Genomic DNA, 57229 nt, shown 5'->3' on the forward strand with positions numbered 1-57229 from the left:
CATCCACCGCCGCCAGCGACTGGCGGAAGGCCTCGCGATTGAGCACGGTTTTCTCGTTGGCCTTGCAGGTCACGCACCAGTCGGCCGTGATGTCGACAAACACCACCTTGCCCTGCGCGCGCAGCTCGGCCAGTTTTTCCGGCGAGTAAGCCACCACGCCTGCGACGGGCGCCGCAGCCAGCGTGGGCGACGGCACGCGATGCGCCATCCACAGCGGCACGATGGCCGCTGCCAGGACCAGCAACGCAAGTGCGCGCTGCACCGGCTTGTGCTGCCAGCGCAGGTGCTGCAGCCACCACGCCGCCAGCGTCAGCAGCACCAGGCCCACCAGCACCAGCGCCACCGCGTCGATGCCACGCTGACGACCGAGCACCCACAGCAGCCACACCGCGGTCAGGTACATCGGGAACGCCAGCGCCTTCTTCAGGCTGTCCATCCACACGCCCGGACGCGGCAGGCGCTGCGACAGCGCCGGCACGAAACCAATCAGCAGGAATGGCAGGGCCAGGCCCAACCCCAGCATCAGGAACACCAGCAAGGCCACCGGTACGGTCGCGGCAAATGCAAAGGCCAGCGCAACGCCCATGAAGGGCGCCGTACAGGGGCTGGCCACGACCACCGCCAGCACGCCGGTGAAGAAATCACCCGCCAGTCCAGACTTGCGGCTCAGGCTTTCGCCCGCACCCGCCAGGCCGTAACCCACCGCGAATACACCCGACAGGCTCAGGCCCACCGCAAACACCACGTACACCAGCAGGCCGATGACCCACGGCTGCTGCAGTTGGAAACCCCAACCCAGCGCCTGGCCGGCGGCACGCAGCGCCAGCGCGACCGCGCCCAGCGCCACAAAGCTCAGGATTACGCCGGCCGTGTAGGACACGGCACGTGCACGCGGACGATCCGCGCTGGCCAGCGACAGCGCCTTCAACGAGAGCACCGGCAACACGCAGGGCATCAGGTTCAGCACCACGCCGCCGGCCAGCGCCAACAGCAAGGCCATCCACAGGCTGGCGGGCGCCTGGGTGGCGCGCTGCACGGCGTCCTGCGGCGGTCGCGTGCGTTCGGGCATCGATGTGACGTCGGACGACGATGTTGAGGTGGCCTCCGGAGTCGTCGCAGTTTCGGACGTACCCGCAGCCACCGGACCCGCCGCGCCTGCTTTCGTCGCCGGCGGCGCATCCGCTGCGGTCATCGCATCCACCGGCTGCACCTTGCCGGCCGGAATCGCCAGCTCGAAACGTCGCGTCATCGGCGGGTAACAGATGCCCCCGGTCTGGCAGCCCTGGAAGGTCACCTTCAGCGTGGCCCTTGCGGCACGCGCATCGCGACGCAGCAGCGGTACCGGTACTTCGGTCTGATCGAAATACACCACCACATCGCCGAAGTGTTCATCGTGATAGGACTTGCCCGCCGGCCAGCGCGGCGCGGCGAGCGTGATGCCATCGGCGCCATCCAGCGCCAGGCTGGTGCGATCGCGATAGACGTAATAGCCCGGCGCCGGGGTGAAGCGCAGTAACAACTGGTTACCGTCGTAGGCAATCGCTTCGACCGCAAACGCGCGCTGCTCCGGCAACGGTGCGGCATCCACCGCGCCCGCCTTGCCCGCACCGAGCAGGCCACCGGCGCGCGCACCGCCAGCGGCGCCCAGCGGCACGAAAGCACGGGTTGCGTCCGCGCCATCGGCCGCAGGCAAACTCACGCTCAGGCTGCGCGTCTGCGGCGGGTAGCAGACACCGGCATCGGCACAGCCCTGGTATTTGATTTTGATGGTCACCTGGCTGGCGCCCGCGCCGGCCTTGCCGGGCAGCACGGCATTCAAGCTGCCGCGGTAGGTTTCCACGTCACCGAAGAATTCGTCATGGTAGGCCTTGCCCTTGGGCAACTGCAGCGGTTGCGCCGCGAAGTCGCCCGCCGAGACTTCCACGCTGGTGCGATGCCGGTACAGGTAATAGCCGTCGGCAATCTTCCATTGCACCTCGATCCGATCGCGGCTGGGCGCGCTCACGCTGGGCACGAACACCGCATCCACCGGCGGCAGATCCTGCGGGCGGATCTGCGCCTGCGCCGGAGAGGCGGGCAACAACACTCCGGACAACAGCAGGCCGGACAACAACAGGCCCGCGCAGAGCAGGCGAGACAACCACGTCATGGATCAGGATTCCTCAGCGGCTTCGTCGCCGGTTTCACCGACAACCCAGTGCAGATAGGCGGGCAAACCGGCGGCGACCGGCAGGGCCACCAGTTCCGGCAATTCATAAGGGTGCAGCTGGCTCAGTCGCGCCGCCAGCGCCGGCAGGCGCTCGCCGGTGGTCTTGATGATCAGCTGGACTTCTTCCGAGTGTTCAATCGCCCCTTGCCACTGATAAGTGGAGCGCACCCCCGGCAGGATGTTCACGCAGGCCGCCAACCGCTCACCCACCAGGGCGTCGGCCAGGCGCTGGGCGCTTTCCAGGTCGGGGCAGGTGGAGAAGGCCAGATGGACGGACATGGGGCGATTATCCGATCTTGTCGAGCGCGCGCAGGCGCGGGCGCAGCCAATCCGCCAGCGCGGCTTCATCCAGCTCGCCGCCGGCCAGCATCAGCATTTCCTGCACGCATTCGACATTGCTGGCTTCCAGCTCCCAGCCGTTGAGGTTGAGGAAAGTTTCCATGACCACCAGCGCGGTGCGCTTGTTGCCGTCCACGAAGGGATGATTGCGGGCCAGCCCGTAGCCATACGCCGCCGCCAGCGCGGCCAGATCGGGCGGCGGCATACCGTAGGCCTGCAGCTGCCGGGGTCGGGCCAGGGCGCTTTCCATCAGGCTGGCATCGCGGACGCCGGCAGGACCACCGTGTTCGGCAAGCTGGGCTTCGTGGATGGCCAGGACCACGGCTTCGCGCAACCAGCGCGGGCCTTCGCTCACTTGGCCAGCTCGCGCAAGGCGTCACGGCGACGGCGCATGACCGCTTCGGCCGCTTCCATCTGCTCGGCAAACTCGGGGTCGAAGGGGGTCAGGCGATAGCCGTCCGGCGACTCGGTCAGGTACAGCGTGTCGCCTTCGGCCACGCGCATGCGCGCCAGGATGTCCTTGGGCAGGACCAGGCCGACGGAGTTGCCGATGCGGTTGAGCTTGAGGGATTTCATGGGTAGTCTCCTGCTGGCGTTATTACACACGTAAAACTCCGGTCGGGCAATTCTTTCGGCCCTCGCTCTTGAAAGCCCTGACCAGACCCCCATCTCTGGGCAGTCCCGGTTCGCCGGGATCTTTTTGCCCGCGTGACTGGCACTCAGCGTGACCGAGTGCTAACATCGCCGCCCTTTCCCAGTCCAATCAATCACTTAAAGAGGATTGAAATGAGCAATATCAAGCCCCTGTACGACCGCGTGGTCATCAAGCGCATGGAAGAAGAGAAGCTGTCCGCCGGCGGCATCGTGATCCCGGACTCGGCCACCGAGAAGCCGATCAAGGGTGAAGTCGTCGCCGTGGGCGAAGGCAAGGTGCTGGACAACGGCAGCGTGCGCGCGCCGAAGGTCAAGGTCGGCGACAAGGTGCTGTTCGGCAAGTACAGCGGCACCGAAGTGAAGCTCGACGGCACCGATCTGCTGGTCGTCAAAGAAGACGACATCTTCGCGATCCTGGGCTGAGCCCGCCCCGCGCCCTTTTCTTACGCATTTACTGATCAAGGAATACACCCATGGCAGCAAAAGACATCCGCTTCGGTGAAGACGCACGTTCGCGCATGGTGCGCGGCGTCAACATCCTGGCCAACGCCGTCAAGGCCACGCTCGGCCCGAAGGGCCGCAACGTCGTGCTCGAGAAGAGCTTCGGCGCCCCCACCATCACCAAGGACGGCGTGTCCGTCGCCAAGGAAATCGAACTGGCTGACAAGTTCGAGAACATGGGCGCGCAGATGGTGAAGGAAGTCGCTTCCAAGACCTCCGACAACGCCGGTGACGGCACCACCACCGCCACCGTGCTGGCGCAGGCGCTGATCCGCGAAGGTTCCAAGGCGGTCGCCGCCGGCATGAACCCGATGGACCTCAAGCGCGGCATCGACAAGGCCGTCATCGCCGCCGTGGCCGAGCTGAAGAAGATCAGCAAGCCCACCGCCGACGACAAGGCCATCGCCCAGGTCGGCACCATCTCGGCCAACTCGGACGAGTCGATCGGCAACATCATTGCCGACGCCATGAAGAAGGTCGGCAAGGAAGGCGTGATCACCGTTGAAGAAGGCTCGGGCCTGGACAACGAACTGGACGTCGTCGAAGGCATGCAGTTCGATCGCGGCTACCTGTCGCCATACTTCGTCAACAACCAGCAGTCGATGACCGCTGACCTGGATGACCCGTACATCCTGCTGCACGACAAGAAGATCTCCAACGTGCGCGACCTGCTGCCCGTGCTGGAAGGCGTGGCCAAGGCCGGCAAGCCGCTGTTGATCGTGGCCGAAGAAGTCGAAGGCGAAGCGCTGGCCACCCTGGTGGTCAACACCATCCGCGGCATCGTCAAGGTCGTGGCCGTCAAGGCGCCGGGCTTCGGCGACCGTCGCAAGGCGATGCTGGAAGACATGGCCGTGCTGACCGGCGGCACCGTGATCTCCGAAGAAGTCGGCCTGTCGCTGGAAAAGGCCACCATCAAGGATCTGGGCCGCGCCAAGAAGGTGCAGGTCTCGAAGGAAAACACCACCATCATCGACGGCGCTGGCGACACCGGCGGCATCGAAGCGCGCATCAAGCAGATCAAGGCGCAGATCGAAGAGACCTCTTCGGACTACGACCGCGAGAAGCTGCAGGAGCGCGTGGCCAAGCTGGCTGGCGGCGTGGCCGTCATCAAGGTCGGCGCGGCTACCGAAGTCGAGATGAAGGAAAAGAAGGCCCGCGTTGAAGACGCCCTGCACGCCACCCGTGCCGCCGTGGAAGAAGGCGTGGTCCCGGGCGGCGGCGTCGCGCTGATCCGCGCCAAGGCGAACATTGAAGGCCTGAAGGGCATCAACGAAGACCAGACCCACGGCATCCAGATCGCCCTGCGCGCGATGGAAGCCCCGCTGCGCGAAATCGTCACCAACGCCGGCGAAGAGCCCTCCGTGATCGTCAACAAGGTCAAGGATGGTTCGGGCAACTTCGGCTACAACGCCGCCAACGGCGAGTTCGGCGACATGGTCGAATTCGGCATCCTGGACCCGACCAAGGTCACCCGTACCGCGCTGCAGAACGCCGCGTCGATCGCCGGCCTGATGATCACCACCGAAGCGATGGTGGCCGAGTCGCCGAAGAAGGACGAGCCGGCGATGCCGCCGGGCGGTGGCATGGGCGGCATGGGTGGCATGGACTTCTAAGTCCTGCTCTCCGCTGCACCTGTACTGCGAAAACCCCGCCGCAAGGCGGGGTTTTTGTTTGTGCTTCAGCCCGCCAGCGATCGCACCGCCGCCAGCGCCTCGTCCACTTCGGCAGGCGAGTTGACCAGGCTGGGCGCCAGCCGCGCATACGGCACGGCGTAAGGACTGGTGCTGGCGATGATGCGCTTGGCCAGCAATTGCTTGACCACGTCCTGCGGCGCCATGCCTTCGATTTCAAAGGCAACCAAGCCGGCGGACAACGCCGGCGATCGTGGCGTATGCATTTTCACCTTCGGGATGCCGGCCAGGCCGGCCTTGAGTTGATCATTCAAGCTGGCGATGCGGCTGGCCACGCGTGTCTTGCCCATCTGCCCGTGCATGCGGAACGCCGCGGCCGCGGCCCATTGATGCTCATAGGCATGGAAGCCGCCCGGACTCATGCGCGCGGCATTGTTGGCGCCGCTCGGTGGCCGATCCTCCGTCCAGGCGACGTAGCTTTCCATCTCGCTGAAATTGGGCACCATCGGATGCAGGCGCGCCCAGTTCTGCGCATTCGCCCAGATCAGCGCCGTGCCGCGCGGGGCGAACATCCATTTATGCGTGCCGGCGCAGAAATAATCCGCACCCATCGTGGCGACGGTTTCGTCGACCGAGCCCAATCCGTGCACGCCATCGACCACCAGCAGCGGTGGTTGCGGCAAGGATCGGAGCATCGCGCTGATTTCGCGGATGGGCAGGCGGATGCCGGTGCTCGAATGCACCCAGGTGATGCCCAGCACGCGTGTCTGCGGGCGGATCGCCGCCTTGAGTGTGCCGATGATCTGGTCGGCGCTCGCGTTGGCGGATTCGTCGAAGAGTTTGATCTTGCGCATCGATGCGCCAGTGCGCTCGGTCGCCAGGCGTATCGACTCGTGATGGGAGAAATGATCGTGCACGGTGGTCAGCACTTCATCGCCGGCCTTCAGCGGCAGGCCGTGATAGACCAGCGCCAGACTTTCGGTGGTGCTGCGGGTCAGGCAGACGTCTTCGCCGCGCCCGCCCAGGTAGCCGGCCACCTCGTTGCAGACCTGCAGTGGCAGGTTGTGCGCCTCATCCTCGAACAGTGATTGCTCCACGAACAGGAACGGATTGGCGTCCATGGCGCGTCGATAACTCTCCAAGGCCGCGCGCACCGGTGCAGGATGGCTGGCGATGAAGAACGAGGAGAAGTGCCGATACGAAGGATCCAGTTCGAACTGCGCGCGCACGTTGTCCCAGTTCGACAGATCCGGCAAGGCCGGCGTCTGCGCTGCCACTTGGGCGAGCAATGACGTGGGCGCCGCGGCGACGGCCAGGGCCGCGGGGCTGGCGGCGAGCAGTTGGCGACGGGTCAAGGCCATGGTGAAGCTCCTTTTGGCGCCCACGGGCGCGGACACTGGAGCCAACGCCGAGCTGCCGCAGTGACGGCCACCGGCCGTCAGAAGCTCCGGGGGGCCCCGTCGCGTCGAGCCTGCCGAGTGCGGCCCGCTGGTTGCAAACGCAACATTTGGCGGCCTGCGTAAGCTGTGTTATCAATGTCCCCCATGAACGCAACCCGCACCCGCTTTTACTTTTGGTACCGCGGCTTTCCCATGCCACAGGCGGAGGAAGGGTTGCCCGCGCGCTGAAGCCACACACAGCCGCAACACCTGAAAGCCGCCAGCCCACCTGGCGGCTTTTTTGTTGCCAGGTCCCGCCCAGCCCCCATATCGAGTTCCCGGAGACACCCATGGCACCGCATACCGACGACCTGCGCATCCGCACCCTGTTACCGCTGACGCCGCCGGCCGACGTCATCGCCGAGCTTCCCTGCGACGAGCAGGTGTCCGACACCGTCACCGGCAGCCGCCAGGCCCTGCACGAAATCCTGCAAGGCCGCGATGATCGCCTGGCCGTGGTCATCGGCCCCTGCTCGATCCACGATCCGATTGCCGCGTTCGAATACGCGCAACGCCTGCGTCCGCTGCGCGACAGCCTGGGCGATGCGCTGGAGATCGTGATGCGGGTGTACTTCGAGAAGCCGCGCACCACCGTGGGTTGGAAAGGCCTGATCAACGATCCGGGCATGGACGGCAGCTTCCGCATCAACGAAGGCCTGCGCCTGGCGCGCGGCCTGTTGCGCAACATCAATCGACTGGGCTTGCCGGCCGGCTGCGAATTCCTCGACACCACCTCGCCGCAGTACATCGCCGATCTGGTGGCCTGGGGCGCGATTGGTGCGCGCACCACCGAGAGCCAGGTCCATCGCGAACTGGCGTCGGGCCTGTCGTGCCCGGTCGGCTTCAAGAACGGCACCGACGGCAACATCAAGATTGCCGCCGATGCGGTCAATGCGGCCTCGCATGCCCATCATTTCCTGGCCGTGACCAAGGAGGGCCGTTCGGCGATCGCGGCCACTACCGGCAATCCGGATTGCCATGTGATCCTGCGCGGCGGCAAGGCGCCCAACTACGACGCGGCGAGCGTGGAGGCCACCAGCCAGGTGCTGGAAAAGGCCGGCCTGCCGGCGCGGGTGATGATCGATGCCAGCCATGCCAACAGCCTCAAGGATCCGGAGAACCAGCCCAAGGTGATCGACAACATCGCCACCCAGATTGAAGCCGGTGAGAACCGCATCATCGGCGTGATGGTGGAAAGCCATCTCATCGCCGGCCGCCAGGATCTGGTGCCGGGCCAGGCGCTGGCTTACGGCCAGAGCATCACCGATGGCTGCATCGGCTGGGAAAGTTCGGTGGCGGTGCTGGAGCGCCTTGCCGCAGCCGTTCGTGCGCGCCGGCAGCGCGCTGTGTCGCAGGCGGCGTAAGCGAAAAGCGGGCCCTCACCCCGGCACACCCCGGCCTGGCGCAGCGCGCCGGTCGTGCAGTCAAGACGCGCGGCAGTGCAAAGCGTCTTGACCACACCCCGCAAGCGGGAGAGGGGGAAGCAGCCAAAGCAACGGCATCCCAAGACCCCTTCTCCCGCCTGCGGGAGAAGGTGCCCGCAGGGCGGATGAGGGCAGCCTTTCAGTGCAGCTCGTCGCGATAAACGAACTTCGGCACTTCCCAGTTGTAGCGGATCGCCAGCACGCGCAGCACAAAGCCGCCAATGATGCAGCCGCTGGTGGCCCACGGCGACGGCACCCCGTAATGCAGCAGGGACAGGTAGACGACGCCGGTCAGCAGCGACACGATCGCGTACAGCTCCTTGCGGAACAGCAACGGAATCTCGTTGCACAACACATCGCGCAACACGCCGCCAAAGGTGCCGGTGAGCGTGCCGGCCACCACGGCAATGGCCATCGTATGCCCGGCGTCGCGGGCGATGGTGCAGCCGATCACGGTGAAGGCCACCAGGCCCAGCGCGTCGAGAAGCAGGAAGGCGTGGCGCAGCCGATGCATCCAGCGTGCGGCCACCGTGGCGAAGATCGCGGCGCCAATGGTGAACAGCAGATACTGCGGATGCCGCACCCAGCCCAGCGGGTAGTGGCCCAGCACGATGTCGCGCAGGGAGCCGCCCCCCAGCGCGGTGACCGAGGCGATGGTGACCACGCCAAACAGATCCATCCGCCGCTTGCCCGCTGACAGCGCGCCGGACATGGCTTCGGCGGTGATGGCGATCAGGTAGATCCAGGACAGCATGGCGCGTTCCCCGCGTGGCTCAAGCGCGCATGCTACCCGTGTCCAGCCAGCGTTGGTGCCAGGACAGCGCTTCGCCGAGCAGGTGCGGCGTGTGCTTGCCATAGCTCTCGCGCAGCGCGCGATCGAAGTAGTCCTGCAGGGCGTCGCGATAATCCGGATGCGCGCAGCGCGCAATCAGGGCGCGGGCGCGCTGCTTGGGCGACAGCCCGCGCAGATCCGCCACGCCCTGTTCGGTGACGATGATCGCCACGTCATGCTCGGTGTGATCCACGTGGCTGACCATCGGCACCAGCGAGGAGATGCTGCCGTTCTTGGCGGTGCTGGGGCTGAGGAAGATCGACAGATAACCATTGCGGGCAAAGTCGCCGGAACCGCCGATGCCGTTCTGGATGCGCGAGCCCATCACGTGGGTGGAATTGACGTTGCCGTAGAGGTCGGCTTCGATCATGCCGTTCATGCACAGGCAGCCCAGTCGGCGTACCAGCTCCGGGTGATTGGAAATCTCCTGCGTGCGCATGACGATGCGTTCGCGGTAGAAGTCGATGTTGCGCTTGAACTCCTCGTTGGCATCCGGGCTCAAGGCGAAGCCGGTGCACGAGGCGCTGCGCAGAACGCCGTCGCGCAGCAGATCCAGCATGCCGTCCTGGATTACTTCGGTGAACGCGGTCAGGTCACGGAAGCCACTGCGCGCCAGCCCCAGCAGCACGGCATTGGGGATATTGCCGACGCCCGATTGCAGCGGCAGCAAGTTCTTCGGCAGCCGGCCCAGCTTGACCTCGTGCTGCAGGAAGTCCATCAGGTGCGCGGCGATCTGCTCGCTGGTGGCATCGGCGGCGTTGAACGGGCTGTTGCGATCGGCCGCATGCGTGCGCACCACCGCCACCACCTTGGCCGGATCGCAGCGCAGCGAGGTTTCGCCGATGCGATCGTCCGGGTGGATCAACGGGATCGGCTTGCGATGCGGCGGCAGCGCGGTGCCGTAATAGACATCGTGCATGCCATCGACTTCCAGCGGATGCCAGTCGTTGACCTCGATGATCACCTTCCTGGCCAGGTCCAGCCAGGTCTTGTTGTTGCCGACCGACGTGGACGGCACCAGCGAGCCGTCTTCGCGGATGGCCGAGACTTCCACCACCGCCGTATCCACCTCGCCGTAAAAGCCGAACCAGGTGTGCTGGGCGACGTGGCTCAGGTGGGTATCGATGTATTCCAGCGTGCCGGCATTGATACGCTGACGGGCTTCCGGATCGGCCTGGAAGGGCAGACGCAGGGCGATGCCATCCACCCGCGCCAGCGCACCATCGAGTTCCGGCGCAGTCGAGGCGCCGGTGAGCAGGCGGATCTGGAAGCCTTCGCCGGCCGCATGACAGCGATCCATGCGCTCGGCCAGCGCCAGCGGCACCACCTTGGGATAGCCCGAACCGGTAAAGCCGCTCATGGCCACCGTCTCCCCGGGATGGATATGGGCGGCGGCTTCCTCCGCCGAAACCACCAGGCCGCGCAGGCGGGGATTACGGATGCGGTCTTCGCTCATCGGGTGAAAGTCGGGTCAATCGGGGGGGGCGACCATTATCGCCCCGCCCCGTGCGGGCCGGGTTACGACCATCGGGGAATCGCCAAGCGCGCGGCGGGCCGGGCCCGTCCCTTTGGGCCAATTCCGCTCCCCCCGGGTTTGGTGCATGCTCCGGCCCATGCCGCGGATGATCGCCAATGGGCCCGCCGTGCGTCGATGGGCCTTGCGCATCGCGCTGGGCCTGCTCGTGTTCTACGGGGTCTATCTGCTGGCCGCCAACATCTTCATCAACTCGCGCATTGGCGAGCAGGTGGTCAACCGCAAGCCCGAGAAATTCCAGATGCACTGGGATGGCGGGCATAGCTGGTGGTTTGGCCACGTCAGTCTGGACGGCGTGCGCCTGCAGGGGCAGGTTCGCCGGCTCGCATGGAATGTGCAGGCCGAGCACGTCTCCGGGCACGTGGCGATCTGGCCGCTGTTGAAGAAGGAAGTGCGGGTGCCGTTGATCGAGGCCGATGTCGTCAGCGGCGGCGCCCATCACGTGACCCGCGAATTGCCGGTGCCCCCCCCGCGTGATGGTGGCTGGGTGCTGCGCTTCGAACACATCGTCAGCCAGTCGTTGCGCGCCGGCAATTTCGACGACATGACCCTGCAAGGCAAGGGCGAGGCCGATGTGGGCTTCGTCAAGCAGCTGCGTGGCGGGCCGATGGAATTGCTGCCGTCGACGGCGAGTTTCGAGCAGGCGCGTCTGCTGCTGGGTGATCGCGAAGTGCTGAGCGAGGGCGTGCTGCAAGCCCGCTTCGGCATCGATCGCCACCGCCGCGAAGAAGCACCGGGCATCCGCAAGCTGCTCAAGACCACGGCGCATCTCAAGCTCAGCGGCGTCACCAGCGCGGTGGATGTGGTGGTCGATGCCAACGGCAAGATTGGCTACAACGTGGTGCCCGGGCGTGGCCAGGCCAGCATCGATCTGGGTTTCGAGCGTGGCGTGCTCACGCGTGGCAGCCGGGTGCGCTGGAGCATTCCGGTGGGTGGCCACGATGCCACCGGCGCAGCGCGGCGCGATGCCTTCGGGCTGGCCCTGGCGGTGGAAGACGACATCGCCCTGCGGGTGAAGTCGCCGCCGTTGAAGGACAGCCGCCTGGCCATCGATGCGGATCTGCGCCTGCGCGGGCGCGAGGTGCCGCTGGCCGATTTCCGCAGCCTGCTGCCGCGCGCGTCCGGTCACGTGGTGGGGCAGTGGCGGTTCTCGTCGCTCGGCTGGATTGAAGGGTTTTTCCCGCAGGCCACCTGGCTGCACTTGAACGGCGCCGGTGATGTCGATGCCGACGTGCAGGTGGTGGATGGCAAGCTCGCGCCGGGCAGCCGCATCGGCGTGCCGGAAGTCGATGCCGTGGTTGACGTGATGGGCAACCGCATCCGCGGCAAGGCCAATGCCGACATCCGGCTCGACGCCGGGCCACAGGGACAACTGGCGCCGCATCTGCAGGCGACGATGGAGCACTTCCACATCGCGTCCACGCACGCGCCCGACAAGCCTTATGTGGAAGGCAGCAACCTGCGCCTGGTGCTGGATGCGGTGGGCCAGGTGGGCACGCTGCGCGACGCGATGAAGGGGCGGGTGACCTTCCAGCAGGCGCGCGTGCCGGACCTGCGTGTCTACAACGCCTTCCTGCCGCACCAGCAGATGCGCTTCAGCGGTGGCTCGGGTCTGCTCAGCGGCGATCTTTCGCTGGATACCGCGGGTGAAGTGGGGCAGGGCACGCTGAACATCGCCGGCCGCTCCGCGCAAATGCACTTGGCCGGCCTGGATCTGCAGGGCGATGTCGACCTCAACCTGCTGCTGCGCCGCGCCGATCTGAAAAAGCACAGCTTTGTCGCCGACGGCAGCACGGTGGATTTCCGCAACCTCAGTTTCCGCGAACCCGGCGGCGAGGCACGTAGTGGCTGGTGGGCAAAGCTGAAGCTCGCGCGCGCACGCCTGGATATCGACAAGCCGATCAGCGCCGGCGGCAGCGCCGATGTGACCATGAAGGACGTCGGCTTCCTGCTGGCCCTGTTCTCGCGCAAGAAGGATTACCCCAAGTGGGTGTTCAAGCTGGTCGACGCCGGCCAGGCGCAGGTGGATGGCCGCGTGCAGTGGCAGGACGACGTGCTGACCCTGGATCGCATGCAGGCGCACAACCAGCGTTTTGATCTGGCCGCACGCCTGCATCTGCAGGGCAAGCGCCGCAACGGCCAGCTTTATGCCGAGTGGGGTGTGCTGAGCATGGGGGTGGAGGTCCGGGACGGCAGCCGCCAGTTCCATCTCATCCGGGCCAAGCAGTGGTATCAGAGCCAGCCCAATCTGCTGCGTTGAAGACGTTTTGCGCAGCACCTTCAGCCAGCGCCTATTCAGTTTCGCAACTGGTTTCGCGTGTAAGCGGTTCCAGAATTCCTGCCGAAAATGGTCTGCTATCGGTAACATCCATGTAGCACAAGGCCTGCGGCGGATCGGTGCAAAAACCGCTATTTGAACTGGCAAGTTCTGTTTTGCAGTGCAGCGTGCAAGCCCGGTAACGAGTCCTTCACGATGCTCGCGCATCCCGACGTGGGGGAGGGAGCAAGCCCGCAATTGGCCTAGCCTTTGCGGGCTTTTTTATTGCCTGTTCGCCAGTGTTGCATCGATGGCGCGCCGTCATTCCAGAGGGCGATTCAATGGCGGCTGCCGGCGGAAGGTGGCACAGGCGTAGAATTTGCGCCATGACTGACACCTCCCCCCGCCAGATTCCCCTGCACGTGCTGTCCACCCCGGCCACCCCGGCCGCGCCGCTGGAAACCGGCGTCAAGCAGCTGGGTGGCGACAAGATCAACCGTTCGCCCGTGCAGTTCGCCGACGCCCCGGTGCTGCGCAAGCCCTCGTGGATCCGGGTGCGCATTCCCAGCGACGGCTCGGTCGCCCGGCTCAAGGCCAAGCTGCGTGAAAACCGCCTGGTCACCGTCTGCGAAGAAGCCAGCTGCCCGAACATCCACGAATGCTTCGGCCACGGCACCGCCACCTTCATGATCCTGGGCGAGGTCTGCACCCGCCGGTGCTCGTTCTGCGATGTGGCGCATGGCCGGCCCAAGCCGCCGGACGCTTCCGAACCGCTGAGCCTGGCGCAAACCGTGGCCGACATGGGCCTGAAGTATGTGGTGGTCACCAGCGTCGATCGCGATGACCTGCGTGATGGCGGCGCCCAGCACTTCGTTGATTGCATTGCGGCCATTCGCGAGCATTCGCCGGGCACGCGCATCGAGATCCTCACCCCGGACTTCCGTGGCAAGGGCCGCATGGACCGCGCGCTGGAAATCCTGGCGATCAATCCGCCGGATGTGTTCAACCACAACATCGAGACCGTGCCGGACCTGTATCCGAATGTCCGCCCCGGCGCCGACTACCAGTGGTCGCTGACCCTGCTGCAGAAGTTCAAGGCCCAGCATCCGGGCCTGCCGACCAAGTCCGGCATCATGCTGGGTCTGGGCGAGACCATGGAGCAGGTCAAGGGCACCTTGCGCGACCTGCGTGCGCACGATGTGGAAATGGTCACCATCGGCCAGTACCTGCAGCCCACGGCCCACCACCATCCGGTGATGCGCTACTGGACGCCGGACGAGTTCAAGGAACTGGAGGAATACGGCAACGCGCTGGGTTTCAGCCATGTCGCCTCGGGTCCGCTGGTGCGCTCGTCCTATCACGCCGATCGCCAGGCCGCCGAAGCGGCCCAGGCCAGCCGTCAGGTCGCCGCTGGCTGAACCGTCGGTCGCCTGCCTGCGCAGGATTCACCTTTCTCTACGTCGCCGGGTTTAGGGTCTGCCGGCGGGCCACGGCCTGCCGTTAGACAGGGATGACTTTCGCCGCAACTTTGGGCACTGTCTGATGGTCTGTCCGTCCACGCAAGTCCCCACGCTCTCACCCTTGGCCCCCGGGCCGCGAGTACCCGATGAAAGTGAAGAAAGCTTCTGCTCTCCTGCTGTTGTCCCTGGCCCTGGCCACCCCGCTGGCGTTGCTGGCGCGTGCCGACGGCGGCATCGCCCTGCCAACCGCGCCCACCGCGGATCAGGCCACCACCTCCAAGCTGGTGTACGGGCTGCTTTCGGACAGCCGTTATGCCTATCGCCCGCGCGCGCTGGACGATGCGCTGTCGCAGGACATCTTCAAGCGCTACCTGGAAACCCTGGATTCCAACAAGCAGTACTTCACTGCCGCCGACGTCGCCAAGTTCGCGCCGTTCAAGACCCAGATGGACGATGCCATCCGCAGCGGCGACCTTGCGCCCGCGTATGACATCTTCGCCGTCTACCGCCAGCGCGTGCAGGAGCGCGTGGCGTTCGCCCGCGCACTGCTGAAGCAAGACTTCGATTTCACCGGCGAGCAGCGCTGGGAATACGATCGCGAAGACGCGCCCTGGGCCGCCAACACCGCCGAACTGGATGGGCTGTGGAAAAAGTCGGTGATGAACGACTGGCTGCGCCTGAAGCTGGCCGGCAAGCAGCCCGACGACATCCGCAAGACTCTGGACAAGCGTTACGCCAACCTGCAGAAAAGCATTGGCGAGTTGAAGAGCGAGGACATCTTCCAGACCTTCCTCAACAGCTACACCAGCGCGATTGATCCGCATACCGATTACTTCACCCCGCGCACCGCCGAAAACTTCAACCAGTCGATGTCGCTGTCGCTGGAAGGCATCGGCGCCGTGTTGCAGCGCCAGGACGACCTGGTGGTGATCCGCGAGATCGTGCCGGGTGGTCCGGCGGATCTCAGCGGCAAGCTCAAGGTCGGCGATCGCATCGTCGCCGTGGGCCAGGGCAAGTCCGGTCCGCTCACCGACGTGATCGGCTGGCGCATCGACGATGTGGTGGCGCAGATCCGCGGCAAGAAGGACACCCAGGTGCGGCTGGAGTACATCCCCGCCGAGACCGGCATCGATGGCAAGCATGTGCAGGTCACCATCACCCGCCAGAAGGTCAAGCTGGAAGAGCAGGCCGCCAAGTCGGAAACGATCAACCTGCCGGCGCTCAATGGCGAACCGGCTCGGCGCATCGGCGTGATCAAGCTGCCGGCGTTCTATCAGGACTTCGAAGGTCGCCGCCGCAATCCCAACGACTTCACGTCCGCCACCCGCGACGTGGGCCGTCTGCTGACCCAGTTCAAGACCGACGACGTCGACGGCGTGGTCATCGATCTGCGCGGCAACGGCGGTGGCTCGCTGGACGAAGCGATTGAACTGACCGGTTTGTTCATCGACAAGGGTCCGGTGGTGCAGGTGCGCGAGTCCGGTGGCCGCGTCACGGTCAACAGTGATCGCAAGCCGGGCGTGGCCTGGGATGGCCCGCTGGCCGTGCTGATCAACCGCGGTTCGGCCTCGGCCTCGGAGATCTTTGCCGGCGCCATCCAGGACTACGGTCGTGGCTTGGTGATTGGCGAAACCTCGTTCGGCAAGGGCACCGTGCAGAACATGGTGGATCTGGATCGCTGGCCGGCCAACGAGACCGCGCGCTTCGGCCAGGTCAAGCTGACCATCGCGCAGTTCTTCCGCGTGGCCGGCGGCAGCACCCAGCACAAGGGCGTGGTGCCGGACATCGCCTTCCCGGTGAGCGTGGACGCCAGCGAATTCGGCGAGAGCACGTACGACAACGCCTTGCCGTGGACCCGCATCGCCGCCGTGCCGCACACCCAGTACGGCAACTTCGCCCCGCTGCTGCCCAAGCTTGAAGCCCTGCACGCCTCGCGCGTGGCCAAGGACAAGGAGTTCCAGTGGTGGTCCGATGACGTCGCGCAGTTCCGCGCCGAAGCGGCCAAGAAGTACGTGTCGTTGAACGAAGCCGATCGCCGCGCCGAACGCGACAAGGAAGACGCCAAGCGCAAGCTGCGCCAGAGCGAGCGCAAGACCCTGGGCTTGGCGCTGGATCCGCTGGCCGATGATCTGTCCGACGATGGCCTGGGCGCCAGCGAGCGCGACGTGGTCAAGGACGCCGCACGCGAGAAGCTGGTGGACAAGCGCCCGGATCCGCTGCTGCGTGAGTCCGCGGCCATCCTCAGCGACGCCATCGGCGTGTTGAACCAGGACCGCAAGATGTCGGCGCAGGTGCTGCCGGAATCGACCGGGCCGGGGCGCTGGGCGGATTGATCCGCGACGCAGCACGACGTTCCAGCAAAAGCGCGACCTCGAGGGTCGCGCTTTTTTTTTGTCTCAGATGGATTGCGAGGTTCGGGGCTTAAGCCCCGAACCCTAGGAATGATCCGCCTTCCATTTGCCCGCCTTGAATGCCATACAAGTCACATCCCCGAAGCTTTCAAGGATTGGCTCCAACCTAATCGCCCGCCGTGGCCTAAAATAGCCGCTGTTACGCCCGGCCACCCCCATGAACTCCACTGCTTCCAGCACCACTGCGGCCAGCCGCAGCGGCGCCGCTGTCATCCTCGCACTGGCCCTGGTCTATCTGGTCTGGGGCTCCACCTACCTCGGCATCCGCCTGGCGCTGGAAGGCGGCTACCCGCCGTTGCTGATGGCCGGTGGGCGTTTCATCGTGGCCGGAGGCGTGATGTACGCCGTGCTGCGCTGGCGTGGCTATGCCGCACCGACCAAGGCGCAGTGGAAGTCGCTGGCGTTCATGGGCTTCCTGTTGCTGCTGTTCGGCAACGGCTTTGTCTGCATCGCCGAGCAGACCGTTTCCTCGGGGCTGACCGCAGTGGCGATTGCCTCGATGCCGCTGTGGATGGGCCTGTTCCTGGCCATGCGTGGCCAGCACCCCACCAAGATCGAATGGCTCGGCATCGCCATCGGCTTCCTCGGCGTGGTCTGGCTCAACGCCGGCAGCGCGCTGACCGCCAGCCCCAAAGGGCTGATCCTGTTGTTGATCGCGCCGATCGGCTGGGCCTACGGTTCGGTGTGGAGCCGCGGCAAGGATCTGCCTTCGCCCTTCATGTCGGCGGCCGGGCAAATGATCTGCGGTGGCATCGTGATGACGATCGTCGGCGCCGCGCTGGGCGAGCGCTTCACCCAGTGGCCAACGCTGCAAGGCACCCTGGCGGTGGGCTACCTGGCGCTGTTTGGATCCATCGTCGCTTTCAGCGCCTATGTCTGGTTGCTGCACAACGTGCGGCCGGCGGTGGCCGGCAGCTACGCCTACGTCAATCCGGTGATCGCCGTGGCGCTGGGCGCGTGGATCGCCAACGAAAGTTTCGGCGCCCATGATCTGGGCGCCATGGCGATGATCCTGAGCGGCGTGGTGGTGATCACCCTGGCCAAGGCCAAGCGCACATGAACACCGTGGATCGCAAGGGTCTGTGGATGACGGTGATGGCCTTCGTCGTCTGGGGCGTGGTGCCGCTGTATTGGCACCTGCTCAAGCAAGTGCCGTCGTTCCAGATCATCGCCCATCGCATCGTCTGGAGTTCGATCCTGTTGCTGGGCTGGTTGTTCCTGCGCCATGGCCGGCAATGGCTGCGCACGATCCGCGAGCAGCCACGCGCGCTGACCTTGCTGGGCGTGACCAGCCTGCTGATTGCCTTCAACTGGGGCCTGTACATCTGGGCGGTCAATGCCGGCCATGTGGTGGAAACCAGCCTGGGCTATTTCATCAATCCGCTGATCAACGTGGTGCTGGGTGTGCTGGTGCTGCGCGAGCGCCTGACCCGCCTGCAATGGGTGGGTGTGGGCTTCGCATTTGCCGGCGTGGCCTGGCTGACCTGGCAGGCCGGTTCGCCGCCCTGGATTGCGCTGGGCCTGGCCTTGTCGTTCGGCGCCTACGGCCTGCTGCGCAAAGTGGTGTCGGTGGAAGCCGTGGGTGGCCTGGGCGTGGAGAGTTTGTATCTGTTCCTGCCGGCGCTGGCCTTTGTGGTCTGGGGCGAACAGGGCCATGGCGGTGGCTTCATCCAGGGCTGGGGCTGGCAGATCGATCTGCTGCTGATCCTGGGCGGCGTGGTCTCGGCCATTCCGCTGATTGGCTTTTCCTACGGCGTGCGGCGGATTCCACTGACCATCGTCGGGCTGCTGCAGTACATCGCGCCGAGCATCCAGTTCCTGATCGGCGTGTTCGTGTTCAAGGAAGCCTTTGGAACGGCGCAGGCCATCGGCTTCGCCACCATCTGGACGGGCCTGATTATCTTTGCCGGCGACAACCTGTGGCGCTCGCGCAAGCGCAGCGTCGTGACCGGCGTGGCCGCGGTGGCCGAGCCGGTGGTCGCCACCCGGCGCTGATCGTCGATTACCCGAACGGGTCGCGAATCAACCCGGGCAGGGCGCGCCCGCGTCCATCCAGGTCTTGAACGCCGCCACGAACTGCGCGTGCGGCACCGGCACCGGCACGCGATTACCGCCGGGGTCCCAACCCCACAGCACCAGCTTGTCCTCGGACACATGCTTGAACATCGCGGCCATGTCGCGATCGCCATTGCGCTTGCGGTCCTGGATCATCGAACACAGTTCGGCGGCAGGCACGCCAATCCACGCCATCTTTTGATCCGGCGGCGGCAGCGCCCAATGCGGCGCACCCGGTGGCGCGTGCGCGCTGTAGCCAGCGGGCGGGTTGGCTTCGCCATGGCAACTGGCGCAGGGCAGGCCGACGGCGCCTTTGCCTTCGGGGCCACGTACCACGTTCATCATGTGCGGGGTCTGGCTGTCGAACTGCAGCGGCTGATCGCCCGGGATATGGCAGTTGCTGCAGCGTGGATGCTGGAACACCTGCTCCACCGTGGCGAAGGCTTTCAAGGCCTGCGCCTTTTGCTCCTCACTGACGCGCGGCTTGCACGCGGCCAGCAGCAACGCGGCCAGGGAAAGCAGGAGCAGCATTCGGAAAGATCGCATCGTCGTCGTCTCCTTACGCAGGCGTGGCGGCGACAGGCGCCAGGGTCAGCGGCAGATCACGCAGGCGTTGTCCGGTCAACGCGAACACCGCATTGGCCACGGCCGGGGCAATCGGCGGCGTACCCGGTTCGCCGACACCGCCCATCTTTTCCGTACTCGGCACGATGTAAGCCTCCACCACCGGCATCTCGTTCAAGCGCAGCACCCGGTAGTCGTGATAGTTCGATTCCTGCACCTGCCCCTGCTTGAAACTCAGGCGGCTGTACAGCGTGGCGCCCAGGCCGAAGGCGATGCCGCTCTCCATCTGCGCCTTGATGTTGTCCGGGTTCACCGCCAGCCCGCAGTCGATGGCGCAGACCACGCGATGCACACGAATCTGCCCGTTCTCCACCGACACTTCCGCTGCCTGCGCGACGAAGCTGCCGAACGACTCGTGCACGGCAATGCCATGGCCGCGACCTTTCGCCGCCGGCGTGCCCCAGCCGAACTTCTCCGCCGCCAGGTTCAACGCGGCTAAATGGCGCGGGTGAGCCTTGAGCAGGCGGCGTCGATAGGCGACCGGATCCTGGCCGGCGGCATGCGCCAGCTCGTCGATCAGGCTCTCCATCACGAAGCCGTTGTAGCTATGGCCGACCGACCGCCACCACAGCACCGGAATGCCGGTCTGCGGCGAATGCAGTTCGACCCGATGCGCGGCCGTGCCCAGCACGTACGGCGAGTCGGCCACGCCTTCCACCGAGGTGGCGTCAATCCCGTTCTTCACCGTGAATGGTTCAAACGGCGTGCCCGCGGTGATCGATTGGCCTACCAGGCGTTGCTGCCACGCCACCGGCAGGCCGTCCGCATCCAGGCCGACCTTGGCCCACTGCACGTAAGCGGGGCGGTAGTAGCCGCCGCGCACATCGTCTTCGCGCGACCACACGGTCTTGACCGGCGCATTCGCGGCCTTGGCCACATGCACGGCCTCGGTCACGAAGTCGGCCACCGGCGTGGCGCGCCGGCCGAAGCCGCCACCCAGGAAGGTGGTGTGGATGGTGATCTGCTCCGGCTTCAAGCCGGTGATGCCGGCAGCGACCTGTTGATCCACCGTCTGGAACTGCGTGCCGGTCCAGATCTCGCAGGCGTCGGCGCTGATCTTGACCGTGCAGTTGAGCGGTTCCATCGGCGCGTGCGCCAGGTACGGCACGCTGTATTGCGCCTCGATGGTCTTGCTGGCCTGGGCCATCGCGGCCTCCGCATTGCCGGCCTGCACGGCCAGCGTGCCCGGCGAACGCGCCATCGTGGCGAAATCGCTGCGCAGCTTTTCGGTATCCAGGCCGGCATGCGGGCCGGCGTCCCATTCCACCACCAGCGCCGCACGTCCCTGCAGCGCCGCCCAGTAGTGATCGGCAATCACCGCCACGCCACTGGGTACCTGCACCACGTTGCGCACGCCCGCTACCGCCTTGGCGGCGGTGGCGTCGAAGGACACCAGCTTGCCGCCGAACACCGGCGCGCGCGCCACCACCGCGGTGAGCAGTCCTTCAAACTGCACGTCCATGCCGAACTTCGCACGGCCGGTGATCTTGTCGGCGCTGTCCAGGCGCTTGGCGCCCTTGCCGATCAGTTTCCAGTCCTTGGGATCCTTGAGCACCAGGGTCTTGGGATCCGGCGCCTTCAACAGCGCGGCAGCGTCGGCGAGATCGCCATAGCGCAGCTTCTCGCTGCCGTTGATCACGGTGCCGTTGTCCGTGCGCAGGTTAGCCACCGGCACCTGCCAACGTTGCGCCGCTGCCTGCAACAACAGGGCGCGCGCCATCGCACCCGCGGCGCGGTAACGATCAAACTCCGACCAGGTGGTGCTGGAACCGCCGGTCATCTGCATGCCGAACGCCGGATGGGCATAGGCCGGGCCGGCCGGCGCATGCTCGACGCTGATGCGGCTCCAGTCGGCGTCCAGTTCCTCGGCAATCAAAAGTGGCAGCGTGGTCCAGATGCCCTGGCCCATTTCCGAATGTGCGAGCAGCACGGTCAGGCGGTCATCATTGCCGATGCGCAGGAAGGCGTTCGGGGCAAAGCCACGGGCCGGGTCGCTGGCGGGCAGCGGCAGCGGTGGATTCTGTGCGCGCGCCAGCCGATGCGCAGCCGGCACCACGAAGCCGATCACTAGCCCGCCACCGAGCACCGCGCCGGTCTTGAGAAATTCGCGACGCGTCGAGGCGTCGCTTCGTTTGGACGGGAAGGTAGCCACACAACCTCCGACAGCGATGCGGGCCGCGCGCGACCCGATGAGGAAGAATCCGACTCAGCCTTTGCTCAATGCAGCGGCGCGATGCACCGCCGCGCGGATGCGCGGGTAGGTGCCGCAGCGGCAAATGTTGCCGGCCAGCGCCTGGTCGATGTCCTGGTCGCTGGGCGTGGGCAACTTGGCCAGCAGGGCCGCGGCCGACATGATCTGGCCGGACTGGCAGTAGCCGCACTGGACCACGTCCAGTTCCGCCCACGCCTGCTGGACCGGATGCTGGCCGTCGCTGGACAGGCCTTCGATGGTGGTGATCTTCTTGCCGGCTACCGCCGATACCGGGGTGACGCAGGAGCGCAGCGGTGCGCCATCCACGTGCACGGTGCAGGCGCCGCATTGGGCGATGCCGCAGCCGAATTTGGTCCCGGTCAATCCCATCAGATCCCGCAGCGCCCACAACAGGGGCATGTCGGGAGTGGCCGTCACTTCGTGCTCGGCCCCGTTGACGTACAACTTCATGGTCGATCCCTGGCGGCAGCTGGGGTGTTGGCACGATATCCCCCCCAATGCGACATTGCCAGCGCCCCCGACCCGGAGTTTCCATGACCGTGCCGCGTACCGTGTTGTCCGCCGTGGCCCAGGCCCTGCACGAGCCATCCGACACCGCCGCCCTGGCGGTGGTGGTGGATACCGAAGGCTCGACCTATGCGCATGCCGGCGCGATGGCCTTGTTCGGCGCCACGCAGGGGCAGGTGGGTTGGCTCAGTGGCGGTTGCCTGGAGCCGGACATCGAACGCCGCGCGTTGCAGGCCGCACGTGATGGCGTGCTGGATTGGATGGACATCGACACCCGCGATGACGAAGACCTGCTGGCCGGGTCGGCGGTGGGTTGCCGTGGCCGCCTGCACCTGGCGCTGTGGCCGTTGGCGCGCATGCCCGGCATGCTTGAACTGATCCACGCCTGGCAGCAGCAGCGCCGCGGCCTGCAACTGGTGTTTGCCGCGGACGGCAGCATCAGTGCGAACGTCGCTGACCAGCAGGCGAGCTGGAAGCTGCCCGTCACGGGCGAACCCACATCACGCGAGGGCTACCGCATCAGCATCGCCCCGCCGCCGCGCGTGCTGGTGTTCGGTGGTGGCCCGGAATCGCCCGTGCTGCTGCCGTTGTTGCGTCAGCTCGGCTGGCAGGTCGTGCTGATCGAACGCCGTCCGCGTTGGCGCGCGCAGGGCCAATTCGCCGACGAGGCCTGGGAGCTTTCGCCGGAAGAAGCGGCTACCCGGCTTGCGACTGACGATGTGGTGGTGGTGATGCACCACCACTTCGAGCTCGATCGCGAAGCGCTGGCCGCCCTGTCCGCGCATGCGCCTGGCTACCTGGGCCTGCTCGGCCCGAGTCGACGCCGCGATGACCTGTTCCGGGTATTGCCAGCGCATGCGCGTGAGGCATTGCGCGCTTGCCTTCGCTCACCCGTGGGCTTGCCGCTGGGCGGGCAGGGCGCGGAGGCAATCGCGCTGAGTATTGCCGCGCAACTGCAGGCACACCGGCACGGGGTGATGGCGTGATGCTGCCGGGTGGACACAACGTGGTGATCCTGGCCGCGGGCGGCAGCGCCCGCCTGGGCCAGGCCAAGCAACTCTTGCGGCGTGACGGCGAAACGTTGGTGGCGCGCATGGTGCGGCTGGCCGAAGCCACCCGGCCGACGCGCCTGATGATGGTGGTCGGCGCGCAGGCCGACGCAGTGATCGCTGCGGTCCACGAGCCGCACCTGGAAGTGCTGATCAATCCGCAGTGGCAGGAGGGCCTGGCCAGCAGCCTGCGCTATGCCGCGTGCGCGTTGGCGCGGGAATCGGCGCCGACCATGATCCTCGGCTGCGATCAGGTGGCGCTGGAGCTGCCGCATCTGCTACGGCTGCTCGACGGCTACGCCGCCTACGGTTGCGCCGTGACCCGGCTTGGCGATGCGCGGGGTCTGCCGGTCATGGTGCCGGCAGACGTGTTGTCGCGCGCACTGCAACTGCATGGAGATGTTGGCTTGCGCACCGTGCTGCGGCAACGAACGGACGTGTTCGAACTGGATGTGCCCGAGTTGGCGCTGGACGTGGACACTGCCGAAGATCTCGTGCGTGCGCGCGCGCGACGCTGGCTGGACTAGCGATCGCCGGCCAGCGCCGTTCCGGAGCAGCCGGCGCGGGTCAGCCAATTCCGCGTCGTCCGCGACGCTCAGCCGTTGCCGAAATCCTCCGGCAACGTAGCGCATACCGCGCAGTTCTCCATGCATCGGGCAGAGCCGAGGGGTCGTAGCCGCGAATGCAGCGGGTCGAGGAAGGTGGGTTCGCACTTGATCACCGCCTCCTCGTCCGTGGTGCATTCGAGCGTGGCATGCGATGGGAATGACGTGCAAGCCGCTACCAGCAGGACACCGGTGGCGAAGGCCGATGCGTGTCGGGAACCGCGACGTTGGGGCGATGATGGTGTGTTGGCAGCCATGGTATGTCTCCAAGTCAGTCATGGGCAGCGGCAGCCGCGCGCCGCCACACAGGGTCAGGGCAACGGTGTGACGACGCCGGTTTCGTTGTCGTCACCATCCAGGGCGGCGCCCACTGCATATTGGCCATTGGACGACACCGCCACCAGGCCGCTTTCGAAGCCGTCATCGAAGAACCCGACCGAACTCGTGCCTACGGCGGCGCGCCAGAAGGCACCTTCGTTGTCCTGATCGTCGTTGTCGCTGTTGAGGATCACGAAATCGTTGTCGGCAATGTCCACCACCTCGCTGCGTACGCCGCCAGGCAACGGTGGGATGACGGTGAAAGTGTTGGTGGCCGGGTTCCAGAAGGCGGATTCCTCATTGCCCTGCGCGTCCTGGAACACCAATACCGCGCGGCCCAGGTTGTTCAGCGCAACCGCATGGCTGCGAGCGCCATTGGACAGCACCGTCGGGGTTGCGCCGGGGCTTGACCAGAACGACACGCGCGGCAGATCCGGTGCGGGGTAATGACAGGTGCCCAACACCTGCAAGCTGGAATTGATGGCCTTGACCGTGCAGTAGTTGGCGCCGCCGGGCAGCGGCAGCGAGGTGGCCACGTAAGCGTTGAGCAGGCCGGTGGCCTGTGCCACCTTGGCGGTGAGCGTGGCCGAGGCATTGGGGCAATTCATCGCCACTGCCGGACGTCCGGCCACGGTGGATTCGCTGAGGTCCGAGACGTTGCAGTTGTCGCCGCGGGTGGAAGCCAGCAGCGCCGTATCGTCTCCGGCCAGCCAGACCACCGCGCTGGTGTCGCCACTGGCTGATACGCTGCTGCCGGCCACCGCGCCGGTCTGATTGAACGCGGTGGGGAACGTCCGCACGTCCGCCAGCAGTCCCAGTAGACCCTGCAAGGGCAGCAGGCGCAGCGGCGCACTGGTGGGTGCTGCGGAGTGCCACACCACCGCGAAGCGCGCATTGCTGCTGGTGCGGCACATGCCGATGATCGATCCGCTGTTGGCGATGCCGCCGGTGGTGCAGTGCTGCCCCGTGGCCAGTGGCAACAAGGTGGTCTCCACGTTGGCCGAAGTGGTCATCCACGCGGTCATGGCGCCGCCTACACTGGCCGGCGAGCAGGAACCCACCACGGTGCCGCTGTTGTTGACGCCCGCGGTGACGCACTGCGCACCGCTGCCCTGGCCCACTTCGCTCAGGCTGGCCGCCGCGCAGGGAATGGCGGCAAGCGCCAGCAACGACAACGGCCATGCACTGGCAACCGCTGAAAAGATCGTACGCATGATGCGCTCCCGTGCAATGAAAGGGCGCTCTAGGTACGCCCGCACGGCGCGTCTTTCCATGAAAATCCGGAAATAAAAACTACGCAGGATTTACCGCCGGAGATGCGCGCGCCACAAGTTCGCGGCATGCCGTTGCGTTGGCCTGTCGCAGGCAGCAACTGCGCGTACCTGCAAGCGTCCTGGCACGCACGGCGTTGACGGCAGACTGACGAAAGGATGCGCGCTATGCGGGCAATGCCGATGCGGCGCTTGCCGCTGCCACGCAATCAGCGCCGCGCGCTTGCGCTGCGATGGCGATACCGATGGTGCGGGCGATGAATCAGAGCAGGCCGCGCTGCCGGGCCAACCGATAGGCCTCGATACGATTGCTCACGCCCAACTTTCCAATCGCTTCGGACAGATAGTTGCGCACTGTCCCTTGCGACAAACTCAGCTGTTTGGCGATGTCGGCGGCCGACAATCCTTCGCCGGCCAGGCGCAGGATATGCCGCTCGCGGTCATTCAAGGGATCCGCACTCGACCACGCATCCATCGCCAGCTGCGGATCGATCACCTTGCCGCCAGCCTGCACCTTGCGCAGCGCATCGGCCAGTTGCTCGGCCGGTGCGTCCTTGAGCAGATAGCCGCATACACCCGCTTCCAGCGCACGCCGCAGATAGCCGGCACGCGCGAAGGTGGTGACGATCACCACCCGGATCGGAAGTTCATTACGCTGGATGCGCTGTGCCAGTTCGATGCCGGTCAGGCCGGGCATCTCGATATCGGTCACCAACAGGTCCGGTTGGCAGCGTTGCAGTTCGCGCCAGGCGCTTTCGCCATCGCCTACCGCCGAGACCACCTCGATGTCCGCTTCCAGGTTCAACAGGGCCGCCAGCGCGCTGCGCAGCATGGCCTGGTCCTCGGCCAGCAGCACGCGGATCATGCGCGTGCTCCCGCCCCGGAACCCGCACGCAGGGCGCCGTCTTCGGCCGTCGACGCCACCGCCGCTGCCGAAACGCCCGGCCACGGCACCACCGCTTCCAGACGCATGCCACGGAACGGTTGCGCATCCACGCGCAGGCTGCCGCCGATCGCCTCCAGCCGCTCACGCATGCCGCTCAAGCCATTGCCCGGCACAATCGCCCCGCCGCGGCCGTTGTCCTGGATCACCAGTCGCAGCTGGCCATCTTCCTGCTGCAGGCGGATATCGGCGGTGGTCGCACGCGCATGCCGCTGCAGATTGGTGATGGCTTCGCGCAGGGTCAGCGCCAGCACGGATTCGAGCTCGGGTGACAACGCAGGCAGATCGGGCGGGCAGGTCATGGCAACGCCGTCGGATTCCAGCAGCAGGCGCGCCGACGCCAGTTCCGCCGCCAACCCGGCCGCGCGGATGCCGGTGACCGCACTGCGCACCTGCGCCAGCGCATCGCGGGCGACCCGGCTGACATCGTCTATCTCGCGCCGCGCGGCAGCGGGATCGCGGTCAATCAAGCGCCCGGCCAGATCGGACTTCAGTGCGACCAGTGACAGTGTGTGGCCGAGCAGGTCATGCAGATCGCGGCCGATGCGCTCGCGCTCGGCTACCGCCGCCAGCCGGCGCACTTCCTCATGGCTGAGCATCAACGCGGCATCGGCGCGGGCCTTGCGGGCGAAACTGATGTTCATCAGTCCCACCGCCAGGCTGACCATGACCGTGCTGAGCAGGTAGATCACCGGCCAGCCAATCAGCTGCCACTCGATTGAAAAGATCGCCAGCAAACCCAGCATCCAGGCAATCACCCGCTTGGGCGGGCCGCAGAACGCCAGGAACGCGCAGGAATAGATCAGATAGCTCTGCCCACCCGGATTGAACGGCACCAGCAGATAGCCCAGCAGCGCGATGCCCAGCGCGTTGGCCAGCAACCAGCGCCGGTCGCAGTAGTAGGCGGCGTAGAACATGCCCAGGAACAGCGCATAGCTGGCCAGCGTCGGCCATAGCCAGTGCGGGAAGAACTGCGGCTCGTACAACGGCGTGATGAAAATCCACACCGACCACACCAGCATCAACAACGGGAAGTAGCGATTGGCGATTCCACGCCGATGCACGCTGCGGCGTTCGTGCACGCGCGAGAGCGAGTTTTCGGCGGAAGGGGGGAACAGCCAGAACACCATGCTTCTCCGTTCAATCATGAGCGCCGGGCCAGGCGCCGTGCGGCCAGTACCGCAAAGATCAGCGTGACCCCCGTCAGCACGGCGACATGCACGGTCACCGCTTGGCCCGCATCCTTGCCGACCACCCGCAACGCAAGCTGGGCCAGATGATACGACGGCCAGATCGGCGCGGCGCGCGCCAGCGCATCCGGCAACAGGCTCAGCGGCAGCCACAGCCCGGACAGGAAAGCCATCGGCAGGTAGACCAGGTTGACCACCGCCGGCGCGCCCTGACCACCGATCAGATTGCCCAGCCACAGCCCCAGCGCGGAGAACGGCAACACGCCCAGCACGTTGATCAGCCACAGCAGCGCCCATTGCCCGGCGGACAGCTGCACGCCCGCGGCGGTGAACGCGATCATCGCCAGCAGCAGGCTGATGATCGCGCTGAAGATCATCGCCATCGCCATCTTTGCCAGCAGATAGGCGCCGGGCGGCATCGGCAGGGCGCGCTTCCAGGTCAGCAGGCCGCGCTCGCGATCCAGCGCCACGCTCACGCCAAAGCCGAACAAGGACACGCCCATCACCCCGAACACGCCGTAGGTGGCCAGCAGGTACTGCGATGCACCGGCATGACCGCGCGATCCCATCAGCACGCCGAACAAGAGATAGAACAGCGCCGGGAACAGCAGCGTCGGCACGGAGAACGAAGGCGAGCGCAGCAGGCGCAGGAATTCGTAGCGCGCTTCCAGCACGTAGGCGCGTACAGGCGACCAGGCGATGCGGCGGTCGGCGCGGGGGCTGTTGTTGCGGGTGCCATGACCGGGCAGGTTGTCGGCGTGCGTATCCATCAGGCGGCTTCCTGCGAAGTACGGGAGTGGGCATCGGCGTCCTGGGTCAGCGCCAGGAAGGCATCGGCCAGACCGGCGCGCTGCACTTCCAGCTCCGACAGCGCGGCGTCTTCGGCCAGCAGACGACGCACCACGTCTTCGGCTTCATCCACCACGATCTCCAGGCGCGCACCCTCGCGCCGCGCGTGGCGCACGTGCGGCCATTGCGCGATCGCCTCCGCGTCGAGCGCGGACAGGCAGCGCACGCGCCGCTGCGCCACGTGCGCACGAATCTGCGCCACGCTGCCTTCGGCAATGCAGCGCCCGGCCAGGATCACGTTGACCCGATCGGCCAGCGCCTCGCCCTCTTCCAGATAGTGGGTGGTCAGCAGCACGGCGGTGCCTTGCGCCACCAGTTCGCGCAGGGTCGCCCACAGGATCTGCCGGGCCTCGATATCCAGGCCGGTGGTCGGTTCATCCAGCACCAGCAGACGCGGCCGTCCGCAGATCGCCAGCGCAAACTGCACGCGTCGTTGCTGGCCCCCTGACAGCCGGCCATAGCGGCGATCCAGCAAACCCTGCAGACCGGCCATCGCCACACAATCCGCCACACTGCGCGGCTGCGGGTAATAGCTGCGGGTCAGCGCGAGCAGCTCGTCCACCCGCAGATGGTCGGAAATCCCCGCGCTCTGCAGCATCACGCCCATGCCGCGACGGGCGGCGATATCGCGCGGTGAACGTGCAAACAGTTCCACCTGGCCCGCATCCGGTGTCTGCAAGCCCAGCAGCAACTGGATCGCGGTGGTCTTGCCGGCGCCATTGGGTCCCAGCAAGGCCAGCAGTTGTCCCGGCGTGATCGCCAGATCCAGCCCGTCCAGCGCCTGCACCGTGCCGTAGCGTTTGCGCACGCCATGCAAACGAGCCACCGGTACCATGCCTGTCTCCATTGCCGCCGCTCCAACGGGGGATGTGGCGGCAAGACTAGGACGCAGGCGCGGAGGCCGGCAGTGGCGATTCACATGGAATGCGGATGACAGCTGTCACTTGGCCCCGGCGCCCATTCGCGGCATCCTGTGTCCCTATCGTGGCGCCGCCTTCGCCCCGCGCCCCTCATGAAGTGACTTCCGGCAACTGGGCTGGGTACGCTCGGCCGGTCACACTTTTCGTCATTCTCCGTCTGGATACGGTATGAACAGTTCTGCTGACCTGCTGAAGGAACTCCGCATCGATCGCAAAGCCCCGCCCTCGCAGCCGCCCTCGCGGCGCGGGTTGTGGATCGGGCTGGGCGTGGTGGTGCTGCTGGTCATCCTGGCCATCGCCGGCTGGGCGTTGTTCGGCCGCGACAAGGGCATCGAAGTGACCACCGCGCCGGTAGCCGCCATCAGCAGCGGCAGCGCGTCGGCGTCGGTGCTGGACGCCACCGGCTATGTGGTGGCGCGGCGCATGGCCACGGTCTCGTCCAAGGTCACTGGCAAGGTCCAGGAAGTGCTGATCGAAGAAGGCATGCGGGTGGAAGCCAACCAGGTGCTGGCGCGGCTGGAGCCGATTGACGCCGACGCCGAGCGCGCGCTGGCCGAGAGCCTGTTGCAGGCCGCACGCAGCAACGCCACCGGCGTGGCCGCGCAGTTGAAGGAAGGCGAGGCCAATGTGCGCCGCCTCAACCAACTGGTGAACACCCAGCTGGTCTCGCGCGCCGCCTACGACCAGGCCATCGCCGAGCGCGACGCCCTGCGCGCACAGGCCATCTCCGCCCAGCGCAACGAACGCGCCGCCGCCGACCGCCTGCGCATCGCCGTGATTGGCCAGGACAATACCGTGGTGCGCGCACCGTTCTCCGGCGTGGTGATCGCCAAGGCCGCACAGCCCGGCGAAATCGTCTCGCCGCTGTCGGCCGGCGGTGGCTTCACCCGAACCGGCATCGGCACCATCGTCGACATGGACTCGCTGGAAGTGGAAGTGGACGTGGGCGAGTCCTACATCGGCCGCGTGCAGCCCAAGATGCCGGTGGAAGCCACCTTGAACGCCTACCCGGACTGGAAGATCCCGGCCGAGGTGATCGCCATCATCCCCACTGCCGATCGCGGCAAGGCCACGGTCAAGGTGCGCATTGCGCTGAAGGTGAAGGATCCGCGCATCGTGCCGGACATGGGCGTGCGGGTGAGCTTCCTGGAAGCCGCGCGCCCGGCCGAGCAGAGCCAGCCGCAGGGCGTGCGTGCACCGGGCGCCTCGGTGGTCGAGCGTGCTGGCCAGCAGGTGGCCTTTGCATTGACGCCGGAGAACACCGTCGAGCAGCGCACGCTCAAGGTCGGCCGCGCGCTGGGTGATGATCGCCAGGTGCTGTCTGGCCTGAGCGCCGGCGACACCGTCGTGCTGAACCCGCCGGATGAACTGAAGGACGGCAGCAAGGTCCGCCTGGCCGAGGAAGGCAAGGAAGAGTAGAAAACCTGCGCAGTCCAGGCGCGTTGTCGCGCCTGCTGCGACCGGCGCCACGCAGGCTGCGCGGCGTCGTCACCGGAGCGCAGCGCGATCCGGGCAACATCGCACCATTGCAAGGCCGCGTGGCCCGTTGAAGTTCTGGGCCTCGTCCATCGAACTCCATAGAAGGAAACCACGATGTCCTCCCTGGTCACCATTCGCAACCTCGACAAGTCCTACCAGCGCGGCCCGGAGCAGGTGCACGTGCTCAACGGATTGAACCTGGATATTCCCAAGGGCGACTTTGTCGCGCTGATGGGCCCGTCCGGCTCGGGCAAGACCACCCTGCTCAACCTGATTGGCGGCCTGGACACCCCCAGCTCTGGCGAAATCGAGATTGAAGGCGAGCGCATCGATCGCATGTCCGGAGCGCAGCTGGCGGCGTGGCGCAGCCACCACGTCGGCTTCGTGTTCCAGTTCTACAACCTGATGCCGATGCTGACCGCGCAGAAGAACGTGGAGCTGCCGCTGTTGCTGACCAACCTCAGCGCCGCCCAGCGCAAGCGCAATGCCGAGATCGCCCTGCAGCTGGTCGGCCTGGCCGAGCGCGGCTCGCATCGCCCCAACGAACTGTCCGGCGGCCAGCAGCAGCGCGTGGCCATCGCCCGCGCGATCGTCTCGGATCCGACCTTCCTGATCTGCGATGAGCCCACCGGCGATCTGGATCGCCACTCGGCCGAGGAAATCCTCAACCTGCTGCAGATGCTCAATCGCGATCATGGCAAGACCATCATCATGGTCACCCACGATCCCAAGGCCGCCGAGTACGCCACCCACACCATCCACCTCGACAAGGGCGAGCTGGTGGACGCCCCGGCCCTGGCCCACTGATCCGGAGATCGCGATGAAATATTTCTCGCTTATCTGGGCGCAGCTGTTCCGCAGCAAGACGCGGACGCTGCTGACCCTGTTCTCGGTGGTGGTGGCTTTCATGCTGTTCGGCATGCTCGATGCCGTGCGCGTGGCCTTCAACTCGGGCGGCAGCGTCGACGGTGCCAACCGCCTGGTGGTGTCCTCACGCCTGTCCATCACCCAATCGCTGCCGATCAACCTGCTGCCCAAGATCGAACAGATCCCCGGGGTGAAGCGGGCCACCTACGCGATGTGGTTCGGCGGCATCTACCAGGATCCGAAGAACTTCTTCCCCAACTTTTCGGTCGGTCCCAATTTCTTCGACGTCTACACCGAGTACGAAGTGCCGCCGGACCAGCTCAAGGCATTCGTGGATACCCGCGACGGCGCCATCGTCGGTGAAGTGCTGGCCAAGAAGCACGGCTGGAAGGTGGGCGACACCATCCCGCTGCAGGCCACGATCTTCCCGCGCGGCGGCAGCAATGACTGGCCCTTGCAGCTCAAGGCCATCTTCAAGGTCAAGGACCCGAAGAACGTCGGCGCCGAAAACCAGTTGATGATGAACTGGAAATACTTCGACGAGTCCAACGACTACATCAAGAACCAGGTCAGCTGGTACACCGTGACCCTGGCCAATGCGCAGCAGGCCAACCAGGTGTCCAAGGCCATCGATGCGCTGTCGGCCAATTCCGATCACGAGACCAAGAGCCAGACCGAGTCGGCCTTCCAACAGGCATTCGCCAAGCAGATTGGCGATATCGGCCTGATCGTCACCGGCATCATGGCGGCGGTGTTCTTCACTTTGCTGCTGCTGACCGGCAACACCATGTCGCAGGCGGTGCGCGAGCGCATCCCGGAACTGGCGGTGCTCAAGACGTTGGGTTTCCGCGACGGCACGGTGCTGACGCTGGTGATGATCGAATCGGTGTTGCTGATCGTGCTGGGCGGCATGATTGGCATGGGCCTGGCCTCGATCATCATGCCGATCCTCACTGGCGCCAGCCAGGGAATGATCAGCCTGCCGGGCATGCCGATGCAGACCTGGATCGTCGCGCTGGTACTGATGGTGGTCATTGGCATCGTGGTCGGCCTGTTGCCGGCCCTGCGCGCCAAGCGGCTGAAGATTGTCGACGCACTGGCCGGACGCTGAGGAGAACGACATGCCCAAGTGGATTGCAAACATTCTCTCCGTACTCGCGCTGATCGTCGGCCTGATCCTGTGGATTGCCGCGCCGTGGTGGGCGCTGCTGGGCGTCGCGGTGCTGCTGGCGCTATGGCTGGTGTTCACCCGCACCGGCCGGCTGTCGCTGGCGGCTGCCGGCATCGGTATCGCCAGCCTGCCGCAGCGTTGGGGCGCCTCCTCGGTGATCGTGGTCGGCATTGCCGGCGTGGTCGCGGTGCTGGTGGCCATGCTGGCGATGGGCGAGGGCTTCAAGGCCACGCTGGATCGCACCGGCGATGAAAACACCGCCATCGTGTTGCGCGGTGGTTCGCAGGCCGAGACCAACTCCGTGCTCACGCGTGATCAGGCGCCGCTGCTCACCAGCCTGCCTGGCATCGCCAAGGGACCGAGCGGCAAGCCGCTGTTGTCGGCCGAGCTCTCGCAGATCGTCAACCTGCCCAGCATGGAAGACGGCACCGACGCCAACGCGCAGTTCCGCGGCGTGGGCGAGGATGCCTGGTTGGTGCGCGGCGACAAGATCAAGCTGGTCGAAGGGCGCAAGTTCGCTCCCGGCCTGCGCGAGATCGTGGTCGGCACCGGCGCAGCGGGCCAGTTCCGTGGCCTCAAGGTCGGCAACAAGATCAACCTGGGCAACCAGGAATGGACCGTGGTGGGGCGCTTCGCATCCGGCGATTCGCATGACTCCGAAATCTGGGGCGATGCCGAAACCCTGGGCTCCACCTACAACCGCCGCGCCTACCAGTCGATCACCGTGCGCACCGAAGGCAAGGCGGGCTTCGATCAGTTCAAGGCGGCGGTGGACGCGGATCCGCGCCTGAAGCTGGACGTGGAAACCACCAAGGCCTACTACGCAAAGCAGTCCGGCCAGTTGTCCAAGGTGCTCAACGTGATCGGCAAGATCATCGGCGTGATCATGGCCTTCGGCGCGGTGTTCGGTGCGCTCAACACCATGTATGCGGCCGTCGCCGGACGCGCCCGCGAAATCGCCACCATGCGCGCGATTGGCTTCCGCGGCCTGCCGGTGGTGATGGCGGTGATGCTGGAGACCATGCTGCTGGCGCTGGTCGGTGGCCTGCTCGGTGGCTTGCTGGCCTGGGCGGTGTTCAATGGCTACAGCGTGTCCACGCTGGGCAACAACTTCAGCCAGGTGGTGTTCCAGTTCAAGGTCTCGCCGGAACTGCTGTGGAATGGGCTCAAGTGGGCGCTGGCGATTGGTTTGATTGGCGGCTTGTTCCCGGCGTTGCGGGCGGCCAGGTTGCCGATTACGACGGCGCTCAGGGCGCTGTGAGGCAAGCACCCACAAAAACCCCGGCCAGGCCGGGGTTTTTGTTCGCGTCATCGGGTGGCTGGGGTGCCGTAGCGAGTGGGCTGCCAGTGGGGATATCAGGTAATGCCGGTGCGTGGCCTGCGATACTTCTGATGGCTGTGCAGGGAAATTCCTCTATGCGTATCCGGCATTCGGTCATGGGGTGGGGAATCATGAGAGTGGTCCGAACGTTTGTGCTGCTGTTGGTCATAGGCTCCGCGCAAGCAGAGGAGCAGCCCAGCTGCACCCCCCTTGAGCAATGGCAGGAAGTACCGGCCGGCATCCGCGAGGATCTGGAAACCCTCATTGGCCCGATTGCGGAAGAAGGTGCGCGCTTCAATGCCACCGATGTCGTCAGCGGCGACCTCGCTTCAAACCGATTCCTGACCGCCTGCCGATCCAGTGATCTCGTTGCAGTTGCTTTGGAACGAGGCGGACGGGGCTATCACATCGAGGTGTTCCAGTTCCGCGAGGGGCAACTCGCGACCCGCTGGACGCAGCTGTTGGACCAGGACGGGAAGGCCGAGATCAATCTCTTGCAAGCGCCGGATGCACGCTAGTTGGAGCCTGCAGCCGAGCCACGCAGGGGCAAGCCGCTCAGCACACGCAGGTAAGCGGGATCGCGGCTGACCGGCCGCGAGCCCGTCGATTATTCAGCGGCCCGCACGCCGCCGAGCGGCCATGACGAACGGAATGCCCACGACTACGTTGAGCAGCACGTAGATCAACACGGCCAGCGCCGCCAGCTTGGCCTCGGGCAGACTGGATCCAATCACGCCGATGGCCACGCCGGGATGCCGCGTCGCCGAAGCCAGCGCCAAGGCGGTGCGCGTACTCCTCGTGGGGCCGCCCAGCAGATAGCCGGCGGCCAGCGCCGCCACGATCACCAGCAGCATCACCAGCAAGGTGCCGCCGCCGATCAAACGCCACAGCGCGGGGGCGAGCATCGCCACGGCCAGCACCGATCCCACCACCAGCAGCACGAATCCGGCCTTGGCGATCAGGTAAGCGACGCGGTCGGCGCGGGGGCCCAGCGCCTTCTGCGCAATCAAACCCAGCAGCATGGGGCCGGCAACCGTGATGGCCAGCGTCTTGGCGATGGGCGCGGTCGGTACCTGCAGGTTGTGGCCGAACAGGGACGTCAGCAGCGGCAACCCGAGCGGCATCAGCAGCAGCGACGCGAGCGCGGCGAATACCAGCAAGCCCAGGATGTAGGCGCCGTCGCCGCCCGACTTCAGTTGCTTCTTGGGCAGCAGCGGCGGGACCGGAGCCAGCGACAACACCAGCAAAGCCAGCGCCACGCCAGGGCGTGGGTCGACCAGCAGGATGGCCAGCGAGGCGATCACCGGCACGACGACGTACAGCGAGATGGCGGCGCGCAATGCAACCGCCGGGCGACTCAGCAGGTACAGCATCTGCTCCGCGCTCGCTCGCATGGCCAGCGCCATGGCACTGAGGACCACACTGATGACAATCACCAGCTTGACGATCAGGAAGAAGGACATGGTTCCTCCGGGGCAGGTGCTGCGACAGGGCCCGTATAGTAGGCGCTGATCAGGTCGCATATGCACGTCCCCGGTGCAGTGGACGGCAGGGGCAAAGTCGGTACCCGCTGCCCCGGGTTTCTGCTGGCCGTCATCAAGTTGCATCCGACCCAGCCACGCCACCGTCTTTCTGATGGGCCGAGCGGGCAGGTGTCGACTTGTGAGCAAGACAAAGCGGCCCTAAAATCGAGTCGTTCCAGGGGATAAGCCACCATCCGGTGCGGTGTGGCCTGATTGAACTGCCGCGTCGCGAGACGTAAGAACGTAGTCAACACGATACCGTTGAGTGGCGGCGCATAAACCGTCTCACCCGATGAGAGCCATTGAATGCCTTTGCCCTTTATTCCGATAGTGATTGGTGTTGTAACCCTTCTTGCAGGGACCGCCATCACGGTGAAGTGGGATGCCATCATGGTGGCGCTGCGAGGCAAAAGGCTCGCTGTCCTGGGTGCACGCGGCGTGGGCAAAACGCACCTGGTGAAGTTTCTGGCCACCGGCTCCATCCCTGCGGAGTACAAACAAACGGTCGCCCCTGAGAAGTCCGCGTCCCGCCGCTTTCAGCTGCACGATCTGGACCTGAAGGTAAAGAGCTCACTCGACGTGTCGGGCGACAAGGCGGCGTACGGAGAATGGAAGCAGCTCCATGACCAGGCGGACGTCATCTTCTATCTACTACGGGCAGACCGGCTCATTGCAGGCGATCATAAGGTCGAGAGCCGAGTCAGGGATGACCTGAAGCACATCGGTGGATGGCTGCAAACCAGCGTCTCACGTCCCCGCTTCTTCATCATCGGTACCCACTGCGACCTGGATGCGAACTTTGTCCGCACTCCAGCCGACAACTTCGGAGACTACGTCGATAGATTCCGGGCGCTACCCATCGTGACGGAACTGGTCTCGCGTGGTGGCGGTGCGCAGCAGGTGAATGTGGTTCTTGGGAGCATGAAGTCGCACCAGGACACGGAAGCGCTGGTCTACCAGATCTTTCGGCAGGTGGTCTCATGACAGACCAGTTCATCCTCTGGGCCCAAGCCTTGGATAACTCGTCTCCTGACCACTTCACCGTGCATGGCAACGACCTGGGGAACAGCGACACGGTGCAACGCCAGGAAGCCGTTTCCAAGGTCTCGGCCGTCATAAAAAAAGGAGCGCGCCTGTTCGAGCGGGACGGTGTGATGTTGACCGCCGACGCGTCCCACTTTGTCATCGAGATTCCCTCGGTTCAGAGCGATCTCGCTGGCCGGATTGCGCCCATCGTCTGCTACGGGCCGAATGGCGTGGTGGCCACTGGTGGGCATGGAATCATGGCGGTCGCTGCCCTCACCGCCTTTGCAAGGCGGATTGGCCGGACCCTGCAACCCGAGCAGTTGAAATTGGTCGACGTGTCGTTCGATGCATTAAAAAAAAAATCGAAGGTGGGAAGAATGGTACGCACGGCCGGGTTGAGCGGCCTGGCTCTCGCGCTTCTGGTGCTCGTCTACTGGTTACGGCAAAGGGGCTGGTAGCGAGGACGAAAGCGAGTCTGAAAGTGGCCGAACCCGAGGTCGAAATGACGGCTCCGGTTCTCAACGAACATGCATCGAAAGGCATTCGAGCAATGGCGACAGGTTCTTTTCCCGAAAACCCCGGAAGTCGGAAGGCAATTCTGATCCTTCAACAGCACGACTTGGAGAAGTGTGCGTACGAACCCGGAGCCGCTCAGTCATTGTTCGATGAAGAGGCGTATGTACTGGAATACCCGCTTCGTCCACAGGGCGGGGTATCGACGGCGCTCGAAAACATTGTCGATGCAAACCTTGCACGCCCCGGCACGGTGCTGGTTCAAAGCCCCTTTGATTCCAACACTTACGAGGAAGCTTCGCTTGCACCCCAGCGCTTCGCACTGGCCAAGCACATGTACTTCTCCACGCTTTGCATGCATCTGGGCGCGAAAGAGGTCACTGTCGAGCAGATTGATCTCCGCACCAGCAGCGGCAAGACCTCGGTTGATGTGAAGGGCGAGCGCTTGGGCGGGAGCGCCCAAGCGACTGTTGATGCGGAGAACCTCGAAACCTTCCGAGCGCAGATGAACCTGCATGACGTATTCACCGGTGGACCGGCAGATATCGTCGCAGCCGATCGCCTTCTGCGTCGAACCGGATTGTTGAACGATCCGAACATGCGCACGTTGATCGAGATGCGACGGGATGGCGCCAACCAACTGAAGTCCCGAAAGCTGGTATTGAACCTGTCCAGCGAAGCGAAGAGCAATTTGAACGTCGTGGGGCGACTGAAGGTGCCAAACTTCGTGAAACTCTCCGTCGAGTTCGACCGGGTCATCAAGGAGCAACACGAGTACACGCTGACCGTTTTCGTGAAGTTCTGACACTTCGACGGACTCGGACCTGTGCGTGCTCAGGCGAAATGTCTGGTGCGCTCAGTAGAAAAACCTCGCATGCATCGGCGTGGCCTTGGATGTCAGACGGAAAGTGCTTTTTCATCGGAGTTCTTGAGGACGGAACGTACAGCGTTCGCAGGCTGCATTGATTGGAAATCAAACCAAGGAGATGGAGATGGCCAGAGCGGAAGCAACGGTGGAAGAACTTGTCAGCATGATCGAACGCGGGCGCCTGAGACTACCGGAGATGCAGCGGCGGTATGTCTGGCGATCTCCACGTGTCCGCGACCTGATGGATTCCCTGTACCGCGGCTACCCTTCCGGCGCGATCCTGCTTTGGGAGACTGCCGAAGACGTACCTCTGCAAGACTTCGCTATCGCTCAGCAGTCCAATCCCTATCAGACAACGCAGCTGCTGCTTGATGGCCAGCAGCGCCTTACCTCGCTCTCGGCTGTCGTCAGAGGCGAGCCGGTGACAGTACGAGGGCGAAAGCGCCCAATTGAGCTGCTGTTCAATCTGGAGCATCCTGACCACCTCGCGTTCGTAACCGAAGTCAACGAAGACGCGGATGTTGACGAGGAAGGAGGGGAGACCGACGCGGATGACGTGGATTCCAGCGCGGATGAACTGATGGAGCGTTTCAACAAGATGGCCTTTGTCGTATCGACGCGCAAGCTGGAGCAGCATCCGCATTGGGTGAAAGTCTCCGATGTGTTCCGGACCAGTAGCGACAGGGAGTTCCTGCGAAAGGCCGGTGTCGCTGACTTCGACGATCCGCGAGTTGAGAAATACAGCAAGCGACTCGCCAGACTGCGGGACATACGGAAGTATGTGTATCGCATGGATGTTCTGGAAAGTTCGATGGGATACGACGAAGTCACCGAGATATTCGTTCGTGTCAACTCGCTGGGAGCCAAGTTGCGAAGTTCCGATCTTGCGCTTGCCCAGATAACCGCCAAGTGGAGAAATTCACTGAGTGAATTCCAAGCCTTCCAGAAGTCCTGCGCACAGCTTGGATTCGACCTCGACCTGGGCATTCATCTGAAGAATATGGTGGCGTTTGCCACAGGCCAGTCCCGGTTCTTGACGGTTGGCAGCCTGGATGTCGAGACACTCAAGTCGGCATGGAAGGAATCGCGCAGAGGGATGGAGTTCGCATTGAACTTCATGCGAAGCAATGTGGGCATAACAAGCCCCGCACTTCTTTCATCGCCGTTTATCCTGATTGCAATTGCCTATTTCGGACATAGGCGCGACTACGTACTCAAGCCAGAAGAATCGTCCAAACTGCGCTACTGGATACTGGCAGCGAACGCCAAGGGTCGATTCTCGCGTGGTTCCAGCGAATCCATCCTCGATCAGGATCTGGCCTCACTGCGACAAGGCGGCGGTACACAGGAGATGATTGATCGCCTTCGGCTGCAGTTTGGTCGCCTGGACATTACCGCGGAAGAGCTTGAGGGGCGCAATCAGCGCAGCGCCTTGTTCAAGACGATGTTCCTTGCATTTCATGCTGGCGGGGCGACCGATTGGCGTTCGAATCTGCGCATCTCCCTCGATCACAAGGGGAGCCAGGACCGGCTGCAGTTCCACCATATCTTTCCCAAGGCGGTGCTCAGGGCAGCGGGACGCAGTCTGCGCGAGGCAGACGATATCTCCAATCTGTCATTCATATCTGGTAAGACTAACAGACAGATAAGCGACAAGGCCCCGTCGACGTACATACACAAGTACAGTAGTGGCACTGGCGGCGCAGCCTTTGTCGCCCAGTGCATTCCCACTGAGGACACGCTATTGAGCGTGGATGCTTACCTGGAATTTCTGCAGGAACGGCGCGCTCGGATCGCGTCCAAGCTCAACGAGTTCCTCGAGAGCTGAGATGTCCAGAAGCGCCTGGCGAGGCAAGATGACGATGTCCAATCGCGATGTGCGGATAGATTCCTACTTCTCGCTGCCTACAGATCTTGCAAAGGAGTTTGCCGCCTGGCCCGAATTTGTACTCGGCCACGCGTATAACGTCGAGCTTCGTTCGGACAACGAGGTCGTTGTTGTTCGACTTGAAGATGACGAGGGCAAAAAATTCGTACGCATTCGTGGCTCAGGGGGTGGACCGCTGTTTCATTGCGCTCTCGGTACCGTGATGCATGCCTTGTCTGCCAACAGCGATAGTGTGTTTCTGACTCGGTGGTCTGACGATTAGAAGACGAGGCAAGGGGAGTCGAGAAGGGGCTGGCCGAAGGATGGCTCTTGCTGGTTCCGATTCGTGAGACAGGCTGACTACACAAAAGGATTCGACTTATGAACCGTATGCTCTTTGCTGCCGTCGCTTTGGGTGGATTGCTGATGTCGGCGCGAGCGTTTGGACATGACGGGCCGGCGGCTACCCACGCTCCTGGTCGCGCTGACGACCCGCTGCCCGCCGAACTGGACCGCGTCCTCCGCGACTACGAGCGCGCATGGCGTGCCGGAGATGCTGCGGCGCTCGCCTCGCTCTTCGCGGAAGACGGATTCGTGCTGCAAAGCAACCAACCACCCGTCCGCGGGCGGGCCGCGATCCAGGCCGCGTACGAGGAGCAGGGCGGCGCACCGTTGCGTCTGCGCGCACTGGCCTACGCCGTCGATGACACCACCGGCTACATCATCGGCGCCTACGGCTACGGCGATGCCCCCGGCGACATGGGCAAGTTCACGCTCACGCTGAGGCGTGCCCCGGGAGGCCAGTGGCTGATCTTCTCGGACATGGACAACATGAACGCACTACCGAAGCCCCCGCGGAAAGACGCGCCCTAGGCAACGCTGCTAGAGCACTGCGCCCGTGGCCTCGCGCCAGTGGACACTGACGCTCTGCGCGGCCTGCGTTAGCGGTGAGTCGGGCAGCAATAGCCGGGTGGTCGCTTCCGTCGCGCCGATGCGCTCGATTTCCCGAAGCAGGAAGGACAAGTCGGGAGCAAGCGAAAACAAGGCTTCCGACTTGTGATGGGCGGGAAGACCGACACGCTCGCCAATCAACTTCAACCGTGCAGCAGCAGTGTCTGCCTGCACCTGCAGATCCTTGACCACCGGCGAGTCGGCTCGTAGGCTCAGTTCCAGCCAACCCATGACGGTGGCGGCGGCCAGCTCTTCCCGCGCAAGCAGGTTGAATGGGCGACGCGCAAGCAGCAAGGTTCTCAGCTCTTCCACGCGCGCCTGGATGACGGCGTGATTGCGCTGGCTGGTCATCCACGGGCGAGCGGTCCTGGCCGTCACTCGCCGAACGGCGCGAAGCAAGGCCTCGAAGACGTCTACGAACGCCGAGTTGCTCGCCTCGGCCTTGTCGAACGCGGCAGGCTCATTGCGATCCGTGCCAAACGCCAGCTCCATGCCGAACATGCGCCAGTAGGCGTTCCGCCGCACCGACTCCGGGGCAGGGCGCGCCAGGCCGGGCGATGCCCAGAGACCGGAAGGAATCGGATCCAGCAGCGCCTCGGTGGTGTCCGCCCAGCGTTGTGTCAGCGCGCTCGGTATCCCCAGCCGCTCACCGCTTCGATACTCCTGCACGACGCGGCGAAAGATCTGCGCGACGCGGGAATTCTCGAGCGCGTAGCTGTACCCGAGATGTTCCCACGCAGGCGTTGCGTCCGGCGCGAAGGCTGCGAATGCGCCCATTGACCACAGGGCACGACGAGCACGCGGATCGTTCGGCGGGTCGGATGCGGACTGCTCGAAGGCATCCCAAACCTGCGCGGCATACAAGCCCAAGTCGAGCGCATCAGTGCCAAAGAGGTTCGCTGCCGACGCCTCGCCTGCCATTCGATGGACCAGCTGTCGAATCATGTCCGGAGCCCGCCGTGCTGCCCGGACGCATCATAGGCCAGGCAGGCGCTACTTGCCGTTCCTCTGCACGCGCTTGCGGTACTCGTACACGTTGTCGCCGCCGATACGCGTCTCCTGCGTCCCGGTCACGGTGCCGACCTTGCTGTCCGAGCCGGTGATCGGCTTGGCCTCGATCGTGGTCTCGCGCTCGAACGCGTGCGACTTGTCGGTGTTGCGGTAGTAGCGGTACAGCATCCAGTACAGCGCGGTGGCGCCCACCGGGCCTGCGGCCAGCAACCAGAGTCCACTGTCATCGCTCATGAGCCCACCACCAGGAACCAGAGTACGAGGGATTCGATGATCGAACCGGTGGTCAGCGCGGCCAGCAACAGCTTCCACTGCTGTACCGGCACGCTGCCCATCGTTTCGCCGGTGCGGCCGTTGACCGCGATGTAGTGCAGCATGCCGCCGTTGCGACCGGGCTGGTGGTAGGAGTACAGCCAGACCGGCAGGTACATCGACACCCAGCGGGTGCCATGCACGTCCAGCTGTTCCTGCTCCCAGCGCACGCCGCGATCGTAGCGGCGCACGGAGCCTTCCACCTGCGAACGCGCGATGGACAGCAGCTGGTCTTCCAGGCGCGGGCGCATCTTCTCCACGTCCAGGTTGCGCTTCTCGGAACTGAAACCCAGCAGGTAGGAGGCGTTCCACTTCAGCGCGTTCTTGGTGTCGAACGGCAGGATGGTGTTGATGATGTTGTTGGTGTTGACGCGCGTGTCCAGGTTGCCGCGTTCGGCGGAGGACTCCAGCGGCAGATCATCCACGGTGAAGTCGACCTGCCGATGCACCTGGTATACGTCGGCGTCGTAGTAGGTCTTCTTCTTGTCGCCGCTGCCGCGGGTGTATTCGCGGGTCTTGATCTCGCCCTTGCCGGCCACGCTGGCGCTGACGTTGCTGTCGACGATCATGTAAGGCAGGTACACGCCCACCACGTTTTCGGGGGTGAACTGCTCCTTGAATGCCTTCAGCGCGAACAGGCGCCGCTTGTCGACGAACTGGCGGATGCGCGCCACCGCATCCTCCTTGCTGATGTGGAACGGCAGCACCGCATCGGGCACCGCGCCATTGGCCACCTGCTCGTTGACGCCGAACACATGCCGGCACCAGTGGCAGCGGGCGGTCATGGTGCTCTCGGTATTGACCGTCACCTCGGCGCCGCAGCCGGTGCACTTGAAGCTCATCAGGCTGGCCGTGCCGGCGTCGATGTCGCGTGCGCCCGAGGCGATGATGGTGCCGCGCAGTTGATCCAGGCCCACGCCCAGCTCGAACTCTTCCTCCACCCGCGCGCCAATCCATTCGTGGCGGCAGTACTGGCAGATCAGAACATCGCTGCCAAGCTTGTGGCGGATGTCGGTGGCGCCGCACTTCGGGCAGCGGTTCAGTCCGTCCTTGAGTTCGGCCGAGGCGGTATCCAGCGCCACCGGATCCGGCGCCTGCAGTTCCTCGCGGATGGCGTCGGGCAGGCTCGCCGGGTCGACCGGAAACTGGCCGGGCAGGGGCGGTACGTCGCGCGGCGAACCGGGGCCGGTGACGGACGCCGCCGGTAGCGGCGGCGGTACTTTGGGGTCGGACATGGGTGTCGTGCGCCTTGCCTGTTACAGACCCAATGCCTTGGCTTTGAGTGCGTCGTAGTCCTGCTGCGTGATCAAGCCCAGGTCCAGCATTTCCTTGGCCTTTTTCAACTTGGCGACCGGATCATCGGCAGCGGGTGCGGCCGGAGCCACCGGCTGTTGCAGGCCACCGATACCACCGAGCATGCCCGAGGCCATGCCCACGCCCACCAGGCCTGCCGCGCCGCCGTTCTCGCCTGCCGACTGGATGCCCTGCGCCACGCTCGCCTGCAAATTGGAGTTGCCACGCCCGCCCGACAGCGCATCGGCGCGCTGCACGGTCTTGAGCAGTTCGCGCGTGTTGGCGTCGTACTCGATGGAGACGATGGCGGTCTTGACGATGGCCAGGCCGCGATCGGACTTCCACTGATAACCCTGTTCCACCGCATCGGACAGACTCTTGGCAAAGCCCAGCGAATCCTGCTGCAGCTTGGTGATGCGATTGCCCTTGGCCGGATCATTGGAGTACAGGCTGAAAGCCGGCGCGAGCGAACCCACCACCTCGTTGAACAGCTGGCCGGCGGCAGCGTTGTCCATGTCGGTGAAGTCGAACACCTTGCCCGGCTGCAGGTAGCTGGCCGGCACGAAGTTCTTCACGAACAGAATCGGGTCGACAATCTTCAAGGTGTACGAGCCGCGCGTGACCGCGCCGACCTGGGTATTGAGGAAGCCGTCGTCCCAGTAGATTTCCGACTGCGTGCCGAAGCGGTTGTCCGGCAGTTCCTTGAGCGATACGAAGAACGCCGCCTGCTGGCCGCCCGGCTGGCCGCCGAACTTGAAGCGTTCCCAGCTCTGCTTGATCAGCGGGCTGACGATGCCGTCGCCGGCGAAGATGGACTGGGAGTTGATGTCGTCCGAGCGCCATTCGTAACCGCCCGGCTCGGCGACGAAGCCAGTGATCTTGCCGTCCTGGAACAGCAGCAGGCCGTAGCCTTCGGGCACGACGATCTTCGAGCCGTTGCTGATGATGTTGGACGAGCCGCTGGTGTTCGAACCGCGGCCGGCGTTGGTGCCCTGCGGCACGGCGGCGAACAGCGCCGCAGTGGCGGGCAGGCCCGCCGGCACGGTGTAGAAGTCCTTCCACTGATCCGCCAGAACGCCGCCGACTGCGCCTGCTACTGCCTGTACGAGACCCATGACAACTCCTTAACGTTTTTGGGGGCGGGCGTGGCGCCCGGATGCGCTACTAAATATAGCAGTGGGGTGTTACGGACAAGGCCGGAAGTCATGGCGGGCTCTTTTTGTTTGTCGGCGGTTGAATGGGTGGGTTCCTTGTGATGGTTGGGCGTTGGTTGGCGCTGGCGCGGCGGCGCTACGTTGGTTTGGTTTCTACGCGCTCCCCGCGAGGGGTAACTTTCTTTTCTTGTGCAAAAGAAAGTCACCAAAGAAAACACACCCCAGGCGGCACGCCCTGCGCGCTGCGCGCTCCGGGTCCGCTCCCGGTTCGGGAATTTTTGGAGCACACATCCTGTGTGTCCAAAAACGCCGCGCATCCATGCGCGGCGCCCTGCGGGTTTTACCCGAACCACTCGCCGTGCCTCATGGGGACCCGAAAAGCCGAAAAGCCGAAAAGCCGAAAAGCCGAAAAGCCGAAAAGCCGAAAAGCTGGAATGCTCAAAGCTCAAAGCTCAAAGCTCAAAGCTCAAAGCTCAAAGCTCAAAGCGAGCAAATCACTAGTTTCGAGCCAAGAACCGAGAGCCTGCACGCCGCTCTGTCTTCCGCTTCTCGCCTTTTTGTTTTCGGGCCCCGTTAGGAGCGGTGGGGACGGAGCGTAGACCCGCAGGGCGTCGCGCATGGATGCGCGACGTTTTCGGACACACAGGATGTGTGTTCCGAAAATCAGCTCCGGCGCCACGGACCCCCACGGCTTCACCGTGGGGGCGCGACGTCCGGGGTGTGCTTTCTTTTGGTTACTTTTCTTTGCACAAGCAAAGAAAAGTGACCCCCCGCGGGGAGCGCGCGAAAACCACTCCACCCAAATCCCCCCGCGCCAGCGCCAACCAACAGCGCGAAGCCAGCATCCACAACCATAACGCCATGGCCACCACAACCACAGAGGGCGCCCACTCTGTGCCCCCTGCCACACAATCCCCTCCCAAATCATTGTCGAATCCCCCCACACCCCGTACGCTTGCACCCGCATGACAAGCCCCCCCGCCATGCCGCACCGTCGCTACGCCAACCAGTACGGCCTGCTGGCGGCGGCGCTGATCTTCATCGCCATCGGCGTGGGCATCCTGCTGGGCGCGCAGCGCTTCATCACCGACGCCAACAAGGTCTCGCACACCAATGAAGTGATCGCGATGATTGGCGCGGTCGAAGCGCAGCTGCGCGACAGCGAGTCGGCGCAGCGCGGTTACCTGCTCACTGGCGAAGTGAGCTATCTGGCCGACTACGGTCGCAGCCGCGACAAGCTGCCGGAACTGCTGGCCCAGTTGCAGACCCTGGTCCGCGACAACCCCGTGCAGGCGCCGCGCGTGCGCAGCTGGAGCATCGAGATCGAGCGGCGCATCTCGCAGATGGAAGCCACCTTGGGCAACTATCGCCTGGGCGGTTTGCCGGCGGCGCAGCGCGCCATCAACCAGGACGTGCGCAATGCGTCCAACAACATCCGCCACCAGGCCGAACAACTGGTGGCCACCGAGCGTGAGCTGCTGGCCGCGCGCGGGCAGTCCAGCCAGTCCAGCGCCTGGATGCTGCGCGGCATCGCACTGCTCGGCATTCCGCTGGGGCTGGGCCTGATCGGCTGGGTGTACTGGCTGCTGGTCGGCGAGATTCGTCGCCGCGCCGCGGCCGAACTGGTCAGCAGCGAGTCCGAGCAACGCCTGCAGACCAACATCACCACCCTGCAGCGGCACAGCGCCGACCTCAATGAGTTGAGCCGCTATGGCGGCATGCTGCAGAGCTGCGTGCGTACCGACGAGGCCGTGCGGCTGGCCGCGCAGCATTTCGCGCGTTTGTTGCCGGGCGTGGGCGGCACGCTCTATCGCATCCGCTCCTCGCAGGACTACGCCGAGGAAGTGGCGCACTGGGGCGCGCATGCACTGCACAGCGCGGCGATGTTCCCGCTGGAAGCCTGCTGGGCGCTGCGGCGCGGGCAGCCGCATCTGCACCTGGCGCACGACGAAGTGCTGGCCTGCACCCATATCGACGCGCCGACGATCCAGCGCACGCCGTCCACCGCCTGCATTCCGCTGATCGCGCAGGGCAACCAGATGGGCCTGCTCTATCTGTCGAGTTCCGATGACGAGTTCCTGGATCGGCTCGACCTGGCCGAAACCGCGGCCGAGCAACTGTCGATGGCGTTGTCCAACCTGGATCTGCAGGAGCGCCTGCGCATCCAGTCGATCCGCGAACCGCTCACCGGTCTGTTCAATCGCCGCTACCTGGAAGAATCGCTGTCACGCGAACTGGCGCGTTGCGAGCGCCGCGGCCTGCCGTTGTCGCTGATGATGCTGGATCTGGATCACTTCAAGACCTTCAATGATCTGCACGGCCATGTCGGCGGCGATGCTCTGCTCGCCGGCTTCGGCCAGTTGCTGCAGACCCATTCGCGCCACGAAGACATCGCCTGCCGCTACGGCGGCGAAGAGTTCACCCTGATCCTGCCGGAAGCGGATCTGCAGGCCGCCTGTGATCGCGCCGAAGCCATCCGCGAGGCGGTGGAGACCATGCGCATCCGCCATCTGGGCCAGGAGTTGCCGGCGGTGACCGTGTCGATCGGCGTGGCCAGCTTCCCGCTGCACGGACGCGATGGCGACAGTCTGCTGCGCAGCGCGGACAAGGCGCTGTACCGGGCCAAGCGCGAGGGCCGCAACCAGGTGGTGTCGGCCGCCGAAATCCAGGATCAGCCGGCGTAACGCGCCTTCAGCATCGCGTAGGCGCTGCGCAGGGCCATGGCTTCGCCACCGGCCGGGCGACCCGGGCGATCGCTGTCATTCCATGCGTACACATCCAGATGCGCCCACGGCAAGTCTGCCGGCAGGAAGCGTTCCAGGTACAGCGCGGCGGTGATCGCGCCACCCATGCGCGAACCGGCATTGGCCAGGTCCGCCACATGGCTGGTCAGGTAGCGCAGGTAAGGGCGCCACAGCGGCATCCGCCAGAGCGGATCGCGTGACTGCTGGCCGGCATGGATCCAGTCGTTGGCCAGCGCATCGTCGTTGGCGAACAGCGCCGGCAGTTCCGGGCCCAGCGCAATACGCGCCGCGCCGGTGAGCGTGGCGAAATCCAGCACCAGCTGCGGTGACTGTTCGGCGGCGTAGGTGAGCGCATCGCAGAGCACCACGCGGCCTTCGGCGTCGGTGTTGTCGATTTCCACGCTGATGCCCTTGCGGGTGTCGATCACTTCGCCCGGGCGGAACGCATCCGGGCCAATCGCGTTTTCCACCGCCGGAATCAGCAGGGTCAGCCGCACCGGCAAGGCGCGCGCCATGATCAGCCCGGCCAGGGCCAGCGCATGCGCCGCGCCGCCCATGTCCTTCTTCATGTTGCGCATGCCGTCGGCCGGCTTGATGTCCAAGCCGCCGGTGTCGAAGCACACGCCCTTGCCGACCAACGCCACGTGCGGATGCGCGGCATCACCCCAGCGCAGCACGATCAGGCGCGGGGCGCGATGCGAGGCGCGACCCACCGCATGGATGGCGGGGAAGTTCTGCAGCAGCAGCTCGTCGCCGGCGATCACTTCGATTTGCGCGCCATGGATGCCGGCGATTTCGCGCGCGGCTTCTTCCAGTTGCTCGGGGCCCATGTGCTCGGTGGGCGTGTTGACCCAGTCGCGCACGCGCACGGCCGCCGTCAACAGATCATCGGCCTCGGCGTCGGCCTCGGTCAGCAGCAACTGCGCGGGTGCGCGCGGCGGCGTCTTGTAGCGATCAAACCGATAAGCGCCCAGGCCCCATCCCAGTTGCAGGGCGTGGCGCGCGGCTTCCGGCAGTTCCGTCGCCAGCGTCCAGCGCCCGACCGGCAAACCATAAGGCGCGTGGGCATAGCTATGCGGGTCCAGCGGATCGCCGATGCCGATCACCGCGCCGGCCAATCCGTCTTCGCCCGGCAACAAGGCCAGGCTGCCAGCGCCGCCGGTGAGGTGTTGCGACTCCAGCCATGCGCGCACGGACGGGGTCTGCGTCTGCAGCCACCGCTCCCAATGCGCGCGTTCGACCACGTGCAAGGGACGCGCATTGCGGGCGTCGTCGGTGTAGGCGTGGCTCAGGTCCATGCGGGTGCGGGCTCCATTGCGGAATCGACTGCGGCAAATTGCGGATGCGCATCCAGCCAGTCGGCCAGCGCGGTCAAGGTGTTGAACTCCAGATCCGGCAGCGGATCCGGATGCGGCCAGGCCAGCACCTGGCCGGCGTCGTCGTGGCGGTTGAGCCAGCAGGTGCGCAAACCAGCGCGCGCGGCGCCGACCACGTCCAGATCGATGTGGTCGCCCACATGCAAGACGTGTTCGGCGGGCACACCCAGGCGATCACAGGCGGCCAGGAAAATGCCCGCCGACGGCTTGGCCGCACCGAACTCGCGCGAACCCAGCGAGAAGGCGAAGTGCTGCATCAAGCCGATGCGCTGCAGATCCGCATTGCCGTTCGACACCGCCGCCACGGGCACGCGCGCGGCAATGCGCGCCAGTGCGTCGATGGCGTCGGGATAGCATTCCACCTGGTTGCGCGCGGCATAGAACACTTCGTAGGCCGGCTCCAGCAACGCCATGTCGGCGCCGCTGCGCTGCAGGGCGAGCTCCAGGGTCAGGCGGCGCAGCGCGCTCAGGTCATGCAGCAGGTGCGGATGATCGGCAAACACCTGCTCGCGCAGGGCGCGCATGGTTTCGACCGGAAATTGCTCGGCGGTCGCCGGGCTGTGCTGCAGCAGCCAGTCGTGCAGCACGCGTTCGATGCGTGCGCCGATGGGCGCGAACGGCCACAGGGTGTCGTCGAGATCCAGGGTGATGGCGCGGACAGGAAAGTTCACCCGCCGATTTTAGCGCCTGCCGCGTCATCCGGCCGTAGCGGTCGCTTCATTCCAGCAACCGTGCCCAGCCTTCCATGCCTTCCACCCGCGCCAGCACCAGCTTCACGCAGACCAGCAGCGGTACCGCCAGCAGCAGGCCGACGATGCCCCAGGCCGAGCCGAATACCATCAGCGCCAGGATCAGCACCAGCGGCGAGAGCGCCATCCGCCGGCCCAGGATGATCGGGGTGACAATCTGCCCTTCCAGCGTATGCAGCAGCAGGTAGGCGCCGGCCGGGGCCAGCGAGTGCAGCGGATCGTCGAAGGTGATGAAGCCCACCAGCAGCATCGCCACCACGCCAATCAGCGGGCCCACGTAGGGGGCGAAGTTCAACAGCGCCGCCAGCGTGCCCCACAGCAGCGCCTCGGACAGCGGGAACTCGAGCAGGTACAGCACGCCGGCGAAGATCAGCCCCACGCAGGAGTTGATCAGGCTGATGGTCAGCACGTAGCGCGAGACCTCGCGCTCGATCGAGTGCAGGATTTCCACGGTGAACTTCTTCTGCTGGCGGCTGGGCATCAGCGCGATCGCCTGCCGCTGCAGGTTTTCGCCGTAGACCATGAAGAAGAACGTGAGCAGTACCACCGCCAGGATCGAGGCCACCAGCTTGGGCGTGGTCACCAGCATCCGGTAGGGGTCGTCCTGGGTGGTGCGCACGATCTGCGCGCGCTTGCCGGCTTCGCCGCCCGCCACCCGGGCGAAGTTCTCCGCCGCCAGGTTGGCCTCCTGCACCGGCTTGGCGAACTCGCGCAGCTTGGGCGCCAGTTGGCGCAGTTCGCGCGGCGCGTCGCGGAACCAGTCGCTGGCCGGCTCCCACAGCTGCATGCCCAGTGCACCGGCCGCGGTGATGCCGCCGACCAGCACGATCAAGGCGCCGAGGAAGCGCGGCAGATGGATGCGGCGGAACAGGCGGATGATCGGATTTCCGACCAGGGCGAAGAAGGCTGCCAGCAGCACCGGCAACACCACGTCCTGCGCGGCGTAGAGCACGGCGGCCACCAGCAGTACCGCAATCACCACCACCGAGGTGGGCGCACGCGGACGTGGCGCCGGCGGCGGTGGCGCCGGTTCGACAGGCGCCGGCGACTCGTCGCTGGCAGTGACAGGTATGGTCATCGCACCTTCCCCCATGGTTGAGGCCGATTATGCGGCCACGCCACATCGCGGCTGCGTGTAGAAGATCCTGCGTGGGGGAATCTGTGGGAGGGGAATCTGTGGGAGGGACTTTAGTCCCGACAGGTGCTTGCTGGCGTTGCGGCGTGTCGGGACTGAAGTCCCTCCCACAAAGCGCTGGCTAGCGCTCGGACACTTCTGTCGCGGCCTCGGCCGGGCGCGGCTGCACCACCACGCGCTCGGCGAATTCGTCTTCGACCAGGCGTTCTTCCGGGTAGTCGAGCGGGGCAGTGACGCGTTCTTCCTCTGCGTCGACGCGTCCGCCAGCGGCCGCATGCGCGCCGCCCGCTCCTGCGCCCGTCTTCGCCGCATGCGCACTGTCGGCGGCATCGCCGGCTTCGTCCGCCGCGGTGCTGGCCTCGTCGGCGGCGGTACTGGCTTCACCGGCGGCGGTGGCCGCAGTGACACTGGCAAACAAGCTGGAGAGCGAGCCCACCATCTGCAGCCACTTGGCGCCGGTCATCGCCCGCATCGGCTCGGCGCGACCGCTGAGGAAACCGCTGACCAGGCCGGCGACGATGATCCGCCCCGGCGTCCACGCTTCGCGCCAGGTGCTCTTGAATTCCTGCCAATGCGTCTGCGTCTGCAGCGCCCGGCCTTCGACCAGCTGTTCGGCCTTTTCAACCCGACGCAGGGCGCGTTCGAAGTTCACTTGTCGCGCTCCGGTTTGTCGCCGTCGGCGCTGTCGTCGTCTTCGTCAAACAGGCCCAGTCGGTGCAACTGGCGACGGGTGGCGTGCATGCCGGTGTAGTCGAAGTAGCGGCCGACTTTCCAGGCCGCGAACACGGTGACGATGATGCTGATCAGGGCCGCCAGCGACAGCGCGCCCAGCCACGACCAGCCAAAGAAACCCACCAGCAGCGCAATCAACGAGCCGGCGAGCAGCGCCCAGGCCGAAGCGCCGAACACGATCGCCACGCCGGCCCAGGCCAGGCCGCGCCCGAAGGCGCTGCGCATCAGGGCAAAGTCGGCCGACACCAGCCGGCGCAGGGCGCGGCCGGTGTCCTGGGCCGAGGCAAACGCCGCCTTGCCGGTATGACCGACCAGACGCAGGCTGTCTTCCAGGCCTGGCGGCGGGGTGCGCTCGCCGTCCGTCGCGGCGCGATCGTCGCTCACGCGTGCGGCTTACTTGTCGCCGCCACTGCGCGCCAGCTTGGCGATGATCCAGCCGGCGGCGAAGGCGACACCGAACGAAGCCAGTGGACGCTCGCGAATCAACTCGGCGGCGCTGTCGATCAGATCGCGGCCCTTGTCCATCAGCGCGTCCATCTGCTCGCGCGCGGCTTCGCCGCCCACTTCGGCGGCGGCAATGCCGGCCAGCGCGCTGTCGGCCAGTTCGGATTTGACGTTGGCCCGGCCCAGGCGCAATTCATCGCCGGCGGCGCTCGCGGCGCCCTTGACGGCTTCGCCCGCGGCCGAGGCTGCGGACTTCAGATGCGAACCGGCTTCGCCCAGGTTGCTTTTGACGGCGTCGGTAGCGGTAGGAACAGTCATGGGGTTCTCCAGCAATAGGGGATGGCGCGGCCAACTCTAGCGCATGGCCCCATGAACGCATTGTCATGGGGATTGTCTGTACAGGCGTGCGGAACGCCTTACTGCATCACGATGTCGCCGGAACTGCGGCCGCGCATGATCCGCAGCACCAGCTGTTGCGGCTTGCGTTCGAAACTGGCGCGGAACGCGGCCAGATCGCCGAAGTCGCCGTTGCTGCCGGCCACCACGATGTCGTTGGGGCGCAAGCCACTGGTCCAGGCGCGGCTGTTGCGGGCCACGTTGCTCACCTGCAGGCCGCCATTGGCGCCCATCTGCCGCAGCTGCTGACGGGTGGCTTCGTCCAGTTCCTTGAAGCTGGCGCCGGTCAGGCGCGGATCCACCGTGCCGCCTTCGAGCGAGCGCAGGCCTTCCTTCAAGGTCACCGCCAGGGTCAGCGGCTTGCCGTCGCGGCGCACGTCCAGACTGATGCGGCTGCCCACATCCTGCAGGCCTTCGAAGTTGTGCAGCGAAGGACTGTTGTCGATGCGTTGGCCGTTGGCGGCCAGCACCACGTCGCCAGACTGCAGCCCTGCCGCGGCGGCGGCTGAACCCGGATACACCCGCGTCACCAGCGCGCCGCGCGGCACATCCAGGCCCAGGCCCTTGGCCAGGCGTTCGTCCACGTTCTGGGTTTCGATACCCAGCGTGCCGCGGCGCACTTCGCCGGTGGCGACCAGCTGATCCTTGATGTTGCGCGCCAGGTTGATCGGAATCGCAAAGCCCAGGCCGATATTGCCGGCCATGCTGCCGCGTGGATTGAAGCTGGCGGTATTGATGCCCACCAGTTCGCCGCGCAGGTTGACCAGCGGCCCACCCGAATTGCCCGGGTTGATCGAGGCATCGGTCTGGATGAAGTTCTGGAAACCCATCACCGGAATGCCGCTGCGGCCCACCGCGGAAACAATCCCCGAGGTGACCGTCTGCCCCAGCCCGTACGGGTTGCCCATCGCCACCACGAAATCGCCCACCTGCAGCTGATCACTGTTGGCCAGCGGGATGGCGGTGAGGTTGGTGGCGGGGATGCGGATCACCGCCACGTCGGTATCGGGATCGGAGCCGATGAATTCGGCTTCCAGCGTGCGGCCATCGGCCAGGGTCACCGACACGCCGTCGGCGTTTTCCACCACGTGGTGGTTGGTCAGCACCAAGCCCTGCTGCGCATCGATGATCACGCCCGAGCCCAGCGCCCGCTCCACCCGTTCCTTGGGCATGTCGGGAATGCCGAACAGGCGGCGGAAGAACGGGTCATCGGCAAACGGGCCCAGCGGGCTGGCCACGCGCACGGTCTGGCGGCTGTAGACGCTGACCACGGCCGGGCTGACCTGCTTGATCATCGGCGCCAGCGACGGCAGCGCCTGCCCGTTCACCGACACCGGCAAGGCGCCGGCAGCGGGAATGGCGGCGGCCGGCATGGCCTGGGCCGGTTGCTGGACGATTTCGTGCACCGCGGTGGCGGCAAAGCCGCCAAACATGGCGGCGGCGGACAGGGCGAGCAGGGTGGGCAAGGGTCGCAGGGTTCGCATGGGACGTTGAAAGCTCGGCAAATGGGCTGGCGGGGTCAACAGGAGACAATCTAGAGGCGAATCTATGACGCTTTGCAGCGTGACGTGCATCCTGAACGAGTGTGCGTAGAGACCGTTAAACCCGCAATGAAGTTCCACGCGAGGCGGGTTGAGGGTTTCACTGGATCGGCATGATCTGTAACGAAAAAATTCTCTGAAATCTCATTGACACACCCCTGGAGCGGGGGTAGCTTGCATACCTCGTGCCGCCACTACATGTAGCGGTTTGGCACGAGATGGACCCAAGTACTGGGGTTTTTTGCGGGAAAACAAGCCAGAAGGGGGAGGCGCCGGAAAGGCAATGCCGCAGGCCCGGGACATAGGTATCCCGGGCCGGCAATACACAGGTTGGTAGTGAACGCCGCGCACGCTGTCCGGCTGCGCGCCGACCGACCCGTTGCCCCCTTCCGATTGCCGGGTCCAAGCGTCTCACCACAACTAGAACCAGATCAGGACAAGGAGAAACACAGAACATGAGCACGGTGCGCCTTGAGGCGGTGAAAACGGCGGAAGTGGATGCGGAAATCCCCATGCAGCCGGCGTCGCAGGATATCTGGGACAAGAAGTACCGCCTGAAGACCAAGCAAGGCGAGGCCCTGGATGCCGATATCGACGGCACCTACCAGCGAGTCGCACGTGCCCTGGCCGATGCCGAAGCCACTCCTGAAAAGCGCGCCTACTGGCACGAACGTTTTGTCTGGGCGCTGCGCCGCGGTGCGATTCCCGCCGGCCGCATCACCTCCAACGCCGGCGCGCAGCAGCACAAGCCGGCCACCAGCACGATCAACTGCACCGTCTCCGGCACCATCGAAGACTCGATGGACGGCATCCTGGAAAAAGTCCACGAAGCCGGCCTGACCCTCAAGGCAGGTTGCGGTATTGGTTACGAATTCTCCACCCTGCGACCGCGCGGTGCGTTTGTCGCCGGCGCCGGCGCGTACACTTCCGGCCCGATGTCCTTCATGGATATCTACGACAAGATGTGCTTCACCGTGTCCTCGGCCGGTGGCCGTCGCGGCGCGCAGATGGGCACCTTCGATGTCTCGCACCCGGACGTCAAAGACTTCATCCGCGCCAAGCGCGAAGACGGCCGCCTGCGCCAGTTCAACCTGTCGCTGCTGATCACCGACGGCTTCATGGAAGCGGTCAACACCGACGCCGACTGGCCGCTGGTGTTCCCGGTCAACATCAAGGAAAAGGGCGACCTGGATCTGGAAGACGCCAGCCAGGTGGTGTGGCGCGACTGGCCGACCCACAAGACCTACGTCAGCCGCGATGACGGCCTGGTCGCCTGCAAGATCTACGGCCATATCCGTGCGCGTCACCTGTGGGACATGATCATGGTGTCCACCTATGACTACGCCGAGCCGGGCTTCATCCTGATTGACCGCGTCAACGAGATGAACAACAACTGGTGGTGCGAAACCATCCGCGCCACCAACCCGTGTGGCGAGCAGCCGCTGCCGCCGTATGGCGCCTGCCTGCTGGGTTCGGTCAACCTGACCAAGTTCGTGCGCAAGCCCTTCACCGATGAAGCCTCCTTTGACTGGGAGGAATACAAGGAAGTGGTGCGCGTGTTCACCCGCATGCTCGACAACGTGGTCGAGGTCAACGGCCTGCCGCTGGAACAGCAGCGCGCCGAGATCCTGCGCAAGCGTCGCCACGGCATGGGCTTCCTGGGCCTGGGTTCGACCCTGACCATGCTCAAGCACAAGTACGGCAGCCCGGAATCGTGCGAGTTCACCGAATCCATCGCCCGCGAAATGGCCGTGGCCGGTTGGGAAATGGGCCTGGCCCTGGCCAAGGAGAAGGGCGCCGCCCCGATCATGGAAGAGCTGTTCACCGTCACCGCCGAGATGCTGCGCAAGCGCCCGGAAATGGCGAAGGACGGCTGGAAGGCCGGCCAGGAAATCCCCGGCAAGGTGCTGCACGCCAAGTACAGTCGCTACATGCAGCGCGTGGCCTCGGTCGCGCCGGACCTGGTCGATGAGATGGCCGAAGTGGGTAGCCGCTTCACCCACCACAGCTCGATTGCTCCGACCGGCACCATCAGCCTGTCGCTGGCCAACAACGCGAGCAACGGCATCGAGCCCTCGTTCGCCCACCACTACAGCCGCAACGTGATCCGCGAAGGCAAGAAGTCCAAGGAAAAGGTGGACGTCTATTCCTTCGAGCTGCTTGCCTATCGCGAGTTGATCAACGCCAAGGCCATGCCGTTCAGCGATGAAGCCGACGCCCGCCTGCCGGACTACTTCATCTCCGCCGACGACATCAGCCCCAAGGAACACGTGGACGTGCAGGCCGCCGCCCAGAAGTGGGTGGACAGCTCCATCTCCAAGACCGCCAACGTGCCCACGGACTACCCGTACGAGCAGTTCAAGGACATCTACCGCTACGCCCACGAGCAGGGCCTGAAGGGCTGCACCACCTTCCGCTTCAACCCGGCCGCCTTCCAGGGCGTGCTGGTCAAGGAAGCGGATCTGGAAAACACCACCTACCGTTTCGAACTCGAAGACGGCAACGTCATCGAAGTCAAGGGCAACGAGCAGATTGAATACGACGGCGAAATGCACACCGCCGCCAACCTGTTCGACGCCCTCAAGGAAGGCTATTACGGCAAGTTCTAAGGACTGTTCCAAATTGGAACAGCCCTAGGTTCCGCCCCCGCTTGCGGGGGAGAGCAAGTAAATTTCCTCCCCCGCTTGCGGGGGAGGGTAGGGTGGGGGGGAGCGAGCGCAGCGAGCTGCTCTTGCTCCTAACCACAACAAACACAAACAAAGCAGTAGCATCGGCGTCGTCAAACAATGACAAGGCCCACAGGAGGGCAGTTATGAGCAACGGTAACGGTGTCACGGCGACGCTTTCCGACGCCGCCGAGACGGTAAAAGAAAAGGCACTGGAGATCGGCGAAGCCGCCGCCGCCAGCGTCAGCAAGACGGTGGCCAAGGCGAAAAAAGCCGCCAAGAAGGCGCGCAAGACCGTGACGGCCGATGTCGCCAAGGTTCGCAAGGCCGTGACCAAGCGCACCACCAAGGCGACCAAGGCCGTCAAGAAGTCGGTCGCCAAGGCCAAGAAGCGCCTGGAAGAAGCCAGCGCCACCGCCAAGAAGGAAGCCACCGCCCTGACCCGCAAGGTCGGCAAGAAGGCAACCAAGAAGACCGCGAAGAAGGCCACCAGGAAGGCAGCTGCCACGAAGACCGCCCGCAAGGCGGCTCCGAAGAAAGCCGCCAAGAAGGTTGCAAAGAAAGTCGCCAAGAAAGCCAGCGCCACCAAGAAAACGGTAAAGAAGGCAGCCAAAAAAGTGGCCAAGAAAGCCACGGCCGCCAAGAAGACCGTAAAGAAAGCGGCCAAGAAGGTCGCCCGCAAGGCAGCACCGAAAAAAGCGGCAAAGACCGCACGCAAGACCCCGAGTACCGCCAAAAAGGCCAGCAAGAAGGCCGCCAAGAAAGCTTCCAGAAAGTAAGACGCTCCATCCCCTCCCCCGCACGCGGGGGAGGGCTGGGGTGGGGGCAAAAGGCGCCAGTACTCCTTCCGCCAGCC

51 protein-coding genes (1 of these 51 running past the window's edge) are annotated in these 57229 nt (G+C 65.2%); 24 read left to right on the forward strand and 27 right to left on the reverse strand.

Annotation, left to right across the window (positions count from 1 at the left end):
- The 4 genes in view from B5X78_RS11410 to B5X78_RS11425 are tightly spaced (at most 7 nt apart) and all read right to left on the reverse strand, a layout consistent with a single transcriptional unit that may run on beyond the window.
- Positions 1-2149 carry the 5' portion of a protein-disulfide reductase DsbD family protein gene (locus B5X78_RS11410; RefSeq protein ID WP_079724664.1) on the reverse strand. 188 nt of this gene lie to the left of the window's left edge, so the window shows 2149 of its 2337 coding nt (coding positions 1-2149); its start codon is at positions 2147-2149; the stop codon falls past the left edge of the window.
- 3 nt (positions 2150-2152) lie between these two features.
- The gene (gene cutA / locus B5X78_RS11415) at positions 2153-2488 is read right to left on the reverse strand and encodes a divalent-cation tolerance protein CutA (protein WP_079724665.1); all 336 of its coding nucleotides are present in this window, start codon (positions 2486-2488) and stop codon (positions 2153-2155) included.
- Positions 2489-2495: 7 nt separating this feature from the next.
- On the reverse strand, positions 2496-2903 hold the full coding sequence (locus B5X78_RS11420; protein ID WP_079724666.1) for a type II toxin-antitoxin system death-on-curing family toxin: 408 nt from the start codon (positions 2901-2903) through the stop codon (positions 2496-2498).
- Positions 2900-3124 carry an AbrB/MazE/SpoVT family DNA-binding domain-containing protein gene (locus tag B5X78_RS11425; RefSeq protein WP_079724667.1) on the reverse strand — a complete coding sequence of 75 codons (225 nt, stop codon included), beginning with the start codon at positions 3122-3124 and terminating at the stop codon, positions 2900-2902. The genes B5X78_RS11420 and B5X78_RS11425 overlap by 4 nt, the downstream gene beginning before the upstream one ends.
- 210 nt (positions 3125-3334) lie before the next feature.
- Here B5X78_RS11425 and groES point away from each other — a divergent pair, with 210 nt between their 5' ends.
- Both groES and groL read left to right on the forward strand, forming a co-directional pair.
- The gene (gene groES / locus B5X78_RS11430; RefSeq protein ID WP_079724668.1) at positions 3335-3625 is read left to right on the forward strand and encodes a co-chaperone GroES; all 291 of its coding nucleotides are present in this window, start codon (positions 3335-3337) and stop codon (positions 3623-3625) included.
- Between the two features lie 50 nt (positions 3626-3675).
- Positions 3676-5316, forward strand: a complete 1641-nt coding sequence (groL, locus tag B5X78_RS11435; protein WP_079724669.1) for a chaperonin GroEL — start codon at positions 3676-3678, stop codon at positions 5314-5316.
- A 65-nt stretch (positions 5317-5381) separates the two neighbouring features.
- On the opposite strand, the gene B5X78_RS11440 is transcribed toward groL, so the two are convergent.
- On the reverse strand, positions 5382-6695 hold the full coding sequence (locus B5X78_RS11440) for an aminotransferase class V-fold PLP-dependent enzyme (RefSeq protein WP_079724670.1): 1314 nt from the start codon (positions 6693-6695) through the stop codon (positions 5382-5384).
- Positions 6696-7063: 368 nt separating this feature from the next.
- Between B5X78_RS11440 and B5X78_RS11445 the strand changes: the two genes are divergently transcribed.
- Entirely contained in the window at positions 7064-8137 is a 1074-nt protein-coding gene (locus B5X78_RS11445; protein ID WP_079724671.1) for a 3-deoxy-7-phosphoheptulonate synthase, read from the forward strand.
- A gap of 199 nt (positions 8138-8336) precedes the next feature.
- Here B5X78_RS11445 and B5X78_RS11450 read toward each other — a convergent pair whose 3' ends face one another.
- Both B5X78_RS11450 and scpC read right to left on the reverse strand, forming a co-directional pair.
- Positions 8337-8951: a trimeric intracellular cation channel family protein gene (locus tag B5X78_RS11450; protein WP_079724672.1), complete on the reverse strand. Its 615-nt coding sequence runs from the start codon at positions 8949-8951 to the stop codon at positions 8337-8339.
- Positions 8952-8970: 19 nt separating this feature from the next.
- Positions 8971-10485 (reverse strand): succinyl-CoA:acetate CoA-transferase ScpC, encoded by a 1515-nt coding sequence (gene scpC, locus B5X78_RS11455; protein ID WP_079724673.1) that lies wholly within the window; start codon positions 10483-10485, stop codon positions 8971-8973.
- Positions 10486-10642: 157 nt separating this feature from the next.
- On the opposite strand from scpC, the gene B5X78_RS11460 reads away from it, so the two are divergent.
- The 5 genes from B5X78_RS11460 to rarD all read left to right on the forward strand — a co-directional run bounded on the left by B5X78_RS11460 (position 10643) and on the right by rarD (position 18686).
- Positions 10643-12823, forward strand: a complete 2181-nt coding sequence (locus B5X78_RS11460) for a translocation/assembly module TamB domain-containing protein (RefSeq protein WP_079724674.1) — start codon at positions 10643-10645, stop codon at positions 12821-12823.
- Positions 12824-13206: 383 nt separating this feature from the next.
- A complete protein-coding gene (gene lipA / locus B5X78_RS11465; RefSeq protein WP_079724675.1) occupies positions 13207-14238 on the forward strand; it encodes a lipoyl synthase in 1032 nt (343 codons plus the stop codon).
- A 188-nt stretch (positions 14239-14426) separates the two neighbouring features.
- A complete protein-coding gene (locus B5X78_RS11470; RefSeq protein WP_079724676.1) occupies positions 14427-16613 on the forward strand; it encodes a carboxy terminal-processing peptidase in 2187 nt (728 codons plus the stop codon).
- 235 nt (positions 16614-16848) lie between these two features.
- Positions 16849-17751, forward strand: coding sequence for a drug/metabolite exporter YedA (yedA, locus tag B5X78_RS11475; RefSeq protein WP_079724677.1), 903 nt, complete (start codon positions 16849-16851; stop codon positions 17749-17751).
- Positions 17748-18686, forward strand: a complete 939-nt coding sequence (gene rarD / locus B5X78_RS11480; protein ID WP_079724678.1) for an EamA family transporter RarD — start codon at positions 17748-17750, stop codon at positions 18684-18686. The genes yedA and rarD overlap by 4 nt, the downstream gene beginning before the upstream one ends.
- 27 nt (positions 18687-18713) lie before the next feature.
- On the opposite strand, the gene B5X78_RS11485 is transcribed toward rarD, so the two are convergent.
- From B5X78_RS11485 to B5X78_RS11495, 3 genes are read right to left on the reverse strand one after another with little or no spacing between them, the layout of a single operon-like run.
- Positions 18714-19292 (reverse strand): hypothetical protein, encoded by a 579-nt coding sequence (locus tag B5X78_RS11485; RefSeq protein ID WP_217698675.1) that lies wholly within the window; start codon positions 19290-19292, stop codon positions 18714-18716.
- A 13-nt stretch (positions 19293-19305) separates the two neighbouring features.
- Positions 19306-21522 (reverse strand): xanthine dehydrogenase family protein molybdopterin-binding subunit, encoded by a 2217-nt coding sequence (locus B5X78_RS11490; protein ID WP_079724680.1) that lies wholly within the window; start codon positions 21520-21522, stop codon positions 19306-19308.
- Positions 21523-21576: 54 nt separating this feature from the next.
- Positions 21577-22032, reverse strand: a complete 456-nt coding sequence (locus B5X78_RS11495; RefSeq protein ID WP_079724681.1) for a (2Fe-2S)-binding protein — start codon at positions 22030-22032, stop codon at positions 21577-21579.
- Positions 22033-22115: 83 nt separating this feature from the next.
- Between B5X78_RS11495 and B5X78_RS11500 the strand changes: the two genes are divergently transcribed.
- Together B5X78_RS11500 and B5X78_RS11505 are read left to right on the forward strand one after the other, a co-directional pair.
- Positions 22116-23075 carry an XdhC family protein gene (locus B5X78_RS11500; RefSeq protein ID WP_139381537.1) on the forward strand — a complete coding sequence of 320 codons (960 nt, stop codon included), beginning with the start codon at positions 22116-22118 and terminating at the stop codon, positions 23073-23075.
- Positions 23075-23665 carry a nucleotidyltransferase family protein gene (locus B5X78_RS11505; protein WP_079724683.1) on the forward strand — a complete coding sequence of 197 codons (591 nt, stop codon included), beginning with the start codon at positions 23075-23077 and terminating at the stop codon, positions 23663-23665. Before B5X78_RS11500 ends, B5X78_RS11505 begins: the two co-directional genes overlap by 1 nt.
- 389 nt (positions 23666-24054) lie before the next feature.
- Here B5X78_RS11505 and B5X78_RS11510 read toward each other — a convergent pair whose 3' ends face one another.
- From B5X78_RS11510 to B5X78_RS11530, 5 genes are all read right to left on the reverse strand, one after another.
- Positions 24055-25275, reverse strand: a complete 1221-nt coding sequence (locus tag B5X78_RS11510; protein ID WP_079724684.1) for a hypothetical protein — start codon at positions 25273-25275, stop codon at positions 24055-24057.
- A 319-nt stretch (positions 25276-25594) separates the two neighbouring features.
- Positions 25595-26197: a response regulator transcription factor gene (locus B5X78_RS11515; RefSeq protein WP_079724685.1), complete on the reverse strand. Its 603-nt coding sequence runs from the start codon at positions 26195-26197 to the stop codon at positions 25595-25597.
- Entirely contained in the window at positions 26194-27405 is a 1212-nt protein-coding gene (locus tag B5X78_RS11520) for a sensor histidine kinase (RefSeq protein ID WP_079724686.1), read from the reverse strand. The genes B5X78_RS11515 and B5X78_RS11520 overlap by 4 nt, the downstream gene beginning before the upstream one ends.
- Positions 27406-27419: 14 nt before the next feature.
- Positions 27420-28235: an ABC transporter permease gene (locus B5X78_RS11525; RefSeq protein WP_079724687.1), complete on the reverse strand. Its 816-nt coding sequence runs from the start codon at positions 28233-28235 to the stop codon at positions 27420-27422.
- Complete coding sequence (locus B5X78_RS11530) at positions 28235-29149, reverse strand: ABC transporter ATP-binding protein (protein ID WP_229730715.1); 915 nt, start codon at positions 29147-29149, stop codon at positions 28235-28237. The genes B5X78_RS11525 and B5X78_RS11530 overlap by 1 nt, the downstream gene beginning before the upstream one ends.
- 253 nt (positions 29150-29402) lie before the next feature.
- On the opposite strand from B5X78_RS11530, the gene B5X78_RS11535 reads away from it, so the two are divergent.
- The 5 genes from B5X78_RS11535 to B5X78_RS11555 all read left to right on the forward strand — a co-directional run bounded on the left by B5X78_RS11535 (position 29403) and on the right by B5X78_RS11555 (position 34590).
- Complete coding sequence (locus B5X78_RS11535) at positions 29403-30653, forward strand: efflux RND transporter periplasmic adaptor subunit (RefSeq protein ID WP_079724689.1); 1251 nt, start codon at positions 29403-29405, stop codon at positions 30651-30653.
- Positions 30654-30827: 174 nt separating this feature from the next.
- Complete coding sequence (locus B5X78_RS11540; RefSeq protein WP_079724690.1) at positions 30828-31520, forward strand: ABC transporter ATP-binding protein; 693 nt, start codon at positions 30828-30830, stop codon at positions 31518-31520.
- 13 nt (positions 31521-31533) lie between these two features.
- Positions 31534-32691, forward strand: a complete 1158-nt coding sequence (locus tag B5X78_RS11545) for an ABC transporter permease (protein WP_079724691.1) — start codon at positions 31534-31536, stop codon at positions 32689-32691.
- A 10-nt stretch (positions 32692-32701) separates the two neighbouring features.
- Positions 32702-34012, forward strand: a complete 1311-nt coding sequence (locus B5X78_RS11550) for an ABC transporter permease (protein WP_079726150.1) — start codon at positions 32702-32704, stop codon at positions 34010-34012.
- Positions 34013-34203: 191 nt separating this feature from the next.
- The gene (locus B5X78_RS11555; protein WP_139381538.1) at positions 34204-34590 is read left to right on the forward strand and encodes a hypothetical protein; all 387 of its coding nucleotides are present in this window, start codon (positions 34204-34206) and stop codon (positions 34588-34590) included.
- Between the two features lie 93 nt (positions 34591-34683).
- On the opposite strand, the gene B5X78_RS11560 is transcribed toward B5X78_RS11555, so the two are convergent.
- Complete coding sequence (locus B5X78_RS11560) at positions 34684-35535, reverse strand: hypothetical protein (RefSeq protein WP_176140848.1); 852 nt, start codon at positions 35533-35535, stop codon at positions 34684-34686.
- A gap of 366 nt (positions 35536-35901) precedes the next feature.
- Here B5X78_RS11560 and B5X78_RS11565 point away from each other — a divergent pair, with 366 nt between their 5' ends.
- The 6 genes from B5X78_RS11565 to B5X78_RS11585 all read left to right on the forward strand — a co-directional run bounded on the left by B5X78_RS11565 (position 35902) and on the right by B5X78_RS11585 (position 40742).
- Entirely contained in the window at positions 35902-36579 is a 678-nt protein-coding gene (locus B5X78_RS11565; protein WP_079724694.1) for a hypothetical protein, read from the forward strand.
- Positions 36576-37079, forward strand: coding sequence for a hypothetical protein (locus B5X78_RS11570; RefSeq protein WP_079724695.1), 504 nt, complete (start codon positions 36576-36578; stop codon positions 37077-37079). Before B5X78_RS11565 ends, B5X78_RS11570 begins: the two co-directional genes overlap by 4 nt.
- A gap of 23 nt (positions 37080-37102) precedes the next feature.
- Positions 37103-37939, forward strand: coding sequence for a hypothetical protein (locus B5X78_RS11575; protein ID WP_139381539.1), 837 nt, complete (start codon positions 37103-37105; stop codon positions 37937-37939).
- 187 nt (positions 37940-38126) lie between these two features.
- The gene (locus B5X78_RS11580) at positions 38127-39830 is read left to right on the forward strand and encodes a DUF262 domain-containing protein (RefSeq protein ID WP_079726151.1); all 1704 of its coding nucleotides are present in this window, start codon (positions 38127-38129) and stop codon (positions 39828-39830) included.
- 34 nt (positions 39831-39864) lie between these two features.
- The gene (locus B5X78_RS18455; RefSeq protein ID WP_139381540.1) at positions 39865-40152 is read left to right on the forward strand and encodes a hypothetical protein; all 288 of its coding nucleotides are present in this window, start codon (positions 39865-39867) and stop codon (positions 40150-40152) included.
- Positions 40153-40295: 143 nt separating this feature from the next.
- Entirely contained in the window at positions 40296-40742 is a 447-nt protein-coding gene (locus B5X78_RS11585; RefSeq protein ID WP_139381631.1) for a YybH family protein, read from the forward strand.
- Between the two features lie 9 nt (positions 40743-40751).
- On the opposite strand, the gene B5X78_RS11590 is transcribed toward B5X78_RS11585, so the two are convergent.
- From B5X78_RS11590 to B5X78_RS11605, 4 genes are read right to left on the reverse strand one after another with little or no spacing between them, the layout of a single operon-like run.
- Positions 40752-41765, reverse strand: a complete 1014-nt coding sequence (locus B5X78_RS11590) for a hypothetical protein (protein ID WP_139381541.1) — start codon at positions 41763-41765, stop codon at positions 40752-40754.
- Between the two features lie 48 nt (positions 41766-41813).
- A complete protein-coding gene (locus B5X78_RS11595; protein WP_079724699.1) occupies positions 41814-42065 on the reverse strand; it encodes a hypothetical protein in 252 nt (83 codons plus the stop codon).
- A complete protein-coding gene (locus B5X78_RS11600; RefSeq protein ID WP_079724700.1) occupies positions 42062-43378 on the reverse strand; it encodes a hypothetical protein in 1317 nt (438 codons plus the stop codon). The genes B5X78_RS11595 and B5X78_RS11600 overlap by 4 nt, the downstream gene beginning before the upstream one ends.
- Positions 43379-43399: 21 nt before the next feature.
- A complete protein-coding gene (locus B5X78_RS11605) occupies positions 43400-44551 on the reverse strand; it encodes an SPFH domain-containing protein (RefSeq protein ID WP_079724701.1) in 1152 nt (383 codons plus the stop codon).
- Between the two features lie 1004 nt (positions 44552-45555).
- Here B5X78_RS11605 and B5X78_RS11610 point away from each other — a divergent pair.
- The gene (locus B5X78_RS11610) at positions 45556-47274 is read left to right on the forward strand and encodes a sensor domain-containing diguanylate cyclase (RefSeq protein WP_079724702.1); all 1719 of its coding nucleotides are present in this window, start codon (positions 45556-45558) and stop codon (positions 47272-47274) included.
- On the opposite strand, the gene B5X78_RS11615 is transcribed toward B5X78_RS11610, so the two are convergent.
- The 7 genes from B5X78_RS11615 to B5X78_RS11645 form a co-directional block, all read right to left on the reverse strand.
- Positions 47262-48632, reverse strand: a complete 1371-nt coding sequence (locus tag B5X78_RS11615) for a leucyl aminopeptidase family protein (RefSeq protein ID WP_079724703.1) — start codon at positions 48630-48632, stop codon at positions 47262-47264. The genes B5X78_RS11610 and B5X78_RS11615 overlap by 13 nt on opposite strands.
- Positions 48623-49381, reverse strand: a complete 759-nt coding sequence (locus B5X78_RS11620; RefSeq protein WP_079724704.1) for an HAD family hydrolase — start codon at positions 49379-49381, stop codon at positions 48623-48625. Before B5X78_RS11620 ends, B5X78_RS11615 begins: the two co-directional genes overlap by 10 nt.
- A gap of 46 nt (positions 49382-49427) precedes the next feature.
- Positions 49428-50537, reverse strand: coding sequence for an AI-2E family transporter (locus B5X78_RS11625; RefSeq protein ID WP_079724705.1), 1110 nt, complete (start codon positions 50535-50537; stop codon positions 49428-49430).
- 178 nt (positions 50538-50715) lie between these two features.
- The gene (locus tag B5X78_RS11630) at positions 50716-51246 is read right to left on the reverse strand and encodes a hypothetical protein (RefSeq protein ID WP_079724706.1); all 531 of its coding nucleotides are present in this window, start codon (positions 51244-51246) and stop codon (positions 50716-50718) included.
- Positions 51243-51710: a hypothetical protein gene (locus B5X78_RS11635; protein WP_079724707.1), complete on the reverse strand. Its 468-nt coding sequence runs from the start codon at positions 51708-51710 to the stop codon at positions 51243-51245. The genes B5X78_RS11630 and B5X78_RS11635 overlap by 4 nt, the downstream gene beginning before the upstream one ends.
- A 9-nt stretch (positions 51711-51719) precedes the next feature.
- Positions 51720-52088 carry a hypothetical protein gene (locus B5X78_RS11640; RefSeq protein WP_079724708.1) on the reverse strand — a complete coding sequence of 123 codons (369 nt, stop codon included), beginning with the start codon at positions 52086-52088 and terminating at the stop codon, positions 51720-51722.
- Between the two features lie 98 nt (positions 52089-52186).
- Complete coding sequence (locus B5X78_RS11645; protein WP_079726152.1) at positions 52187-53641, reverse strand: Do family serine endopeptidase; 1455 nt, start codon at positions 53639-53641, stop codon at positions 52187-52189.
- 521 nt (positions 53642-54162) lie between these two features.
- On the opposite strand from B5X78_RS11645, the gene B5X78_RS11650 reads away from it, so the two are divergent.
- Positions 54163-56316 (forward strand): adenosylcobalamin-dependent ribonucleoside-diphosphate reductase, encoded by a 2154-nt coding sequence (locus tag B5X78_RS11650; protein ID WP_079724709.1) that lies wholly within the window; start codon positions 54163-54165, stop codon positions 56314-56316.
- A gap of 203 nt (positions 56317-56519) precedes the next feature.
- The gene (locus B5X78_RS18625) at positions 56520-57152 is read left to right on the forward strand and encodes a hypothetical protein (RefSeq protein WP_079724710.1); all 633 of its coding nucleotides are present in this window, start codon (positions 56520-56522) and stop codon (positions 57150-57152) included.
- Positions 57153-57229 lie beyond the last annotated feature (77 nt).

Source organism: Pseudoxanthomonas indica, assembly GCF_900167565.1.
Classification (GTDB): Bacteria; Pseudomonadota; Gammaproteobacteria; order Xanthomonadales; family Xanthomonadaceae; genus Pseudoxanthomonas_A; species Pseudoxanthomonas_A indica.

Coding starts and splice junctions, on each gene's coding strand:
- cutA (WP_079724665.1), bottom strand. CDS start 2,488: ATGTCCGTCCATCTGGCCTTCTCCACCTGCCCCGACCTGGAAAGCGCC.
- B5X78_RS11425 (WP_079724667.1), bottom strand. CDS start 3,124: ATGAAATCCCTCAAGCTCAACCGCATCGGCAACTCCGTCGGCCTGGTC.
- groES (WP_079724668.1), top strand. CDS start 3,335: ATGAGCAATATCAAGCCCCTGTACGACCGCGTGGTCATCAAGCGCATG.
- groL (WP_079724669.1), top strand. CDS start 3,676: ATGGCAGCAAAAGACATCCGCTTCGGTGAAGACGCACGTTCGCGCATG.
- B5X78_RS11440 (WP_079724670.1), bottom strand. CDS start 6,695: ATGGCCTTGACCCGTCGCCAACTGCTCGCCGCCAGCCCCGCGGCCCTG.
- B5X78_RS11445 (WP_079724671.1), top strand. CDS start 7,064: ATGGCACCGCATACCGACGACCTGCGCATCCGCACCCTGTTACCGCTG.
- B5X78_RS11450 (WP_079724672.1), bottom strand. CDS start 8,951: ATGCTGTCCTGGATCTACCTGATCGCCATCACCGCCGAAGCCATGTCC.
- scpC (WP_079724673.1), bottom strand. CDS start 10,485: ATGAGCGAAGACCGCATCCGTAATCCCCGCCTGCGCGGCCTGGTGGTT.
- B5X78_RS11460 (WP_079724674.1), top strand. CDS start 10,643: ATGCCGCGGATGATCGCCAATGGGCCCGCCGTGCGTCGATGGGCCTTG.
- lipA (WP_079724675.1), top strand. CDS start 13,207: ATGACTGACACCTCCCCCCGCCAGATTCCCCTGCACGTGCTGTCCACC.
- B5X78_RS11470 (WP_079724676.1), top strand. CDS start 14,427: ATGAAAGTGAAGAAAGCTTCTGCTCTCCTGCTGTTGTCCCTGGCCCTG.
- yedA (WP_079724677.1), top strand. CDS start 16,849: ATGAACTCCACTGCTTCCAGCACCACTGCGGCCAGCCGCAGCGGCGCC.
- rarD (WP_079724678.1), top strand. CDS start 17,748: ATGAACACCGTGGATCGCAAGGGTCTGTGGATGACGGTGATGGCCTTC.
- B5X78_RS11485 (WP_217698675.1), bottom strand. CDS start 19,292: ATGCGATCTTTCCGAATGCTGCTCCTGCTTTCCCTGGCCGCGTTGCTG.
- B5X78_RS11495 (WP_079724681.1), bottom strand. CDS start 22,032: ATGAAGTTGTACGTCAACGGGGCCGAGCACGAAGTGACGGCCACTCCC.
- B5X78_RS11500 (WP_139381537.1), top strand. CDS start 22,116: ATGACCGTGCCGCGTACCGTGTTGTCCGCCGTGGCCCAGGCCCTGCAC.
- B5X78_RS11505 (WP_079724683.1), top strand. CDS start 23,075: ATGCTGCCGGGTGGACACAACGTGGTGATCCTGGCCGCGGGCGGCAGC.
- B5X78_RS11510 (WP_079724684.1), bottom strand. CDS start 25,275: ATGCGTACGATCTTTTCAGCGGTTGCCAGTGCATGGCCGTTGTCGTTG.
- B5X78_RS11515 (WP_079724685.1), bottom strand. CDS start 26,197: ATGATCCGCGTGCTGCTGGCCGAGGACCAGGCCATGCTGCGCAGCGCG.
- B5X78_RS11520 (WP_079724686.1), bottom strand. CDS start 27,405: ATGGTGTTCTGGCTGTTCCCCCCTTCCGCCGAAAACTCGCTCTCGCGC.
- B5X78_RS11525 (WP_079724687.1), bottom strand. CDS start 28,235: ATGGATACGCACGCCGACAACCTGCCCGGTCATGGCACCCGCAACAAC.
- B5X78_RS11530 (WP_229730715.1), bottom strand. CDS start 29,149: ATGGTACCGGTGGCTCGTTTGCATGGCGTGCGCAAACGCTACGGCACG.
- B5X78_RS11535 (WP_079724689.1), top strand. CDS start 29,403: ATGAACAGTTCTGCTGACCTGCTGAAGGAACTCCGCATCGATCGCAAA.
- B5X78_RS11540 (WP_079724690.1), top strand. CDS start 30,828: ATGTCCTCCCTGGTCACCATTCGCAACCTCGACAAGTCCTACCAGCGC.
- B5X78_RS11545 (WP_079724691.1), top strand. CDS start 31,534: ATGAAATATTTCTCGCTTATCTGGGCGCAGCTGTTCCGCAGCAAGACG.
- B5X78_RS11550 (WP_079726150.1), top strand. CDS start 32,702: ATGCCCAAGTGGATTGCAAACATTCTCTCCGTACTCGCGCTGATCGTC.
- B5X78_RS11555 (WP_139381538.1), top strand. CDS start 34,204: ATGAGAGTGGTCCGAACGTTTGTGCTGCTGTTGGTCATAGGCTCCGCG.
- B5X78_RS11560 (WP_176140848.1), bottom strand. CDS start 35,535: ATGTCCTTCTTCCTGATCGTCAAGCTGGTGATTGTCATCAGTGTGGTC.
- B5X78_RS11565 (WP_079724694.1), top strand. CDS start 35,902: ATGCCTTTGCCCTTTATTCCGATAGTGATTGGTGTTGTAACCCTTCTT.
- B5X78_RS11570 (WP_079724695.1), top strand. CDS start 36,576: ATGACAGACCAGTTCATCCTCTGGGCCCAAGCCTTGGATAACTCGTCT.
- B5X78_RS11580 (WP_079726151.1), top strand. CDS start 38,127: ATGGCCAGAGCGGAAGCAACGGTGGAAGAACTTGTCAGCATGATCGAA.
- B5X78_RS18455 (WP_139381540.1), top strand. CDS start 39,865: ATGTCCAATCGCGATGTGCGGATAGATTCCTACTTCTCGCTGCCTACA.
- B5X78_RS11585 (WP_139381631.1), top strand. CDS start 40,296: ATGTCGGCGCGAGCGTTTGGACATGACGGGCCGGCGGCTACCCACGCT.
- B5X78_RS11590 (WP_139381541.1), bottom strand. CDS start 41,765: ATGATTCGACAGCTGGTCCATCGAATGGCAGGCGAGGCGTCGGCAGCG.
- B5X78_RS11595 (WP_079724699.1), bottom strand. CDS start 42,065: ATGAGCGATGACAGTGGACTCTGGTTGCTGGCCGCAGGCCCGGTGGGC.
- B5X78_RS11600 (WP_079724700.1), bottom strand. CDS start 43,378: ATGTCCGACCCCAAAGTACCGCCGCCGCTACCGGCGGCGTCCGTCACC.
- B5X78_RS11605 (WP_079724701.1), bottom strand. CDS start 44,551: ATGGGTCTCGTACAGGCAGTAGCAGGCGCAGTCGGCGGCGTTCTGGCG.
- B5X78_RS11610 (WP_079724702.1), top strand. CDS start 45,556: ATGACAAGCCCCCCCGCCATGCCGCACCGTCGCTACGCCAACCAGTAC.
- B5X78_RS11615 (WP_079724703.1), bottom strand. CDS start 48,632: ATGGACCTGAGCCACGCCTACACCGACGACGCCCGCAATGCGCGTCCC.
- B5X78_RS11625 (WP_079724705.1), bottom strand. CDS start 50,537: ATGACCATACCTGTCACTGCCAGCGACGAGTCGCCGGCGCCTGTCGAA.
- B5X78_RS11640 (WP_079724708.1), bottom strand. CDS start 52,088: ATGACTGTTCCTACCGCTACCGACGCCGTCAAAAGCAACCTGGGCGAA.
- B5X78_RS11650 (WP_079724709.1), top strand. CDS start 54,163: ATGAGCACGGTGCGCCTTGAGGCGGTGAAAACGGCGGAAGTGGATGCG.
- B5X78_RS18625 (WP_079724710.1), top strand. CDS start 56,520: ATGAGCAACGGTAACGGTGTCACGGCGACGCTTTCCGACGCCGCCGAG.